Here is a 57406-nt window from a genome sequence, read left to right as displayed (position 1 = left end):
AATCACACCGGTAGTGGAAGTATTCCGGCAATACACACAAGCGCAGAGTGATTTGGCAGATGCCGAAGAAATGCTGTCCGACCCGGAAATGAAAGAATTTGCCGCAGAAGAAATCGAAGCCGCCAAAGCGCAGATTGACTCTTTAGACACCGAATTGCAAAAGCTGTTGCTGCCCAAAGATGCCGATGACGATAAAAACATCTTCATCGAAATACGCGCAGGCACCGGCGGCGACGAAGCCGCGCTGTTTGCCGGCGACCTGCTAAGAATGTACAGCCGCTTTGCCGAACGCAGCCGCTGGCAGGTGGAAATCGTTTCCGCCAACGAAAGCGACTTGGGCGGCTATAAAGAAGTGATTGCCCGCATTGTCGGCTTAGGTGCTTACAGCAAATTGAAATTTGAATCGGGCGGACACCGTGTGCAGCGCGTACCCGCAACCGAAAGCCAAGGGCGCATCCATACATCGGCCTGCACCGTAGCCGTGATGCCCGAAGCAGACGAACTGGAAGAAATCCAGCTCAACCCTGCCGATTTGCGCATCGATACCTTCCGCGCATCCGGCGCCGGCGGCCAGCACATCAATAAAACCGACTCCGCCGTACGCATTACCCATCTGCCTACCGGCATGGTGGTGGAATGCCAAGACGGCCGTTCGCAGCACAGCAACAAAGCTCAAGCCATGAAAGTATTGGCTGCACGTTTGAATGATGCGCAAAAACGCGAAGCCCAAGCCAAAGAAGCGGCCGAACGTAAAAGCCTGATCGGTAGTGGCGACCGCAGCGAACGCATCCGCACCTACAACTATCCGCAGGGCCGCGTAACCGACCACCGCATCAACCTAACCCTGCATAAACTCGATTTTATTATGGACGGCGATTTGGAAGAGCTGACCACCGCTTTAATAGCGGAACATCAAGCCGAGTTGCTGGCCGAAATGGGTGATTGAGACGACTAAACCGTTAAAATTTTCGCCAAAATGTAAAAATCAACACAATACTGTAAAAAATAGTTGCGCTATTTGTTTAACTTTGTTAAGATTCGTTTCGTAGCAAGGCCGTTAATTCAGCCGGTTTACATTCCTTTTCATCGATTCTTTTTTTAAGGCCATCTGCTTGATTTCAGATGGCCTCTATTTTTGCGCGCTGCGCTTTCGCTACAGATTCGACCTGAGACCTTTGCCCCCCCCCATCTGCGGCGCATTTCTGCGTTGTGCGCTGCTCGCTCGTTTGCCTATCTATATGATATGTCTGCACTCGCTGTGCTGCTACTTGAACTGCATCCACATTTGTGAGTTTTGCAAAGGTCTCAAGTGTTTATTCATCTGCATGCTCCCTCAATTCTTCAAATGGCCGTCAGGCCGTCTGAAAAACCGCTGTAACCAATCAACACATTTTAGTAATCGAAACAGCAAACATCACTAAATAGCCGTTTGCGCCCTGCACCGATTCATAAGACAATATGTGCATCTTCATTCAACCTATCAAGGATATTCTGATGACCACATTCCCCATCGCCCGTTCAGACGGCAACACGCTGGAAATACAAGGCAAAATGGCTAACCGCCACGGCCTGATCGCCGGTGCTACCGGTACGGGCAAAACCGTTACCCTGCGCCGCATGGCCGAAGCCTTCAGCGAAGCGGGCATTCCCGTGTTTCTGGCCGACGTGAAAGGCGATTTGTCGGGCATCGTGAACGCAGGCAGCGACGGCGGCAAAGTGGCCGAGCGCATTGCCGAATTCGATTTGGGCAGCGGCTGGCTGCAAGGTTTTCCCGTGCGTTTTTGGGATGTGTTCGGCGAAACCGGCATTCCTGTGCGCGTAACCATTTCCGAAATGGGGCCGATGCTGCTCGCACGTTTGATGAATCTGAACGACACACAGGAAGGTTTGCTCAATCTGGTTTTCCGCGTAGCCGACGATAACGGTTGGCATCTGATTGATTTGAAAGACTTGCGCGGTATGCTCAAACACGTCGCAGACAATGCCGCCGAATACCGCAGTCAATACGGCAACGTATCACCGGCCAGCGTCGGCGCGGTGCAGCGGCAATTGCTGACGCTCGAAAACGAAGGGGCGGCAAACCTGTTCGGCGAGCCTGCGCTGAATCTGGAGGACTGGATGCAGACCGAAGGCAGCAAAGGCGTGATCAATATTCTGAATTCCGAAAAACTGATGCGTTCGCCGCGCATGTATAGCGCGTTTCTGTTGTGGATGTTGGCGGAACTGTTTGAAACTCTGCCGGAAGTGGGCGATTTGGACAAACCGAAATTCGTGATGTTTTTTGACGAAGCGCATTTGCTGTTCGACAACGCCCCCGCCGCGCTGGTGGAACAAATCGAACAAGTGGTGCGCCTGATCCGCTCGAAAGGCGTGGGCGTGTATTTCGTTACCCAAAACCCGCTCGACCTGCCCGACACGATTTTGGGGCAGCTCGGCAACCGCGTGCAGCACGCTTTGCGGGCATTCACGCCGCGCGACCAAAAAGCTGTGAAAGCCGCCGCCGAAACCTTCCGCACCAATCCGAAAGTCAATGTGGTGGAAGCGATTGCCGAACTCGGTGTAGGCGAGGCGCTGGTATCGTTTTTAGATGAAAAAGGCATGCCGATGCCGGTGGAGCGTGCATTAGTGTTGCCGCCGCAATCCAACCTGACCCCGTTGGCCGCAGCCGAGCGCGACGGGAAGTTCCAAAAAGATATTCTCTACCGCCACTATAAAGACATGGTAGATAACTATTCCGCTTACGAAGCGCTGGCCGAACGGGAACAGCAGCAGGCGGAAGCCAAGCAGGCCGAAGCGGCGGCAAAGGAACAAGCCAAAGCGGAAAAAACAGCGGCAGCGCAGCCGCAAAAAGACGGCATTGTCGACGGCTTTTTAGGCGGTTTGTTCGGCGGCCGCAAAAAGGCCAATCAAGGCGCGGCTTATAATTTGGCCGACAGCGTGGGCGACCAAATCAACAAGCAGGTAACGCGCGCCATTTCGCGCAGCGTGATGGGCGTAATTAAAAACATACTGAAATAAATAAAGAGGCCGTCTGAATATCATTATTCAGACGGCCTCAACGTACCGGCCACACTGTGTTATAACCAACTAACACATTTTTAATACAATGCAGCAAGCCGTAAACAGTACAATTTATGCCGCTTTAGCGGCTTACAACAATCGTTCTCTTTGAGCTAAGGGCAGCAACGTTCCAGTAAAAGTTAAGTTGATTGACTATATACCACATCAAGCCTTTCCAGCGCCTTTTTCGCCGAAGCTTCAAACCATGCAGATTTCCCGTTTTTTCGACCATCAAGACAACTATCTCCAAACCCTGACGCAACAAGGAAAATCCGCGCATACAGTTGCCGCCTACCGGCGCGATTTAACCCAGCTTGCAGGCTTGTTCCCCCCTGATTCACACAACGAATCTGCGTCCCGCAAACACTTCGTTGCCGCACTAAAAAACCTGTCGCAAAAAAATACCGGCGAACGCAGCATGGCCAGAAAACTATCCGTCTGGCGGCAATATTGCGCTTGGTTGGTGCAGCAAGGGCTGATGCAGGCCGATCCGACCGAAACGCTCAAAGCGCCCAAAGCCCCGCAACGGCTGCCCAAGGCTCTGGAGCAGGAAATGCTCAACCAACTGCTCGACCGGCATAGCGGCGACGAACCGCTAAGCATACGCGATCACGCCCTGTTTGAACTGATGTACGGCAGCGGCTTGCGCGTTAGCGAAGTGAACGCGTTAAACCTAAGCGATGTGCTGCTGCAAGAAGGCTGGGTGAATGTAACAGGCAAAGGCAGTAAAGAACGCCGCGTACCGTTAACGGCAAAAAGTATCCAAGCCATTGAAGCCTATTTGCCGCAGCGCATTGCTTCGGCCGATGAATCTGCTTTGTTTACCAACCGCTTGGGCAAACGTCTCGGCGTACGTCAGATTCAAAACCGTTTGCGCGACTGGGCCTTGGCGCAAGGCAGCACGCAACACATTTCCCCGCACATGCTGCGTCACAGCTATGCCAGCCACCTTCTCCAGTCGGCACAAAACATCCGGGCGGTACAAGAACTGCTCGGCCACAGCAGTTTATCGACCACCCAAATTTATACCAAACTGGATTTCGATCACTTGGCAAAGGTATATGACGACGCTCATCCGCGCTCCAAACGCAAAAAAAAGTAGCCGCACGTTTCTTGGCTCAAACAGTCGTGCTCTCCAAATATTGAATACAACAACACCAAACAGGCCGTCTGAAAATTCAGACGGCCTCAAATCACCACATCCCGCTACGGGTATTTTTCAAAACGCTTACCCAACTTTAATCAAATGATAACCTATATCATTTTTTAATTAACCTGAATGTGTTATCTTTGTATGTACGGATATTTCCGGCGCCATAACATTCAAAGATAAAAGCGGAATCATCGCCTTACCACACCAACGCAGTTCATAAAAACTTAGCCAATAACAACAGCAATCTTCTCGGACGCATTTTTAACAAGCCCGCCGCCCTGTTGCACACACCACCGTTTTTCAACCATTTCCCCTCAACCCTTTACCAAGGAGTGATGTCATGTTGTCTGAAAAAATCGTCAAACACCTGAACGAGCAGTTAAATCTTGAGTTTTATTCTTCCAACGTATATCTGCAAATGTCTGCTTGGGCCGACAGCAAAGGATTTGAAGGTGCCGCGGCATTTTTAAAAACACATGCGGCCGAAGAGATGGAACACATGCACCGGCTTTTCGACTACCTGAGCGAAACCGGCTCCATGCCTGAAATCGGTACGATTCCCGCTCCGAAAACCAACTACAAGGGCTTGAAAGAAATGTTTGAAGCCGTGTATAAACACGAAAAAATGATTACGCAGAAAATCAATGAATTAGTGGAAGCTACTTTTAGTGAAAAAGACTATTCTTCTTTCAACTTCCTGCAATGGTATGTGTCGGAACAACACGAAGAAGAACGCTTGTTTAAGTCGATTTTGGACAAAATCAATTTGGTAGGCAACGACGGTAAAGGTCTGTATCACGTTGATAAAGACTTGGCCGGATTGGTTGCGGCAGGCAAATAAGCCCTGATACGGCAAAGGCCGTCTGAAAATTCAGACGGCCTTTTTACATCATTCAAACCTTAAACAGTTTCTTCCGCATCTTCAGAAAGATAACCGCGCAGCTTCTGCATTGCTTTGGCCTCGATCTGACGGATACGCTCGGCAGACACACCGTATTCGGCAGCCAAATCGTGCAAAGTCAAACCGCCGTCGTCTTGCAGCCAACGGGTTTCTACGATGCGGCGGCTGCGGTCGTCGAGTTTGGCCAATGCGTTTTGCAGACCTTCGGTTTGCAGGGCATAGTGGGCTTTCTGCTCGATTTGCTGGGTCGGCTCGCTGTCGTTGTCGGCCAACCAATCAATCGGGGCGAAGCTGTCTTCGTCGTCGCTGTTTTCGGCAAGAATACCGATATCGCGACCGGTCATGCGCTGTTCCATTTCCAGCACTTCCGAAAGTTTCACGCCCAAATCATCGGCGATTTCCTGTGCTTCTTTGGGCGACAGGGCATTCAGGTTTTTACGCATGCTACGCAGATTGAAAAACAGCTTGCGTTGCGGCTTGGTGGTTGCCACACGCACCAAACGCCAGTTGCGCAGAATAAATTCGTGAATCTCTGCTTTAATCCAATGTACGGCAAATGAAAACAAACGTGCGCCGCGGGTGGGTTCGAAACGCTTAACGGCTTTCATCAGGCCGATGTTGCCTTCTTGAATCAAGTCGGCTTGGTTGAGACCGTAGCCGTCGTAACCGCGTGCAATCGAAACAACCACACGCAAATGTGAAAGAATCAGTTGTTTGGCGGCTTCTAAATCGCCTTTTTGTTGTCTTTCCGCCAATTGGGTTTCTTCTTCGGCAGAAAGCATGGGAATATTGTTTACGGTATGAATGTACTGCTCCAAGCTACCATGGCCGCTGGGGACGGGTAATGCAAAGGCGTTATTCATTGTCATTAGTTGGCTTTCCTTATAATATTGTGCAAGGCTTGCGGCGGATGCCTGAGCCTCTGTGGTTTACCGGATGCCCGGTTTTCTTATTAAACAGAATTTCCGTGTATGGGTTCAATACATAATAGGTAAAATTTTGTATTTTTCAAATTTTGATTAATTTATAATATTTGAGTGTTTTTATCAAGATTGGTTCACATTAAAACACAGATTATACATATTGTGTGAATTTATCGTTTCAGACGGCCTGTAGATGGTGTGTTTTTTACGGCATGCAACAGGCCGTCTGAAAGGGCTTAGTTGCGCCGTTTGCCCCATATAAACAATGCAGCTGCGGCAACTGCCAGCAAAATCACCAAGGGCAGCGAGCCGCCCGTTTTCATATAAGGTGTTTCACCGGTGTAACCTTCGATTTTTCCTTCCAACACCGCTTCGGTATCCGGCACGGTTTGGCTGACGATTCTGCCTTTCGGGTCGATAATCGCGGTGGCTCCGGTATTGGTGGCCCGCACCATGTAGCGGCCAAGCTCCAACGCCCGCGCCTGCGATTGCTGCAAATGCTGGAACATGGCATTGGATTTTCCATACCAAGCCATATTGCTGGCGTTGGCCAGCAGGGTAGATTGTTTGGCCGATGCGATTAATTCGTCGCCGAAACCGTCTTCGTAACAAATATTAAATGCAACTTTCTGATTGGCCATCTGAAACGGGGTTTGGATATCGCCGCCGCGTTTGAAATCGGCCAAAGGCATGTTCATCAATTGATACAGAGGCTCGGTGAGCCACGGCAGCGGTTTGTATTCGCCGAAGGGCACCAGATGGTTTTTGGCGTAGTACGGAATACGGTCGGGGGTTTGGTTGTTGAATTGCGAAAGGTTGATAACGGCGTTTTCATAGTCGCGGCCGTCTGAAGTGTATTGGCTGATGCCTACGGCCAATGCGCTGCCGTTAGACCGTGCCTGTTCGGCAAATTGGGCAATTAGACCATCGGGCAAATCCTGCCGCATCATGGGGATGGCGGTTTCGGGCAAAATAACAATGTCGGCGCGGCTGCCCGCCACTTGTTCGTAATAACGCTCAACCGTGGGCCAGAATTGCTCGGGCGTCCATTTTAATGTTTGCGGGATATTACCCTGTGCCAAGGCAACGGTGGCGGAACTGCCGTTTGGCCGGGTAAATTCGATCTGTTTGGCTGCATAACCTGCCAACAATACTGCCGCCAATGCGCTTGCGGCCACGGCACGTTGTTTCAGACGGCCTTTGCCGTCCAACAGCAACACCAGCCATGCGCCGGTGAAAGCGGTGGCCAGCGTAACCAAATGAATGCCGCCCAATGGTGCGAAACCGGCCAAAGGGCTGTTTTCGGCAATCTGCGAATAACCCAGCGCGCCCCACGCAAAGCCGGTAAGCAGGCGTTCGCGGGCAAATTCGGTTATCGTCCATACTATCGGCAGCACCAAGCCGATACGCACACTTCGCGGGAGATTGAATTTTCCGGCCAGCCAAAAAGCGGTAGCAGGATACAAAGCCAAAAAAGCCGGCAGCAGAAAGGTTAAGGGAACGGCATACAGATTGGGCAAGCCCGACACGGTATGCAGTGCCGTGTGAATCCAATAAAACTGTGCGGTGTAGCCGATCAAGCCGAAGAGATAAGCACTTCTCGCCGCATAATGCGGGCGCAGCTCGGTGAGCTTGATTAAAGCACCGAACAGTAAAGGCATCAGCCAAAAATGGTAATACGGTGCGAATGTTAAAGGTGTAGCGGCGGCTATGGCTGTCAGCAACGGCCAATAAACCGCGGGTTTCCGCCATATGGTTTCGGCTTGGTGAAAAACATTCATAAGATGTGTTTGGCTCGGATTGGGTTGGGATGGGCAGAAGGCTTGGCAATTTATTGCCGATGCCTGAAAACGGTTGCCATTAAGATTTGAGGCCGTCTGAAAACATGATTCAGACGGCCTTTAATAAATTGTTTAATGCGCCGCTTTTTTATCGAACAGCTTCATGGCCGGCAGCACCACGACACACACCGCCGCACCGGTCAGCAGGCCGACGAGCAACGTGGCGGGATAGCTGGCCAAGCCTTCGACCACACCGTATTTTTCAAGCAGGTGGTGAACGAAGTCAATGTTGTGAACAATGATTCCGCCGCCCACCAAAAACATCGCCAACATGCCGACTACGCTTAAAGCACGCATAAACCACGGCATAAACAGGATAATGCCTTTACCCAACGCACGGGCGGCGGTGCTGGTTTTGTTCATCAGCCACATGCCGAAATCGTCCATCTTCACAATGCCGGCCACCAAACCGTACACCAGCACCGTCATGCCGATACCGATAACCGACAACACCAGCGATTTGGTCAGCACGCCGTAGCTGCCCACCACACCCAACGCAATAATGATGATTTCGGCCGACAAAATAAAATCGGTGCGGATGGCGCCTTTGATTTTGGTTTTTTCATCTACGATTTCATCGCCCACCGCCGCATTGTGATCATGACCGCTGTGTTTGTTCAAAAACTTGTGCAGCAGTTTTTCCACACCCTCAAAACATAAAAACGCCCCGCCGATAACCAGCAGCGGTTTGATCAGCGACGGTATAAAGATAGACAAAAGCAATGCCGCAGGCACCAAAATCACTTTGTTAATCATCGAACCTTTGGCGACAGCCCACACAATCGGCAGCTCGCGCTCGGCCGAAACGCCGGTAACTTGGTTGGCGTTCAAGGCCAAATCGTCGCCTACCACGCCTGCGGTTTTTTTCGCCGCCATTTTGGTCATCACCGCCACGTCGTCCAATACCGAGGCAATATCGTCAAGCAAAGTAAAAAGAGAGGCAAAGGCCATAAGTGTTTCCTGAACAACAAGTTTGAAATAGCGCGCATTATAGCCGATTTCGGCATTTTGTTTTCAGACGGCCCGACCAATGGTTGGCAGGCCGTCTGAACCGCATAGCGCTGCAAATGCCTGAAACCGCACGGCCGAAAGTGCTGCATCCGCCTTTCCAAGCCGCCTGCTCTCACGGGAAATATAGTGTTTTGTGCTAAAATACCGCCGTTTTACCGCATACTACACACACAACATTATGGACGGAATCAACACCTTATTCTTACTGGCGGGATTGCTGCTGTTTCTCAGCGTTGTTTCCACCACACTTTCAGCCCGGCTGGGGCTGCCGCTGTTATTGATGTTTCTCGGCGTCGGCATGTTGGCCGGCGAAGACGGTATCGGCGGAATCGCCTTTAACAACTTTGTTACCGCCACTTTAATCGGGCAACTTTCTTTAGCCGTGATCCTGCTCGACGGCGGCCTGCGCACCAAGCTCGACAGCTTCCGCATCGCACTCAAACCCGCTTCGGTGTTGGCCAGCTGGGGCGTGATTGCCACCGTGGCACTATTAGGCATTTTTGCCACACTTTATATGGATGTGGATTGGCGGCTGGGCATTTTAATGGCCGCCATTGTCGGCTCTACCGATGCCGGTGCCGTATTCAGCCTGCTGCGCAACAGCGGTGTGCGCTTAAACGAACGGGTGCAGGCCACTTTGGAAATCGAATCGGGCGCCAACGACCCGATGGCGATTTTTCTCGTAACGGCATTAATCGCCCTAACCATGAACCCCGAAGAAGCGGGCGTATTTGCATTTTTATGGATGCTGGTGCAGCAGCTCGGTTTCGGCCTGCTGTTGGGCTTTATCGGCGGTAAAATCCTTTCCCGCCTCACCCGCCGTCTGAATCTGGCAGAAGGCCTGTATGCCCTGATGATTGTTTCAGGCGGCCTGTTGATTTTTGCCTTTACCAACCTGATCGGCGGCAGCGGATTTTTAGCCGTTTATCTGGCAGGCATCATCGTAGGCAACCGCCACAGCCACGCCACCGAGCATGTTTTACGCGTGATGGACGGTTTGGCATGGTTGGCACAAGCCAGCATGTTTGTGGTGCTGGGTCTGCTGGTTACGCCTTCCCGCCTGCTCGAACACGGTTTGGACGCATTGGCGATTGCCGCCTTCCTAATGCTGGTTGCCCGCCCGCTTGCCGTGGCCAGCGGCATTTGGAAATTCCACTACAACATACGTGAAATGGCCTACATCAGCTGGGTGGGCTTGCGCGGCGCCGTGCCGATTACCCTTGCCATGATGCCTTTGGTGATGGGCGTGCCTAATGCGCGGCTGCTGTTCGATGTGGCTTTTGCCGTGGTGATTTTGTCGTTATTGATTCAGGGCACAACCATTCCGATTGTCGCCCGCTGGCTGAAAGTAACCGTGCCGCCCAAACCCGAGCCGAAAGACAGCCGCGAGATATGGCTTTCCGAAAGCGAATCGGTGCCGCTTTTGGCTTATGAAGTGGTTGCCGATTCGGATGCGGAAGGCATGCACCCCGACGAAGTGGCTCAAGATTTAGACTTACTTTCCACCCGCTGCTTCGCCCTCATCCGCAACGACAAACGCGAAGAGCTGGGGCTGGATACCCGCTTGCAGGCAGGCGATATTGCTTGGTACATCGTGCCGCCCGAACAAGTGGATACCATCGCCAAACGCTTTTCCGAAACCGGTAACTCCGTGCGCGTCAACTTCAACTTCTTCGGCGAATTTGTGGTCAACCCCGCCAGCATGGCCGGCGACTTGGCCGATGCTTACGGGCTGCGGCTGGAAGAAGAAGAACGCAACCTGACTTTGCGCGGGCTGTTTAAAAAACGCTTCGAAGGCAATGTGCCCGTAGAAGGCGACCGTATCCACATCGGCGATTTCATCTTAACCGTGAAAGAGCTTGAGCAAGACGGTTCAATGAAATGGCTGGGCTTGAAATGCCCGAGCTGAACGAATGCTAACCGGGCCGTCTGAACACTTTCAGACGGCCTGCCTTTTTGCCGAAACTGCAAACCCATGAACACAACCGCCCACCCTCCATACAAAGACCCGCTCGGCTCAGGCTGGATGATTATTGCTGCCGTCTGCTTTACCCTGATGAACCTTTTGGTAAAAAGTGCCTCGCAAACATTCTCTCTCGGCACCGGCGAACTGGTATTTTGGCGGATGGGTTTCGCCACCCTTTTTCTCGGCATCAGTGCCAAAGCACAAGGCAAAAGCTTCCGCACACCGCATTGGAAAGCGCACTTGAACCGCAGCATATCCGGCACCTTGGGTATGCTGTGCATTTTTTACGCCATCATGCACTTGCCGCTGGCAACCGGCGTAACCCTCGGCTACACCTCTTCGATTTTTCTTGCCGTTTTATCGTTTATTGTTTTAAAAGAAAAAATTTCTTCCTACACAGCGGCCGTGCTGGTTTTGGGCTTTATCGGCGTAGTCGTGCTGCTCAACCCTTCTTTTCAAAGCGGGCAGGAATTTGCCGCCTTAGTCGGCCTGTGCGGCGGCCTGCTTGCCGCTTGGGCTTATCTGCTCGTGCGCGAACTGTCGCTGCTGGGCGAACCGGGTTGGCGGATTGTGTTTTACCTTTCTGTGGTCGGCATGGCTTTATCGAGCGTATGGGCTACATATACCGGCTGGCACAGCCTTTCATGGCAAACCCTGCCCCATCTCGTCGGCATCGGCCTTTCCGCCATGATTGCCCAACTGTGTATGACCCGCGCTTATAAAGTAGGCAAAAAATTCACCGTAGCATCTCTTTCTTATTTAACAGTTGTCTTTTCCTCGCTTGCAGGCGTTTGGTTTTTGGGCGACAAAATCAGCTGGCAGGAAGTTCTGGGAATGGGTATTATTGTGGCAAGCGGTATCTTGAGCAGCCTAAACCCTTCACGGCTGCGCACATTCAGATTATCTAAATAACCAACTGCAATTTAAAAGGAGTGCATGATGATTTCCATCCGCGAACAGGATTATGGTTTGAATGTGGCTCTGTATAACGAGTTTACAGTGGAAGACTTTTATAAATTTGAACGTGCCGCGCTCGAATGCACACAAAAAATCCACCGCCCCGATATGCTGCTCGATTTAAGCATGCTTAAAGATTTCACCATCGACATGGCTATCGAACAGCTGAAATTCATGCGCGAACACGAAGACGACTTCGGCCGCATCGCCATCGTGGTAGACGACGTATGGATCAAACTGGGCACCCGCCTCTCCAGCCTGATTACCCAACAGCATCCCAAATATTTCGATGATGCCGCATCTGCCCAACAATGGCTCCAACAGGCCCGCTCCGAATAAGCCCATATCATTTTAAGCCCGCAACCGCTGCCCTGCCGATCAAGCCGCAGCGGTTTTGTGTTTTACAGCAAACTCCTTCCCAAACGCATACGGCGATTTCGCCCGCCCCACTCCGTTTCAGACGGCCAGAGACCTTTGTAAAACCCTCTGATGCGGATGCAGTTCAAGGCGTAGCAGCGCAGCGAGTGCAGACATATCATACAGATAGGCAAACGAGCGGGCAGCGCACAACGCAGAAATGCGCCGCAGATGAGGGTTTTGCAAAGGTCTCGGCCTTTTATGCTACACTTGCCGCCTGTATCCACTTTCCCACATCAAAAATCATGGCAGGCAATACATTCGGACAACTCTTCACCGTAACCACTTTCGGCGAAAGCCACGGCCCCGCATTGGGCTGCATCATCGACGGCTGTCCGCCCGGGCTTGCATTAAACGCCGCCGACATCCAAACCGACCTCGACCGCCGCAAGCCCGGCACCAGCCGCCACGTTACCCAACGGCGCGAAGCCGACGAAGTGGAAATCCTTTCCGGCGTATTTGAAGGTAAAACCACCGGCACCCCGATTGCCCTGCTCATCCGCAACACCGACCAGCGCAGCAAAGACTACGGCAACATCGCCCAAAGCTTCCGCCCCGGCCACGCCGACTACACCTACTGGCACAAATACGGCATCCGCGACTACCGAGGCGGTGGTCGCAGCTCCGCCCGCGAAACCGCCGCCCGCGTTGCCGCCGGAGCGGTGGCCAAAAAATGGCTGAAAGAACAATTCGGCACCGAAATCACCGCCTACGTTACCCAAGTCGGCGAAAAAACCATCGCATTCGAAGGCTACGAACACATCGGCAACAATCCTTTCTTTGCCGCCAACCAAAGCCAAATTGCCGAACTCGAAAACTATATGGACAGCATCCGCAAATCGCTGGACTCGGTCGGTGCCAAACTCGCTATCGAAGCCCGCAACGTGCCCGTCGGCTTGGGCGAACCTGTATTCGACCGTTTGGATGCCGACATCGCCCATGCCATGATGTCGATTAACGCCGTCAAAGGCGTAGAAATCGGCGCAGGTTTCGGCTGCGTTACCCAGCGCGGCAGCGAACACGGCGACGAACTTACCCCCGAAGGTTTCTTATCCAACCACGCAGGCGGCATCTTGGGCGGCATCAGTACCGGCCAAAACATCACGGCAAACATCGCCGTCAAACCCACCAGCAGCATCGCCACCCCGCGCCGCTCGATTGACATACACGGCAACCCCGTCGAATTGGCCACTCACGGCCGCCACGACCCCTGCGTCGGCCTGCGCGCCGCTCCCATTGCCGAAGCCATGCTCGCGCTGGTGCTGATCGATCATGCCCTGCGCCACCGTGCGCAAAATGCCGATGTGAGCGTGAGCACACCCGATATCGCCGCAAACAGGTAATAGACTCGAAAGCCGTCTGAAAACCATTCAGACGGCCTCTCACTTTATTAAAAACAGATATAAAATCTTAGCAAAAAAATCCGCTTTATAATAAAATGTGCAAAATCTTATATTTGTGGCGAACCATCGAGCCTCAGGCGCATCAAACAGTTTTCAGACGGCCTGAGTATGTTCAGGCCGTCTGAATATTACGGGCGTGTTATCAACCGGCAATTTTGCAAAGAGCTTGGCGTGTTTAACCCAAAACCGCTTGCCGTGCAGCAGCGCCGAACCGGCACACCCCTTAAAGCCGAAGCCGTAGCGGACACGCAACCGCCGCCCAACCGCCCGGCACAACACAGCATCTGCCCCTTAAACAAACCGGATGGCCGAATCCGGCATTTAAAACACAAGCTTTACCACAGGAAACCGACATGACGAAGGAAACCGCTTTGGGTGCTGCGCTCAAAACCGCAGTGCAAACCATGAGCAAAAAGAAACAAACCGATATGATTGCCGACTACATCTACAACAAATACGATGTATTCAAACGCTTCAAACCCTTGGCCGTCGGCATCGATCAAGATCTCGTCACCGCCCTGCCGCAATTCGATCCGGCTCTGATTGCCCGCGTATTGGCCAATCATTGCCGCCGCCCCCGCTATCTCAAAGCATTGGCACGCGGCGGCAAACGCTTCGATTTGAACAACCGCTTCAAAGGCGAAGTAAGCCCCGAAGAGCAGGCTGTTGCCCAACAGCATCCGTCAGTACAACAAGCCCTTGCCGCACAAGCCGAGCGTAAAGCTGCGGCGGAAGCGAAAAAAGCCGAGGCACAACCCGAAAACGCTGCAGATAATACCGAGCAAGCCGAGCCTTCTGCTTCTGCCGAATAATCATCTTTATTCTTCTGCCAACAGGCCGTCTGAATACGATTTTTCAGACGGCCTAAAGCTTTTTATCCATAATTCTATAAAAACTCTATAAAACATCCTCCCGCCGTCTGAAAAAAAAACGCTTGCCGTTCTGTTTGCAAGCGGTTTCGTTTTTTCAGGTGTAACTTGGGACTATGGCCAATCAACTTAACTTTATACTACGGCATTGCTGCGCCTTGCCCTAGCAAAAATAAAGTTTTTTTGCCGTAACCATTCATCCCCGTTAATGTGCCTGATGTCCGATTTGGAAAGTCAGCGTAGTATAGCTGGCGAGTTTTTGGCAGACTTTTTGGTCGGGATAATCCGCCTTGTGCTCCACCATCGCTTTCCAAAAACCTTGGCGCAACGGGATAATATCTACCGTACCGTCGTCGCCGGCTTTATCGTAAAACGCCTGCGCTTCCACTTTGTGCGATTTGCTGCGGTCGCTGTTGTCGAAGCCGTCGAAAGTGGCCGTTACCTCCGCACCCGGCAGCGGTTCGCCGTTAAACAACACGCGCACCTTGAAGCGGTCGCCCACATGAATATTGGCAGGATTATCAAGCGGCACGATTTCCAAACCTTGGCCTACCGGACGGGTAATGATTTTGGTGTCGGCACTTTCATGACCCACATTCACAATGTTTTTGCCGTACATGCGGGTTTGCTCGCAATAATCGGCATCGGGCATTTCTTTAATGCTGGCCTGCTTCCAACCTGCTTTGTTTTTAGACCAGAAAGTAGGCTGGTATTCGGCCGTAACCAAATAGCTGCCGTCTTTCACCGGCTTTTTGCTTTGGTATTGGTAATTGTGCTCGCCTTTTTGCACCAAATCTTCCTTGCCTTTTTCAGTAACCAGCTGCATCGGTTTGCGGAAAATGTGGAGACGGTCTTTGGCAATCGGTTCCATATCGGGGAACTCGCCATAACCCAATTCCGCTTTCAAAATTTCGCCGCCGTGGGTATGGGCGGTTTCCACCCACACACGGTGGGCGTGTGCCGAAGCGACTGCAAGCAAAGCAGCCAAAGCAAATGCGCTGTGTTTTTTCATCTTTTCCTCTCTGGATGGTCGGTATCGGATTGAACAGATTGTTATAATATAACAAATACCAACCAAAAGAAAAGCCCGCGGCCTGTGTAAAAACTCCTGACAGATAAAGGTTTAAAAACACTTCAGGCTGTTTGAAACGGTTCAAACGGCTCTTTCCTCTTGATACAATACGCCTCGGCTTGCCAAGCCGCTCAAGCCGTATGCCGCACGGCAGCAAATTGTTACAACCTTCATTAAAAAGCCGTTAAATTAGGCTAATGCCCTTGCAGCACAACCAATGCGGCGATATGTTAATCCCCTTTCAAGGCCGTCTGAACATGAAAAACATCGTTATCCTGATTTCCGGCAGAGGCAGCAATATGCAGGCCATTGTTGAAGCTCAGATTCCCCAAGTGCGCATTGCCGCCGTTTTGAGCAACAACGAAAACGCCGCCGGTTTGGCTTGGGCGGCGGAGCGCGGCATAACCACCGACAGCCTGAATCACAAACAATTTGCCGACCGCTCGGCATTCGACCGCGCGATGATGGAGAAAATCGACGCTTACCAGCCCGATTTGGTGGTTTTGGCAGGCTTTATGCGCATTCTCACGCCCGAGTTTTGCCGCCATTATGAAGGGCGTTTGATCAACATCCACCCTTCCCTGCTACCCGCCTTTACCGGTCTGCACACCCACGAACGCGCCATAGAAGCGGGCTGCCGCATTGCCGGCTGTACCATTCATTTTGTGACACCCGAACTGGACTGCGGCCCCATAATCGCACAAGGCGCCGTGCCGGTGTTCGACGACGACACCGCCGATACACTGGCGGCACGGGTTTTAAAAGTAGAACACCAATTATTTCCGCAAGCTGTGGCAGATTTTGCCGCAGGCCGTCTGAACATAAACGGCAACCGCGTTATCCGCACACCTTCGGCCCACATTGAATCCCAACTGCTGGCCTGAATTTTCCGAGAGAGGATCCCATTATGAAAACATTTAGCCTGCCGCTGCTCGCACTCGCTTTGGCCGCTCCCTTATCCGTATCTGCGGCCGAGCTGCCGCAATCTGCCGAATTGAGATATTCGGGCAGCTACGGCATCCCCGCCACCATGACTTTCAACCGCAACGGCAACAGCTACAAAATCGTTTCCCACATCAAAGTGCCGCTGTACAACATCCGCTTTGAATCCGGCGGCACCATTTCGGGCAACCGCCTGATTCCTTCCTACTATAAAGACGTGCGTGGCGGCAAAACCTACGCCGAAGCCAAATTCGGCGGCGGCAAAGTCACTTACGGCAAAGCGGGCGAACAAAAAACCGAAGCCGCTTCCGGCACCACCATGGATTTATTTACCCTCGCATGGCAGCTGGCCGCCAACGACGCTTCCCTGCCCTCCGGCCTGCGCATTACCAACGGTAAAAAAATCTACCGTGTCGGCGGCCTGAACAAAACCGGCAGCGGCCAATACAAAATCAGCGGCGGCAGCACCGAAGTGAACAAATACCGCATCCAACGCGGCGACAGCACGGTAAATTACGCTTTCGCACCGGCGTTTAACAACATACCTGCCCAAATCACTTACACCGACGACGGCAAAACCTATGATTTGAAACTGACAAGTATTAAAATCAACGGTCAAGCCGTTAAGCCTTGATGCCTTTGCCTTAAGGATTCAGCCAAAACATGAGGCCGTCTGAAAACTTTTTTTTCAGACGGCCTCATGTTTATCCAACGGCTTTAGCTGTATCAGTCGATAGCCAGCACCGGAAACGATTTCACTACATCATCAACCGCTTTCACGCGCACCAAAAAATCTTCCAATTTTGCTAACGGCAGCGCACTCGGGCCGTCGCATTTGGCTTCGTCGGGATTCGCGTGCGATTCCAAAAACAGACCCGCCAAGCGCGTTCCCATGCCTGCGAGTGCCAAATCAAGCACTTGGCTGCGGCGGCCGCCCGATGCGGCGGCACCCGATTCGCGTTGTTGAAGCGAGTGGGTTACATCGAAAATCACCGGCAGATTGCCGCAGGTTTTCTTCATCACGCCGAAGCCGAGCATATCGACCACCAAATTGTCGTAACCGAACTGTGCGCCGCGTTCGCACAAAATCACTTGCTCGTTACCCGCTTCTTTAAATTTTTCCACGATGTTTTTCATTTGCGAAGGGCTTAAAAACTGCGGCTTCTTCACATTGATAACATTGCCAGTTTTCGCCATCGCCACAACCAAATCGGTTTGGCGCGCCAAAAATGCGGGCAGTTGGATCACGTCGCATACTTCGGCGACGGGCTGGCATTGGTACGGCTCGTGCACGTCGGTAATCACCGGCACATCGAATTCTTTTTTCACGGCGGCAAAGATTTTCATGCCTTCGTCCAAACCGACGCCGCGGTAAGAATGGATAGACGAACGGTTGGCCTTGTCGAACGAGGCTTTGAACACATAGGGAATACCGAGTTTGTCGGTTACTTTAACGTAATGTTCGCAGGCTTTAAGGGTGGAATCCAAATCTTCCAGCACGTTGATGCCGCCGAACAGGGTAAACGGCGCATCGTTGGCTACGGTAATATTTTTGATGTTAACGTTCATGATATGGCCTCGCTTGGTTTGAGGCCGTCTGAAAAATAACAGAGCAATGTTTTCAGACGGCCTTACGGTTTGATTTATAAAACGGTATGCGGCGGTTCGTAATGAATGATGCCGCGGATTTTGTTTTTCTCGTTCACCAAAACCACTTTCGGCTCGTGTTTGGCGGCTTCTTCGCTGCTCATCATCACATACGACATAATAATCACAATATCGCCTTTCTGCACCAAGCGCGCTGCGGCACCGTTGAGGCAGATTACGCCGCTGCCGCGCTCGCCGGGAATCGTATAAGTTTCAAGGCGCGCGCCGTTGTTGTTGTTGACGATTTGCACTTTCTCGTTCACGCAAATGCCTGCTGCGTCGAGTAAATCTTGGTCGATGGTGATGCTGCCGACGTAGTTCAAATCGGCTTCGGTAACGGTGGCACGGTGGATTTTGCCGCCGAGCATGGTACGGAACATGATGCGTGTTTCTTTCTATGGTAAAGCGTATGAGATACGGCTTGGGAGGCCGTCTGAAAAAAGGCGCTATTGTACACCCATTAAACCCGTCTTTTTCAACAAATCTTTCCAAGCACTTACCCGCCGCACACGCGCACATGCCGCCGCAGTGGTGATAAACCGCTTAAAAATGTTAAAATCCGCCAATCATTTAAATTATGTTTACACTACCGCAAACATGCACACATCCACTCCGCAAAACATCATCGTCGGCCTATCCGGCGGCGTTGATTCTTCCGTAACCGCGTATCTGCTCAAACAGCAAGGCCATCAAGTGCGCGGGGTTTTCATGCAAAACTGGGAAGACGACGATAACGACGAATATTGCAGCATCAAACAAGACTCGTTTGATGCCATCGCCGTGGCCGACATCATCGGCATCGACATCGACATCGTCAACTTCGCCGCCCAATACAAAGACAACGTCTTCGCCTACTTCCTCACAGAATATTCAGCAGGCCGCACGCCCAATCCCGACGTATTGTGCAACGCCGAAATCAAATTCAAATGCTTTCTCGACTACGCCGTCGAACAAGGCGCAGACGTGATCGCCACCGGCCACTACGCCCGCAAAGAAGTGCGCGACGGCGTGCACTACCTGCTCAAAGGTCTCGACAACAACAAAGACCAAAGCTACTTTTTATACCGCCTCAAACCGCACCAGCTCCAACGCGCCATTTTCCCGCTCGGCGACTTGGAAAAACCCGAAGTGCGCCGCCTTGCCGCCGAGGCCGAGTTGCCGACCGCCGCCAAAAAAGACAGCACCGGCATCTGCTTTATCGGCGAACGCCCGTTCCGCGAGTTCCTGCAACAATACCTGCCCACCGACAACGGCGACATGGTTACGCCCGAAGGCAAAAAAGTAGGCGAACACGTCGGCCTGATGTTCTACACCATCGGCCAGCGTAAAGGCTTGGGCATAGGCGGCGCGGGCGAACCGTGGTTTGTTGCCGGTAAAGATCTGACCCTCAACCGATTAATCGTCGTACAAGGCCACGACCACCCGCTGCTCTACACCAAGAGCCTGACTATGAACGATTTAAGCTGGACACTGCCCGAACGCCCCGCTGAAGGCCTTTACACCTGCAAAACCCGCTACCGCATGGCCGATGCGCCGTGCGAACTGCGCTACATCGACAACGAAACCGCCGAGCTGCTGTTTGACAAACCGCAATGGGCCGTTACTCCCGGCCAATCCGCCGTACTCTACGACGGCGACGTATGCTTGGGCGGCGGCATCATTACGGCTACCGACAAACCCGTTATCATTACAAAATAACAGTCAGGCCGTCTGAAAAAGCCAACCTGATTTTCAGACGGCCTCACAACAAGGAAACTCACTTTATGGAAAAAATCTGGCTCCAAAGCTACGAGCGAGGCATCAATGCCGAAGTCGACACCGAACGCTACAACTCGATTATCGAAGTGTTCCAAGAAAGCGCCGGTAAACACAGCAATCTGCCCGCTTTTCAAAACATGGGCAAAACCCTTACTTACGCCGAAACGTCCAAGCTGATTACCGATTTTGCTTCGTTTCTGCAAAATACCCTCAAACTGCCGCGCGGCGAGCGCGTTGCCATCATGATGCCCAACCTGCTGCAATACCCCATCGCCCTTTTCGGCGTATTGAAAGCAGGCATGATCGTGGTCAACACCAATCCGCTTTACACCCCGCGCGAGCTTGAGCACCAACTCAACGACAGCGGCGCGACCACCATCGTGGTGCTGGAAAATTTCGCCAACACGCTGGAACTGGTTTTGCCGCGCACCAAAGTGAAAAACGTGATTGTCGCCACCGTCGGCGATATGTTCGGGCTGAAAGGCAAATTGATGAACTTTGTGGTACGCAAAGTCAAAAAAATGGTACCCGAATACCGCATCGCCAACATCATTCCTTTTCAGACGGCCTTGAAACAAGGCGCGGCGCATCAGTTCACGCCGGTTACTCTTACCCGCGACAACACCGCCTTTCTGCAATACACCGGCGGCACCACCGGCGTGGCCAAAGGTGCCATCCTTACCCACGGCAACATCTGCGCCAATATGCAGCAGGCTGCCGAGTGGATTAAAAATCTGTTGGAACCCGGCAAAGAAATCGTGATTGCCGCGCTGCCGCTGTATCACATCTTGGCCTTAACCATTAACCTGATGATTTTCACCCAAGCCGGCGCCAAAATCCTGCTGATTACCAATCCGCGCGACATGAAAGGCTTCATGGGCGAATTGAAAAAAGAAAAAATCAGCGTATTCATCGGCGTAAACACCTTGTTTAACGCTATGGTCAACCGCCCCGAACTGGCCGAAATCGACTTTTCCGCCCTCAAACTCACCCTTGCCGGCGGCATGGCCACCCAAAAACCCGTGGCCGAAAAATGGAAAAACATCACCGGCACGCCGATTGTCGAAGCCTACGGCCTCACCGAAGCCAGCCCCGGCGTATGCTGCAACCCGCTCAGCATTCCCTCCTACACCGGCAGCATCGGCCTGCCCGTGCCTTCCACCGAAATCGAGCTGCGTGATGCCGACGGCAAAGAAGTGCCGATAGGACAACCCGGCGAAATGTGGGTGCGCGGCCCGCAAGTGATGAAAGGCTATTGGAACCGCCCCGAAGAAACCGCCAAAACCATCGACAGCCGCGGCTTCCTCGAAACCGGCGACATTGCCGTTGTCGACGAAAAAGGCTGGTTCAAACTGGTTGACCGCAAAAAAGACCTGATTGTCGTTTCCGGCTTCAACGTTTATCCCAACGAAATCGAAGAAGTGGTCGCCCATCACGACAAAGTGCTCGAAGTGGCCTGTATCGGCGTAGCCAGCGAAAAAACCGGCGAAGCCCTCAAACTCTTCGTTGTGAAAAAAGACCCTTCGCTCACCAAAGAAGAGCTTATCGCCTTCTGCCGCACCGAGCTGACCGCCTATAAAGTGCCGAAAGACATCGAATTCCGCGACGAATTGCCTAAATCGAACGTCGGCAAAATCCTCCGCCGCGAACTGCGCGAAGAAGCCCAAAAATCTTAACCACATAGCACCGAGAGGCCGTCTGAAAGCAAGCATTATCGTTTTTTCAGACGGCCTCTAAAGTTGAAGGCAAACCCCATTCAAGGTAAAATCACGCATTCAAAACGAGCGGTAAACATCATGACCAAATTTATTTTCGTAACCGGCGGCGTCGTATCTTCACTCGGTAAAGGTATCGCCGCCGCTTCTATTGCCACCATTCTCGAATCGCGCGGCTTGAAAGTAACCATGCTCAAGCTCGACCCCTATATCAACGTCGATCCCGGCACCATGAGCCCCTTCCAGCACGGCGAAGTGTTCGTTACCGAAGACGGCGCGGAAACCGACCTCGACCTCGGCCACTACGAGCGTTTTATCAACTCCACCATGTTCAGGCGCAACAGCTTCAGCGCAGGCCAAGTGTACGAACATGTGATTGCCAAAGAACGCCGCGGCGACTATTTGGGCGGCACCGTGCAGGTTATCCCGCACATCACCGACGAAATCAAACGCAAAATCCACGAAGGCGCGGCAGGCCATGATGTCGCCATCATCGAAATCGGCGGCACCGTGGGCGACATCGAATCGCTGCCTTTCTTGGAGGCCATCCGCCAAATGCGCAGCCAGCTCGGCCGCAACAACACCCTGTTTGTCCACCTGAGCTACGTTCCCTACATTGCCGCAGCAGGCGAAATCAAAACCAAACCGACCCAGCATTCCGTTAAAGAATTGCGCGAAATCGGTATCCAGCCCGACGTGCTCATCTGCCGCATGGACCGCATCCTGCCCGATGAAGAAAAACGCAAAATCGCCCTCTTCTGCAACGTCGAAGAGCGCGCCGTGGCCGGCAGCTACGACGCCGACAGCATTTACGAAATCCCCGAAATGCTCCACAGCCAAGGCATCGACAACATCATTTGCGAGCAGTTGCAATTAAACGTGCAACAAGCCGATTTGACCGAGTGGAAAAAAATCGTTTACGCGATTAAAAACCCCAAACACACCGTTAAAATCGCTATGGTCGGCAAATACGTCGATCTCACCGAATCCTACAAATCGCTCACCGAAGCCCTGAAACACGCCGGCATCCACACCGAAACCGACGTGCAGATTACCTACATCGACAGCGAAGCCATCGAAAAAGAAGGCACCGACTGCCTGAAAGGCATGGATGCCGTTTTAGTGCCCGGCGGTTTCGGTATCCGCGGCGTAGAAGGCAAAATCGCCGCCGTGAAATACGCGCGTGAAAACAAAGTGCCTTATCTGGGCATTTGCTTGGGCATGCAGATTGCCCTCATCGAATACGCACGAGACGTTGCCGGCATGGAAGGCGCGAACTCAACCGAGTTCGACCTGAAAACGGCTTATCCCGTCGTTGCCCTAATCGACGAATGGCAAACCGCCGACGGCAGCGTCGAAAAACGCGACGAAAACACCGACTTGGGCGGCACCATGCGCTTGGGCGCACAAGAAGTCGAACTCAAACCCGACAGCCTTGCCGCCAGAATCTACGGCAGCACCGAAATCAAAGAACGCCACCGCCACCGCTACGAAGTCAACAACAACTTCCTGCCACAGCTCGAACAAGCCGGTTTGGTGATCGGCGGTGTATCCGCAGGCCGCGAGCGTTTGGTGGAAACCATCGAGCTGCCCGAGCACCCGTGGTTCTTCGCCTGCCAGTTCCACCCGGAATTTACCTCTACACCGCGTAAAGGCCACCCGCTGTTTACCGCTTACATCAAAGCTGCGTTGGCCAATAAAAAGGCGTAAGGAAAAACGAAACAGAATTGTTTCAGCCTAATAAAAAAGCTCCCGTTAACAGGGAGCTTTTTTATTGACAACAACTACCCGTTTTATCGGTAGCCTTTGCCGCCATGCCGTCTGAAAGTCAATTTTGTGAGTTTCGCTAAAAGGGCCTCCAAACAACAAGCAGCCTTCACAGGGTGTCATGTATCCGAGACTATGATTTGGTTTTAGATACAGGCATTTCAAAACCATGGCTGATTATGCAAAGTTCCCGGCTTTTTATAGCAAGCAGCCGTTAACACTTTTTATTGAGCCGTCTAAACAAAAGGCCGTCTGAAATTTCAGACGGCCTCAATCATATCGGCATCAACAGAGGTTTATTTTGCTGCCTGATAGGCTTTATCTGCCTCTTCAAACTTCTCTTCCACTTGTTTCGGTGCTTTGCCGATCAGCGATACGGCAACCACGGCGATAAAGCAGGCGATGAAGCCGGGCACGATTTCATACAGGCTGCTGCCGGTTAACGGTTTCCATGCCACCACAACCAATGCTCCGGCAATCATACCGGCCAATGCTCCGGCGGCGGTCATGCGTTTCCAGAATACCGACAGAATAACCACGGGGCCGAAGGCAGCGCCGAAGCCCGCCCAAGCATAGGATACCAATCCCAACACTCTGCTTTCGGGGTCTGCGGCGATAATGATGGCAATCACAGCCACGGCCAACACCATCAGGCGACCTACCCAAACCAACTCTTTTTGCGGTGCATCGGGGCGCAAAAAGCCTTTGTAGAAGTCTTCGGTAATCGCGCTGGAACATACCAACAGTTGGCAAGACAGCGTGGACATCACGGCGGCAAGAATGGCGGAAAGAATCACGCCGGCGATCCATGGGTTGAACAGAATAGTGGTCAAGGCAATAAAGATGCGCTCGTTGTTGCCGCCCATGGCCGCTACTTGATCGGGATGGCCGCCGAAGTAAGCGATGCCGAAATAGCCGACCGCACAGGCTCCGGCCAAGCACAGAATCATCCACGTCATGCCGATGCGGCGGGCGGACACCAGCGATTTCACGTTTTCGGCCGCCATAAAACGCGCCAGAATGTGCGGCTGGCCGAAATAGCCCAAGCCCCATGCGGCGGTGGAAATAATGCCCATCAGCGTGGTGCCCGCGAGCAGGCTGCCGTATTCTTTGCCGGTTGAAGCGGCAACGCCTTGGATAGCGGCATTCATTTCATCGGCTCCGCCCAACGCCAAATAAACCATAATCGGCGTGAGAATCAGGGCGAAAATCATCAAGGTTGCCTGAATCGTATCCGTCCAGCTCACGGCCAAGAAGCCGCCGATAAAGGTGTAGGCAATGGTTGCGCCCGCGCCCAGCCACATGGCTTGCGTGTAGGTAACGTCAAACAGGCTTTGGAACAGGCGTGCGCCGGCCACGATACCCGAAGCGCAATAGATGGTGAAGAAAAACAGAATGATGGCGGCGGAAATCACTTTCATTGCCGCACCTTTGCTGCCGAAACGGTGGAAAAAATAATCGGGCAGAGTTAAGGCATTGTTGTTGTATTCGGTGTGGACGCGCAGCCTGCCCGCCACCAAACGCCAGTTGAAATAAGCGCCGACTGTCAGACCGATGGCGATCCATGCTTCGCTCAAACCGCTGGCGTAAACCGCACCGGGCAAGCCCATCAACAGCCAGCCCGACATGTCGGAAGCACCTGCCGACATCGCGGTAACAAAGCTGCCCAAACTGCGGCCGCCGAGAATATAGTCGTCGAAACTGCGGGTGGAATAATATGCCGCCATACCGATCAGCAATACTGCAATCAGGTATATCCCGAAGGTAACGTACATCGGATTAAAATTGCCCATATAAACCTCGATTTCTAAATGGAAAAGCCGCATGAAAACGCGACGCTTTTATTTCTTTTCTGCTGCCGGTCCCGTTGAAAACCTGCATCGGCATTTAACCGCAGGGCTTGATTTAAGTCAAGATTCGTTAATCTGCGTTGATTTTGCCTGACAAACGGCGCTCAAACGGGCAATGTGCCGTCTGAAAAAACCCGTTTCAGACGGCACACGAACAAAGCACGCCTCCGGCCAAAGCTCAATCGGGCCGTCTGAACGGTAACGCCCCTAATTTGAATGCCAACTGTTATAATAGCCGCCTTAAAAAACACATCAAGGCAGCATGATTATGATGGTACATCCGCAGTTCAGCCCCGAACTGATCAGCTTCGGCCCGCTGGCAATCCGCTGGTATGCGCTCAGCTATATTCTCGCATTCGTTCTGTTTATCTGGCTCGGCAGACGGCGCATCAGTCAAGGCAACACCGTTTTTACCAAAGAAATGCTCGACGATTTGCTGACTTACGGCGTATTGGGCGTGATTCTCGGCGGGCGGTTGGGCTATGTGCTGTTCTACAAGTTTTCACACTATATGCAAAACCCCGGCGATATTTTGAAAGTGTGGGAAGGCGGTATGTCGTTCCACGGCGGTTTTTTGGGCGTGTTGGTTGCCATGTGGCTGTTCGGGCGCAAACGCAACATCGGTTTTTGGCGCGTGGCTGATTTCGTTGCCCCGCTGGTGCCGCTGGGCTTGGCATCCGGCCGTATCGGCAACTTTATCAACGGCGAACTGTGGGGTCGCGTTACCGACATCAACGCTTTCTGGGCCATGGGTTTTCCGCAGGCTCGCCACGAAGATGCCGCCGTTGCCACACACAACCCGCAATGGGCAGAATGGTTGGCGCAATACGGTATGCTGCCGCGGCATCCTTCTCAGCTTTACCAATTCGCGCTCGAAGGCATCAGCCTGTTTGTGATTGTGTGGCTGTTTTCTAAAAAGCCGCGCCCGGTCGGTCAAACATCTATGGTGTTTCTCGCCGGCTACGGCATCTTCCGCTTTATCGCCGAATATGCCCGCCAACCCGACGACTATCTCGGCCTGCTGAGTTTGGGTTTGTCTATGGGGCAATGGTTGAGCGTACCGATGATTGTGCTCGGCATTATCGGCTTTATCTATTTCGGCAAGCGCAACGAACCTTTAAAATAACCGGCGCTTGCCATCCGTATGACAGGCCGTCTGAACGCCCCAGCCGTTTCAGACGGCCTTATGAAAGTTAAACCATCATGCTTTTAATGATCGACAACTACGACAGCTTTACCTACAACATCGTCCAATACTTCGCCGAACTCGGCCAAGAAGTGGTGGTGCGCCGAAACGACGACATCACATTAGAAGAAATCGCCGCCCTCAAACCGCAATACCTTGTTATCGGCCCCGGCCCCTGTTCGCCCAAAGAAGCAGGCATTTCGGTAGCCGCCATGCAGCATTTTGCCGGCAAACTGCCGATTATGGGCATCTGCCTCGGCCATCAAACCATGGGCGAAGCGTTCGGCGGCAACGTGGTGCGTGCCAAAACGCTGATGCACGGCAAAGTATCGCCCGTGCACCACCACAGCCGCGGCATGTTCAAAGAGCTGCCCAATCCCGTAACCTGCACCCGCTACCACAGCTTGGTTATCGACCGCGATACGTTGCCCGACTGCTTGGAAGTAACATCGTGGACGGAAGACGGCGAAATCATGGGCGTGCGCCACAAGCATTTTCCCATCGAAGGCGTGCAGTTTCATCCCGAAGCCCTGCTCACCGAACACGGGCACGAAATGCTCGATAATTTCTTAAAAGAATTTGCCGACTTTCAGACGGCCTGATTACATATACCAAAGGCCGTCTGAAACCGTTCAGACGGCCTTCACGAAAACTTATCCGTTTAAAGGCAACACCCCGATGATTACCCCGCAGCAAGCCATTGCCCGCCTTATCGACAATAACGAACTCTTTTACGACGAAATGACCGACCTGATGCGCCAGATTATGAGCGGTCAGGTTCCGTCCGAACAGATTGCCGCCATTCTTACCGGCCTGCGCATCAAAGTGGAAACCGTGTCCGAAATCAGCGCCGCCGCCGCCGTCATGCGCGAATTTGCCACCCCCGTGCCCGTGCAGGACAACACCCATCTGGTCGATATCGTCGGTACCGGCGGCGACGGCGCGCAAACATTCAATATATCCAGCACCGCCATGTTTGTGGCCGCAGCCGCCGGAGCCAAATTAGCCAAACACGGCGGCCGTTCGGTGTCGTCTTCCAGCGGCGCGGCAGACGTTATGGAACAAATGGGCGCAAGCCTTAACCTTTCTCCCGAACAAGTCGGCGGCAGCATCGACAATATCGGCATCGGCTTTATGTTCGCCCCCAACCACCACAGTGCCATGCGCTACGTTGCCCCTGTGCGCCGTTCATTGGGCTTCCGCAGCATCTTCAACATTTTAGGCCCGCTTACCAACCCCGCAGGCGCACCCAACCAGCTTTTGGGCGTGTTTCATATCGACTTGTGCGGCATTCTCTCGCGCGTGCTGCAACAACTCGGCTCGCGCCACGTTTTAGTGGTCAACGGCAGCGACGGCCTCGATGAAATCACCATTACCGGCGCCACCCGCGTGGCCGAGCTGCATAACGGCCGCATCAGCGAATACGACATCACGCCCGACCAATTCGGCCTGCCCGTTTACGCCAACCTCGACGACATCCGCGTAGCCGACAGCACCGAATCGCTCGCCATGATGAACCGCGTGTTGGCAGGCGAAACCGGAGCCGCGCGCGACATCGTATTGCTCAATGCCGCCGCCTGCCTGTATGCGGGCGATATCGTACCTTCGCTGCAAGAAGGCGTGGCCGCCGCCGCCCAAGCCATCGATTCGGGCAAAGCCAAAGCCAAACAGCAGGCATTTATCGACTATACCCGGCAGGCAGCGGCGGAGCAGAACGCATAAACTTGACCATCTGCACATCCGCCGTTATCCGTTAAAACCGCCCCCATCCATAAGGCCGTCTGAAAACATGCACTACTTCAGCATCCACACGCAACAAGGCGAACATCTGGGCTTCTTTATTATGCTGCCCGACGATGAATCCGGGCAGCCGCCTTCAAGCGGCCGCTTTGCCGTGAAGGCACAAAGCGAAACCGCACCGCAAGACGCCGCCGCCGCACGCGCCATTGCCTTTTACGAAGAATGCGGAAAGCCGCTTTACTGGAAAACAGAAAAAGACCATGTGGTTTTATTCGACGACGAATCCCTTATCGGCCGCCTCCGCAACGAATATCTCAGCATCGGCGGGCAAACGCTGGTGCTCAACGACCTAACAGGAACGATCTAAATGGAAAGCATCTTTATCCTGATACCCATCAGCATTATTTTGGCTTTTCTGATTGCTTATTTTTTTTGGTGGTCCGGCAAAAACGGACAGTTCGATGACTTGGAAGGCCCTGCCCACCGCATCATCATGGATGACGACGACACCGCCGCACAAAACGAAACCGGCAATAGCGAAAACCGAGAAAAGCCCGAAAATGAGCCTGAAAGATAACCTGAATTTCTCCACCGGCCGCCGCTTCGCCCCGCTGTTCGGCACACAATTTTTAGGCGCGTTTAACGACAACCTGTTTAAAACCGCCCTGTTTGTGATGATCAGCTTCTACGACTTGGGAGAAAACACCGTGCTGCCCGCCAGCCAAATGCTCAATCTCGGCGCCCTGCTGTTTATCCTGCCCTATTTTCTGTTTTCCGCCATCTCGGGCCAACTGAGTACCAAGTTCGACAAAGCGCGGCTGGCGCAGGTTATCAAAGTGCTGGAAATTGCGGTGATGACCGTGGCCGCTTACGGCTTTTATATCCAATCCGCCCCGCTGCTGCTGTTTTGCCTGTTTTGCATGGGCACGCAATCCACCCTGTTCGGCCCGCTGAAATACGCCGTGCTGCCCGATTATCTCAACAGCAAAGAGCTGATCATGGGCAACAGCCTGATTGAATCGGGCACTTTCATCGCTATTCTGTTCGGCCAGATTCTCGGCACGGCCGTAGCGGGCATTCCGCCCCATTTCGTCGGCATGATGGTGATGGCCGTCGCCATCGCAGGCACCGTTACCAGCATGTTTATGCCGCGTGTCGCCGCCAAAGACCCCACCACCCGCATCGAGCCGAACATCGCCAAAGGCACTTGGGTGCTGATGAAAGAAACCTTTGTCCAACGCGAACTGTACGCCGCCATCATCGGCATTTCGTGGTTTTGGATGGTCGGCGCCGTTTATACCACCCAACTGCCTACCTTCACCCAAATCCACCTCGGTGGCAACGACAACGTGTTCAACCTGATGCTGGCTCTGTTTTCGATAGGCATTGCCATCGGCTCCGTCGTCTGCGCCAAAGTCAGCCACCAACGCCTGCACCTCGGGCTGGTCGCCATAGGCGGCGCGGGCTTAACCGTTAGCGGGCTGCTGCTGGTATGGCTGACTTACGGCCAGCGTTTTACACAGCTTCAAGGCATAGTCTGGTTTTTGTCTCAAGCCAATGCCTACCCTGTCAGCTTGACCATGATTGCCATCGGATTTTTCGGCGGTTTCTTCTCCGTGCCGCTTTACACTTGGCTGCAAACCGCCAGCAGCGAAACCTTCCGCGCCCACGCCATTGCCGCCAACAACATCGTCAACGGCATGTTTATGGTCACGGCAGCGCTTTTAAGTGCCTTGCTGCTGTTTATGTTCGACAGCATTACCTTGCTGTATCTGATTGTGGCACTCGGCAACGTACCGCTGGTGGCCTACCTGCTCAAACTCGAACCGCGCTTTTGGCAGGATTTGAAACTCTATTTCCGTATCAACTAATCATCAAACATATGAGGCCGTCTGAACATTTTCAGACGGCCTCATACTTTATTTCCATCAAAACGGCATCACATACGCTCAAAGATTTACCCTCCACATCATCCGCCCAATTCAAATCTATACCGTATAATGGCGGCAACACAACACTATGAAAAGGAATCTACCATGCGCTGGCAAGGCAGAAAACAAAGCTCAAACGTAGAAGACCGCCGCGGCCGCCCCGGCCGTATCGGCGGCAAAGGCACGGGCATCATCGGCATCATCATCCTGCTGGTCGGCGCTTATTACGGCGTGGACTTATCCGGCTTGGTCGGCACACCCGCGCCCGGCGGCCACATCACACAGCAAACCAAACTAAACAGCGAACTCGAAGCGCAGCTCAACGAACTTTCCCGCGTGGTGCTCGCCGACACCGAAACCGTATGGAGCAACTATTTCGCCAAAAACGGCAGCCGCTACACACCGACCACGCTGGTGCTCTACACCGCCGGCACGCAAACCGCCTGCGGCACCGGCCAAGCCGCGATGGGGCCGTTTTACTGCCCTGCCGACCGCAAAGTCTATATCGACTTATCGTTTTATGAAGACATGCGTAAAAAACTCGGTGCATCCGGCGATGCCGCCTTCTCTTATGTAATCGCCCACGAAGTCGGCCACCATATACAAAACCTGCTCGGCATCTTGCCTCAAGTCAACCAAATGCAAAACGCCGCCCGTTCCAAAACCGAAGCCAACGCACTTTCCGTCAAACTGGAATTGCAGGCCGACTGTTTTGCGGGCATTTGGGCGCATTACGCCGTCAACCAGAACCTGTTTGAAGAAGGCGACATCGAAGAAGCCGTCAACGCCGCCGAAGCCGTGGGCGACGACCGCCTGCAAAAACGTTCGCAAGGTTATGTGGTGCACGACAGCTTTACCCACGGCTCGTCGGCCGAACGCATGGCTTGGTTCAAACGCGGCCTAAACAGCGGCGACGTGAACCAATGCAATACCTTTGCCGCAAGATAACCGCAACACACCCCGCTCAATAAAGCATTTTCACCATCCGCTCCCTATCTTAGGCAGATAGTGCAAATAACAGGATACAGAAGCCGATACTTCTGCCCGTGATTTATTTGCAATATCTGCCTAATTTACAATTGCTATGCTTGCAATGCGAACCGTTTTTATTTATATTCTCAACCACCCCTATAATAAAACTCAATCTCATTACGAATAACGGAACAAGGAGCACGAAAATGTTTGTATGTATCTGCAATGCCATTACAGACCGCCAAATTCAAGAAACCGTTGCCGCCGGTGCTTCCAGCTTGAGCGACCTGCAAGCCCAACTGGGTGTCGCAACCTGCTGCGGCTGTTGCAGCGAATTGGCTTCTTCCTTCCTCTCCGGCAGCAACACTTCCAGCACCAGCACCATGACCGCCGGTATCAACGTACAAAGCTAAGTCATCGTTCACCATTTATAAAGCACACAGGCCGTCTGAAACCTTTCAGACGGCCTGTGTGCTTTATATGAACTTAAAAACACCGCCCCAACTTGTTGCACAATCCGCCACACTCACCGGCATGAATCAAGGCCGTTGGTTGCCACTTTTACCGCCTTGGCACTACAATCCGCCCCATTCTATTCATCTTCAGCAAAGAAAGGAGCACATCATGATGATTTACCACACAATCTGCTCAATCACTCTTTGCAGCACCGGCGTATAAGCGCGCACCACTTTTTTCTGTGTCGCCCGCGTTCGGGCTGCTTTCCTGATTATTCGCGTCAACCCATGAAACACAGGCTTCATGCGGTTTGCGCCTGCACGAAAGTATATTATGGGCACACCTATTTCCCACCCTGATTCCATCGTGATTGCCGATTCCGACACTTGGATAGAAGGCAACGCGGTTCAACAACTCCGCACCACCGCCGCGCTGCCGCACATGCTCCGTGTAGCCGGCATGCCGGATTTACACGCCGGACGCGGTTATCCGGTAGGCGCGGCTTTTTTCAGCCGCAATCACTTTTACCCCGCCCAATCGGCAACGACATCGGCTGCGGCATGGCTTTTTGGCAAACCGACCTGCCCGCCCACAAAGCCAAACCCGAGAAACTCGCCAAACAGCTCGGCAATATCGACATGCCGCTCGATGAAAACTGGCACGAACGCATCCGCGAATTGCTGCCCGCCCATCCGTTTCAGACGGCCTTAGGCACCATCGGCGGCGGCAACCATTTTGCCGAACTGCAAGCCGTTGACGATATTTACCGCGCCGACCTGCTGCCCGCTGCGTTTGACAAAACCAAACTGCAACTCTTGGTACACAGCGGTTCCCGCGGCTTGGGTCAACACATTCTCAGCCGCCACGTTCAGCAATTCGGGCATCAAGGCTTAGATGCCGGCTCTGAAGCGGCGGCAGACTATTTACACGCACATCAAGATGCTTTGGATTTCGCCCACGCTAACCGACGCCTGATTGCAGAAAGAATGCTGCACAACTGGCGCAGCGAAGGAGCTTGCCTGCTCGATGTGCACCACAACTTTCTCGAAGAAGCCGACATCGGCGGCGTGCACGGCTGGCTGCACCGCAAAGGCGCAACACCGGCCGACCGCGGCTTGGTGGTCATTCCCGGCTCGCGCGGCGACTTCAGCTATCTGGTTTTACCCGCCGAAGATTGCAGCCTGTCGCTCCATTCGCTGGCACACGGATCCGGACGTAAATGGCTGCGCACGGAATGCCGCGGGCGTTTGTCGCACAAATATTCTGCGGACTCATTGCGCCGCACCACCTTCGGCAGCATCGTCGTATGTCAGGATAAAACGTTGATTTACGAAGAAGCACCGCAGGCATACAAAAACATCGACAGCGTGGTCAATGCTTTGCTGAACGCGGGCTTGATCACCATCGTGGCGCGGTTTAAACCGGTGCTGACCTACAAAACATCGGGCGCTTGCGGCGCATAGGAGCAAGAAATGAACACGGTTTTATTACACATCTCCACCGCACAAGGCCCGGCGGAATGCCAGATATTCGCCCGTTTTGTTGTGCAGCGTTTGATACGGGAAGCCAAGTCGCAAGGCATTGCCGCCGCTGTTCAGACGGCCTCCGAAAGCAAATACGGCATGATTTCGGCCACGGTCAAACTCAACGGCGCGGCGGCAGAAACGTGGTCGCAGCGCTGGCTGGGAACGCTGCAATGGATATGCAGCAGCCCCGTCCGTAAACAGCATTTACGTAAAAACTGGTACATCGGCATCTTCCGCCTGCCCGACGAGGATTTACCCGAGTACGGCGACGGCGAAATCGTTTTTCAAACCTGCCGCGCGGGCGGCAAAGGCGGCCAGCACGTCAACAAAACCGAAAGTGCGGTGCGTGCAACTCACACGCCAAGCGGCATTTCCGTGCGGGTGGAAAGCGAGCGCAGCCAGCACACCAATAAAAAACGGGCGTTGGCATTGCTGTCGGAAAAACTGGCCGAAGCGCACAGCACCCGGGCAGAAGCCTATGCGCGTCAAAAACATGTACAGCTTTATCAGGTGGAGCGCGGCAATCCGGTGAAGGTGTTTGAAGGTTTGTCGTTTCGGGAACGGAAAATGCCGTAACGCAACGCAGCTTCACAGCTTGAGGCCGTCTGAAAACGAGCTTCGCGAGTTTAGACAAAACCTGCCGAACGAAAATCCGCGTGCCTAGAGCCGGATTGCCTAGCCGCCCGCAAGCGGTGTTCGTATGTTTTTGAATCGTATGTTTTTGAAAAGCACACAGGCCGTCTGAAATATTTTCAGACGGCCTGTTTTCATTTCTGCACCAATAACTTAACCGCCAACTTAACCGCGCGGATGGTGTTCCTGCACAATACTTTTCAACCTCTCGTTGGCAACATGGGTGTAAATCTGGGTAGTGCTGATGTCGGCGTGGCCGAGCAGCAGTTGCACCACGCGCAGGTCGGCACCGTGGTTGACGAGATGGGTGGCGAAGGCGTGGCGCAGTCCGTGCGGGCTGATGTGGTGGATGCCGGCTTCTTGGGCGTATTTTTCGACAATCATCCAAGCGAGCTGGCGGCTGATGCCGGTGCGTTTTTGGCTGACGAATAATTCGTCGCAGGCTTTGTTTTTCAACAGCAGCGGGCGGGCTTCGGCGAGGTAGCGTTCTATCCAGTAGGCGGCTTCTTCGCCGAGCGGCACGATGCGCTGTTTGTTGCCTTTGCCGATGGTGTTGATGATGCCTTTGTGCAGATCGGCTTGACCGATTTGGAGTTTTACCGCTTCGCTGACGCGCAGGCCGGTGGCGTAGATGAGTTCCAACAGGGCTTTATCGCGCAGGCCGTGTGCGCTTTCGGTGTCGGGCGCATTCAGCAGCGCGTCGATTTGTGTTTCGGTAATCAGCTTGGGCAGGGTTTTGGGCTGTTTGGGCGTGGTGAGGTGGCGGGTGGGGTTGTCGCTGCGCCGTTCGGTTTCGAGCAGCCAAGCGTAAAGGCGTTTGCAGGCAGAAAGGGCGCGGGCTTGAGAACGGGTTTTCTCATCGGGATGGTAAACGGCGGCGGATAAATCGCTGCTTTGTGCGTTTTGCCAGTTGAGGCCGTGTTCGGCCAAGCGCGCGGCGACTTTTTGTAGGTCACGCCGGTAGCTGTCGAGTGTGTTTTGGCTGAGGCGGTCGTTGAGCCAAAGGTGTTCGAGCAGGCGGTCGATATAGGTATCGGGATGGTTTTCAGACGGCATCGCAAGGGTTTTCTTAAAGAACGGCCATAACAACAATAAAGGCGAACACCAGCGCAATCGCGGCCAAAATGCCGATCATCACGATTTTGGCGGTTCGGGCTTTGGCCTCGGCCAAACGCGCCTCGGCTTGCAGTTTGGCGGTTTCGGCTTTGGTTTTTTCAATGTCCCATTCCGTCGGGCGGGTTTGCGGGGCTTTGTCGGAGGTTTCGTGCATGTTCATTTCCTTGTGGGAAAAGGTTTTTTCAGACGGCCTTATATCTCAATGCCTTCATGTTGCAGCAGCCAACGCTTAATCGCCAACGCATCGCCTTCTCCGCTGGAAAATCCGCCCAAGCCTTGTTTGGCGACGACGCGGTGGCACGGCACCACTAAGGCCAGCGGGTTTTTGCCACATGCGCCGCCGACTGCGCGGGGATGGCTGCCGATTTTGCGGGCGATGTCTTGGTAAGTGAACACTTCTCCGGCAGGGATGTCGGCAATCGCCTGCCAAACTTTCTGCTGGAACGCCGTGCCTTGCGTGGAAATCGGGTGATTAAAGTTTTTCAGACGGCCTGAGAAGTAATCGTCCAGTTTCTTTTTCCATGCTTCGGGCAAAGGATAAGGCGCATATTCGGGTCGGCCGTGCAGGTTCAGTTCGACAAGGTTTTCTTCTGCGTCGAAAATTAAGGTGATGTCGCCGAACGGGGCGGAATACAGACAAGGATAGTTCATGATTTGAGGCCGTCTGAAAAAGTTTGCTTTAAGCGGTTTTATTCAAGGTTTCCAACACTTCCTGCGCGTGCCCCGCTACTTTCACTTTGCGCCATTCGTGTTCGATTTCGCCTTGTTTGTTGAGCACGAAAGTGCTGCGTTCGATGCCGAGCGATTCTTTGCCGTAGAGTTTTTTCAGCTTGATCACGTCAAACAGTTTGCACACGGTTTCGTCTTTGTCGCTGAGCAGTTCGAATTGGAAACCTTGTTTGGCGCAAAAGTTCTGATGCGATTTCACGCCGTCGCGCGAGATGCCGACCACGGTGTAGCCGAGGGCTTTGAATTGCTCCAAGCGGGCGTTGAAATCCAAGCCTTCGGTGGTGCAGCCGGGCGTGCTGTCTTTGGGGTAGAAATAAACCACCAGCGGCAGGTGTTCGTCGGATACGAAATCGCGCTCGGCGGAAGATGGCAGGGTAAAGCTGTATTGCGGCATGTCGTTCTCTTTCTCAATCGGTTTTCAGACGGCCTTTATCTTATACCATTCTGCGCTTACCCCAAAGGCCGTCTGAAAATTCCGGCACGGCTTTACGCAGGCTTCCTTTATAATGGCGGAACTTTGTCAATAAAGGAAAACCGAAATGGGTGTTTTACACAGTTTGCTGGGCATGGCGGTGCTGGTGGCGATTGCGGTGCTGCTTTCCACCAACCGCCGGGCCATCAATATCCGCACGGTGGCGGGTGCGTTTCTGATTCAGGTAGCACTGGGTGCATTGGTGCTGTATGTGCCGTGGGGGCGCGACGGCCTGCTGGCGGTATCGGAAGCCGTAAGCAAAGTAATCGCATACGGCAACAACGGCTTGGGCTTTTTATTCGGCGGGCTGGTGTCGGACAAAATGTTTGAAGTGTTCGGCGGCGGCGGTTTTGTGTTTGCCTTGCGCGTATTGCCGCTGATTGTGTTTTTCTCGGCATTGATGGCGGTGCTGTACTACATCGGCGTGATGCAGATGCTGATTAAATTTATCGGCGGTTTCCTGCAAAAAATGCTCGGCACATCCAAAGCCGAATCCATGTCGGCGGCGGCCAATATTTTTGTGGGCCAAACCGAAGCCCCGCTGGTGGTGCGCCCCTACATCAGCAAAATGACCGAATCGGAACTGTTTGCAGTGATGAGCGGCGGCTTGGCATCGGTGGCCGGCTCGGTATTGGCCGGTTATTCGCAAATGGGCGTGCCGCTTCCTTATCTGATTGCCGCTTCGTTTATGGCCGCGCCGGGCGGTTTGCTGTTTGCCAAACTGCTCATTCCGGAAACGGAAAAAACGCAAAACGAATTGGAAGTAATGGCGCAAAGCGATGAAGAAAAACCCACCAACGTGATAGACGCAGCGGCAGGCGGTGCCGTTACCGGTGCGCAAATTGCCATCGCGGTAGGTGCTTCGCTGCTCGCTTTCGTGGCTTTGATTGCGCTGATTAACGGCATTATCGGCGGCGTAGCGGGCTGGTTCGGCCACGGCGACCTTACCCTGCAAGCCATTCTCGGCTGGCTGTTCTCTCCTTTGGCTTGGGTTATCGGCGTACCGTGGAGCGAAGCCGGCGTGGCAGGTTCGCTTATCGGCCAAAAAATCGTTGTTAACGAATTTGTTGCCTATTCCGAATTTGTCAATTACCTGAAGCCCGAATCGGCCGTTCAGCTCAGCGACATGACCAAAGCCATTATTTCTTTTGCCCTGTGCGGTTTTGCCAACTTGGGTTCGATTGCCGTATTGGTGGGCGGTTTGAGCATTATGGCGCCCAACCGCCGCAAAGACGTCGCCCGCTTGGGTTTGAAAGCCGTAGTGGCCGGCTCGCTGTCCAACCTGATGAGCGCGGTGATTGCCGGACTGTTTATCAGCTTATCCGGCGCTGCCATTTTGTCTTGAGCACACACTTCCCAAATTAAAGTGAAAATTGGGTAAAGGCCGTCTGAAAGGTTTCAGACGGCCTGTTTACAACCTTTCCCGCACAAACGCCTTAATCCGTTTTGCATCGGAATATTCTTCATTCAGCTTAACGCCTGCCGTATTTGTCGGCCAGTTGGCGCAATGCTTCGGCCAGCTCCGGGTGGTGTGCCAACCGTTCTGCTGTATCTTTAAACCCCTCAATCGCCGCATCGCTTAACACCAGCCGGTTTTCCCGTGCTGCTTCCGCCTGCTTAGGCACAATCTTCACGCGCACTTCCCGAATGTCGGCAAGAATATTCTGAAGCTGCGGCAACACCCCCGGAGCAATCATGCGCAAACGCGACAACGCCATATTGTTATCGGCAAGCAAAATCAGCACCCCGTCTTCCACGCAGGCCGTCTGAAAATGCGGCCGCAGATTGGCCGGCATAATCTGCTTAACCTGCCTGTCGAGCTTGCGCCATTGTTGCGACTGTTTGATCAAAGCCGCCAGCCTGCTGTCTTTTTTGCCGATTTTTTCCAAATCCATGTTAAGTCAACCGCCCGAGTGTTGTTTTCATTCAGTAAAGAAAAGTTGAAATTCAGTCAAACTGCCGCCATTTCAAACGGCATTGTAACCCTGCCAAACGGCTTGTGTTAAAATTCAGATTTAATTTATTTGCATCTTAAATTTACATACCCGCGGAACGATTCAGCCGCTCCGTCACAGGAAATTCCATGCTTACCAACTTAGCCAAAAAAGTGTTTGGCAGCCGCAACGACCGTCTGCTCAAACAATATCGCAAAACAGTAGCCAAAATCAATGCGTTGGAACCCCAACTGAAAGAACTCAGCGACGAAGCCCTCAAAGCCAAAACACCCGAATTCAAAGAGCGCTTAAACAAAGGCGAAAGCCTGAACAGCATTCTGCCCGAAGCATTCGCCGTATGCCGCGAAGCCAGCCGCCGCGTGCTGGGTATGCGCCACTTCGATGTCCAGCTGATCGGCGGTATGGTGCTGCACGACGGCAAAATTGCCGAGATGCGCACCGGCGAAGGCAAAACTTTGGTTGCAACCTTAGCCGTATATCTCAACGCACTTACCGGCAAAGGCGTTCATGTGGTTACCGTCAATGATTACCTCGCCTCACGCGATGCCGGCATTATGGAACCGCTTTATAATTTCTTGGGCTTGAGCGTCGGCGTGATTGTGAGCGACATGCAGCCCTTCTTCCGCCAAACCGCCTACAACGCCGACATTACCTACGGCACAAACAACGAATTCGGTTTCGACTACCTGCGCGACAACATGGTTACCGACCAATACGACAAAGTTCAGCGCGAGCTGTCTTTTGCCGTTGTGGACGAAGTAGACTCCATTTTGATCGACGAAGCCCGTACCCCGCTGATTATCTCAGGCCAAGCCGACGACAACGTGCAGCTGTATCAAGTTATGGATCAGGTTCCGGCCCGACTCATCCGCCAAGAAACCGAAGAAGGCGCGGGAGATTACTGGGTAGATGAAAAAGCCCATTCGGTTATTTTGAGCGAAGCAGGTCACGAACATGCCGAGCAAATTCTGTCTGAAATAGGGTTGCTCCAAGAAGGCGATTCACTCTACTCTGCCGGCAACATCATGCTGATGCACCACCTGATGGCGGCATTGCGTGCACATGCCTTGTTCCATAAAGACCAGCACTACGTTATTCAAGACGGCGAAATCGTTATTGTCGACGAATTTACAGGCCGTCTGATGTCCGGCCGCCGTTGGTCGGAAGGTTTGCACCAAGCGGTGGAAGCCAAAGAAGGCGTAGAAATCAAACGTGAAAACCAAACGCTTGCCTCCATCACTTTCCAAAACTATTTCCGCCTGTATCAAAAACTTGCAGGCATGACCGGCACGGCCGACACCGAAGCCTTCGAATTCCAAAGCATCTACGGCTTAGAAACCGTTATCATCCCCACCAACCGTCCGACGCAGAGAAAAGACTTCAACGACCAAATTTTCCGTACCGCCGAAGAAAAATACGAAGCCGTTATCAAAGACATCCAAGCCTGCTTCGATAAAGGCCAACCCGTGCTCGTCGGCACCACCAGCATTGAAAACTCAGAGTTGGTATCTGCGTTACTCAACAAAGCCGGGCTGCCGCATAACGTATTGAACGCCAAAGAACACGAACGCGAAGCCTTAATCGTTGCCCAAGCCGGTAAGCCGAGCATGATTACCGTTGCCACCAACATGGCAGGCCGAGGCACCGACATCGTGCTGGGCGGTAACGTCAAACATCAAAGCGACGCCATCCGTGCCGACGAAAGCCTGAGCGAAGAAGAAAAACAAGCCCGTATCAGCAAACTGGAAAACAGCTGGGAAGCCGAGCACAACAAAGTATTGGCAGCGGGCGGGCTGCATATTATCGGCACAGAGCGCCACGAAAGCCGCCGCATCGACAACCAATTGCGCGGCCGTGCCGGCCGTCAGGGCGACCCCGGTTCCAGCCGTTTCTATCTTTCTTTCGAAGACCCCTTGCTGCGCCTATTTGCCCTTGACCGCGCAGCCGCCCTTCTTAACCGCTTAGCGCCCGAGCGCGGCGTAGCCATCGAACACAGCATGCTGACCCGCCAAATCGAAGGCGCACAGCGCAAAGTAGAAGGCCGCAACTTCGATATGCGCAAACAAGTATTGGAATACGATGATGTTGCCAACGACCAGCGTAAAGTCATCTACCATTACCGCAATGCAATCCTTACCAATAAAGATGTCGGCGAACTCGCGCAATCCATCCGCGAAGAAGTATTAAGTAGCTTGGTAGACAGCTACATGCCACCCGATACCATGGAAGAAGAATGGGACATTCCGGCACTGGAATCACAACTGGCGAGCGAATTCCGTTTAAATGCCGACATTCAAGGCTGGCTCAAAGAAAACAATACCTTGGACAACCAAGATATCAAAGAGCGTCTGATCGCCCAAGCGGAAAAAGAGTATGCAGACAAATCGGAGCTGGTAGGCAAACAAAACATGAACAACTTCGAGCGGAATGTATTGCTGCAAGTTATCGACAACAACTGGCGCGAGCATCTTGCCGCTATGGATTACCTGCGGCAAGGCATTCATTTGCGCAGTTATGCCCAGAAAAACCCCAAACAGGAATACAAGCGCGAAGCCTTCATCATGTTTGAGCAACTGTGGAACGGCATCAAACAAAATGTTGCATCTTTGCTAACGGCAGTTCAAATCGAACAAAGCGATGATATTGTCGCCGATACCGAACCCAAAGAGCCTGCGTTTATGCAAGCCACCCACTCCGGCGCACCGTCGATGGAAGACGTGCTAGGCGAATCGCGCGATGATTTGGCAACAGAGGCATTCGACCCCACAGGCAATGATTACAGCCCCGAAGTGCTTGCGCAACAAGGCAGAATCATCCACCGCAATGATTTATGCCCCTGCGGAAGCGGCAAAAAATATAAACAATGCCATGGGAAATTAAACTAATATCAATAGACACAAAGCCTGCTTTTGGAAAGCAGGCTGAGACCTTTGCAAAACCCCCAGATGCGGATGCAGTTCAAGGCGTAGCAGCACAGCGAGTGCAGACATATCATACAGATAGGCAAACGAGCGAGCAGCGCACAACGCAGAAATGCGCCGCAGATGGGGGTTTTGCAAAGGTCTCAGGCTTTTTATTTACATTTATATACCCGCTCGGCCGAAAACATAAAAACATCAAAATAATCGCTATATAGCCAATCAAACAGTTTTTGCAGTTGCATACTGCCGACACATTGAGTTATCTACATAATATATATCAGTTTATATCTACCACCTATTTTGAAATTCTTTCCCCTTCCGATGCCCCTTCAAACTCGAAAATCTTATTTCCCATTTAGAAACAAATCATTACAACTTCATGAAATTAAACATTTTAACCTATTAAAAATACATTTTGCATTTATATGCATAAATGATATATTTACAGCATAACAAACTCACTTACATTAAGTTCTATTACAGAAAGGTTTTTATGCCTCACCATATCCGCTTGGCAATCTTGGCTTTGCTATACCATGTTTCAGTTCCGGCTTTTGCACAACCTGCTGAACACCCTAAAGATACAGCTAATGGATACTTCCCGGGCATGTTAATCGTTGAAAATAATTTTGTACGTCTTCAAGATTGCACAAGACGCCAACATTATTCCTTACTGCCATACAAAAAATACGGCTATGAAGCCATGGCCGAACTCATCAGTATAAGAAAAAATACCCCATCCAAAACACCTGTATATGTTGCTTTGAAAGGCGAAATCGAATACGCCAAAGACAACACACCCACCGATACTTTTTTAGTTTCGGGTATAGACACTGTTAAAGTCGGCGAAAATTGCTACATCGATCCTGTTCCTGTCAAATCCGATCATACACACAAAACTTTGTCGGCAAGCAGACTTGAATCCGATATAGAAACCACCGAATCTAATGTAACAGTAACCAATATCAACACAGATAATCAGAAAGCTCGCGCTATTCCTGAGCATACTGATGACCTGCCAGCCCAACCTGAAACCGTAGTAACCCAGCCCGAAACCGTGGTTAACCAACCCAAAACCGTAGTGACCCAGCCTGAAACCGTAGTCACCCAGCCTGAAACCGTAGTCACCCAGCCTGAAACCGTAGTCACCCAGCCTGAAACCGTAGTCACCCAGCCTGAAACCGTAGTGACTCAACCTGAAACCGTGGTGACTCAACCTGAAACCGTGGTGACTCAACCTGAAACTGTGGTTAACCAACCTGAAACTACTTTAACCGAAGATACTGCTTTTCAAAATACATCCGAAATTACTCAACCTGAAATCACAGCGGCAGAATCGGAAATAGAGTTTACAGAGCCGGTAACAAGCAATACCGAATTTACTCAAGATGCCGCACAAACTGTTGATAGCCATATAAACCGTTCTGCACCCATTGAAATGGAATCTGATAAAGAGCCTGAAGATAATGGATTCCCTATCATGAAAGAACCGGTTTCATCGGGTATTCCTTTACCTTCTGCAATCAGAATGCCTGTTAAAACCGAAAACAATTTATCCGAAGCCGGTGATAAAGAACAGGTTGAAGAACAAGAATCCGATTCAAAGGAAAATCCTGTAGATATTTCTGCCGCCGTTGCAACAAACCTTTATAGTTGATCAATTTAAATTCTGCTACCGCGTTGCTGCGCCTTTACCGTATTGGAAATTAAGTTGATTGGCTGTATTCTTAAATTTAAATAATCAAGGGCGTGTGGCCGGTAAACCGGCCACACGCCCTTGGTGTCTAAAGTGGATCTACTCTCAATTTAACTTAAACTTCAGCGGGGAAATATAATTTTTTCAATCAATCAACTTAACATCAAATCTATTTTCAGACGGCCTTTGATGCTCTTGTTGAGAACCGGTTAAAAATAATCTGCCCGCTGATTACTTCGCCCGAACACCGCTTCACGGGCATTTCTGATGCACAATCGGTTAAATGTAGCTCTTTGCTGTTGATTGTTTTCGATAACCGTCATATCCAATTCTGAAAGCTTGGGAACATGGTCTGCAAAATTATCTCTCAACGCTTTCCAACGTGCACGTTGGAGATGAACAATCGCAAACATGTCTGAGGCTATACTCACGCCTATGCTGAACTGCGCCTGAGAGACCTGAGTGCAAAATCCTGTATCGGCAAACAAGCAGCAATCCGACTCTTTTGTGTAGCAATATAATTCTATTTTTACCGCCCCAGGGTCTGCAAACAAGGCAGCAAACAGGCGTTCAAACAAAGAAGGCTGCATCACACCTTCGCTCAGCATACCGTATAGGTTTGCCAACCATCGGGTATAGCTGTTTGGTGTAAATTCAAAAGCAGTTAAGATTTTTTCCAAGCGCGGTTGCGGCCTTTGTTCGATTAATCCGACGAATTCCGAGCTGATCTCAGGAAGCTGACCCAAAACAGATTGGTGCAGGCCGTGTACAAACGAGGTATTGTGATTGTAAGGATTTCTGAAAATACCCAATAATTTCAATCTTAAAATACGCCACATCGATTCAGGTACGTTCTGCCTGCCGGTGCGTATGGTTCTCAAAGTATTGGTGGCCTCTTCATAGCCGCTTTCATGGCGGCTGAACCAGCTTTCCAAGTTGTATTGGCTGCCGCCGCTGCCTTCTACAAAAGATAAGGTGTAAAGATTGTTTACTTCCAGATTGTTTTCAATGTTCACGCTCTCCGCCTTGCCCTTATAAGGTTTGTGAAAAAGCGAAAGCGGCAGCCGGTATACGTTTTGATTTTGAGGGTTTACATCGCGGTTGAAAGCATGTTGACGCTGTTCGGTTTGCGCGATGAAATGGTGGCCTTTGGTTACGTTAGCGGTGAGCAAAGCATAAGGCTTTTCTTCGCACAAAGGTGGTTCGCAATCACTAAGAATAAAAGCTCGTTTCATATTTTCAGACGGCCCGGCTGACAGAGTTTTTATCATAACCATGTTAGGCGGGTATTTACAAGCCTGCCCGCATGAATGCAGTTTTCAACAAAACAGCCCTGCACATGCAGGGCTGTCGGGCAATTTCATGTGTGCTTATTTCAAGCCGCTCAAATGTGCCGTATCTTGGGCAATCATCAGCTCTTCGTTGGTCGGAATAACCACTGCCAAGGCTTTGCTGTCGGCAGTAGTAATCACGCCTGCGTTACCGAAGCGGGCTTTTTCATTACCTTGAACATCTTCGGTCAAGCCCAAGAAGCCCAAGTAAGCCAATACTTTGCTGCGGATCAGATCAGAATTTTCACCGATACCGCCGGTAAACACCAAAGCATCCAAACCGCCGGCCGCCACCGCCATTGAAGCAACATATTTGGCCAAGCGGTAAGAGAATACTTCCAAAGCCAATTTGGCACCTTCGTGGCCTTTGGCGGCTTCTTCTTCAATAGTACGGCAGTCGTTAGAAAGTTCGGAAATACCCAACAAACCTGATTTTTTATTCAGCATGTCGGTGATTTGGGTAATGCTCATATTGGCATTTTCTGCCAAGAAAGAGAATACGCTCGGATCCACATCGCCGCTGCGCGTACCCATTACCAAACCTTCCAACGGAGTCAAGCCCATGCTGGTATCTTGGCATTGGCCGTTGGCAACGGCAGCAATCGACGCACCGTTACCCAAGTGGGCAATCACCATACGCAGGTTATTTTTGTCTTTACCCAAGAAGCGTGCGGCTTCATCGGCTACAAAACGGTAGCTGGTGCCGTGGAAACCGTAGCGGCGCAGACCGTATTTGCGGTACAACTCGCGCGGTACGGCATAAGTGTAGGCATGTTCGGGAATGCTTTGGTGGAAAGCGGTATCAAACACGGCAACGTTTGTCAGGCCTTTGAAAATATTTTGCGCGGCGCGGATGCCCAACAGGTTTGCGGGGTTGTGCAAAGGAGCAAGGGGAATACATTTCTCAATGCCGTCAACCACTTCTTCGGTAATCACGATAGATTCGCTATACAGCTCGCCACCGCTGACAACGCGGTGTCCGACTGCTGCGATACGGCTGTCGAGGCCGTGTTTTTTCAATTCTTCCATCAAGGCTTCTACCGCGCCGGTATGGTCGGGGTTGGCAGTCAATTCGACTTTATGCTTTTCGCCGTTCACTTTGAAAGTGATATAGGCATCGGGCAGATTCAACTTTTCTGCCAAGCAGCTTAACAATACATCGCCGCTGTCGTTATCTAAAACGGCACCTTTCAATGAAGAGCTGCCGCAGTTCAATACTAGAATCAGTTTTTCAGACATAAAATTACTCCTGTTTTTTACACGGTATGCCGCCGTTTTTGCAAATGGGGATCTGATTGAATTTTAAGGAGCGCGTATTCTATCAAAATTTAACCCTAACCAAACAGTTTCTTTCAAAGGCCGTCTGAAAAAATGTTTTCAGACGGCCTTTGCTGCTTGGTCAGATAGGCCATCTGCCGATTAGTGGCTGTGTTTGCCGCCATGACCGTGATGGTGGTGATGCCCTGCTCCGGGTGTGTTTTTTACTTCCACTTCTACGGTTTTCGGCTTGGCTTTTTTGAATTTGAGGGTCAGCGGAAATTTTTCCCCTTCTTTCAGCGGGCGTTTCAAGCCCATAAACATAATGTGGTAGCTACCGGGTTTAAGCTCGACTTCGCGCCCTTTAGGCAGCGGAATCCCGCCTTTCACTTCGCGCATACGCATCACGCCGTTGTCGTTCATGTGGGTATGCACTTCGATGCGCTCCGACACGGGGCTGGAAGCGCCGATTAAAGTATCATCGGTTCCGGTTTCGTTTTTAATGTCCATAAACGCACCGCCCATGGTCATGCCTTCTACGGTAGCCCGCGCCCAAGCGTCATCCACGTCGATGCCGCCCGCCAGCGCAGTTTGACACAGGCCGGAAAGCACTAAAACGCCTAACCATTTTTTCATGTTTGCTCCTTTATGTTTGTGCATTAAATAAGTTTTTTTGCCATATAGATTAAAAAAGATTCAACCCGTATTCGCGCCAAACCGCCATAAACCATAAAACGGCCAACAACAGCAAAGCAAGCATTTGCGCTGCCGAACCGGCATCTTTGGCATGTTTTGCCAGTTCGTGGCGGGCGGTTGACGTATGATCGACCGCCGCTTCGATGGCGGTATTGAACAGCTCGACAATCAGCGATATGAACGACGCGATAATCAGCATCATACGGGTTGACGGCCCGAAATCGAGCACAACCGCCAACGCAATCAGCAGCCCGTTGAGCCATACGAGCTGACGGAATGCGCTTTCAAAGCGATAGGCCGCACGCAGTCCGTCTTTGGAATATCCGGCGGCATTGATGATGCGGCGGATACCTTTTTTGCCTTTCTTTTGGCGTGCATAGTTTTCGTTCGACATAATGTTTTACCCTGTTAACGCCATGATCCACAACACGGCCAAAGCCGCCAAAGTAGTGTATTGCGCGGCAGAACCGACATCTTTGGCTTTTTTCGCCAACTCGTGCATTTCTTCGGAAGTATGGTCAACCGCCGCTTCCAAACCGGTGTTAATCAATTCCACTACCACCGAAACGGCCGACACCAACACCAATATCATTTTTACCGGCAACGTAAAGTCTGCAAAAAACAGCCACGCCATTAAAGCACCGTGTATCCATAATAATTGGCGGAATCCCTGTTCGCTGCATGCCGCGCGGATGCCGTCGGCCGAATAAGCCAAAGCGTTCAGGATTCGCCGAATGCCGCGGCCGCCCTTCATAGATGCGGCATAGGTTTTCGGTTTGTCGTTCATGTTTTCAGACGGCCTCAGACCATTCGGCCACGGCATCGGCAAACATAGCGGCCACATCAAAGCCTTTCTGTTTCATGATTTCCTGAAAACCGGTGGGGCTGGTTACGTTGACTTCGGTCAGATAGTCGCCGATTACGTCCAAACCGGCGAGCAGAATACCCCGGCGTTTCAACTCGGGCGCAAGGGTTTCGGCGATTTCGCGGTCGCGGGCCGACAATTCCTGCGCCACACCGCGCCCGCCGGCAGCCAGATTGCCGCGCGTTTCGCCCTGCTGCGGAATCCGTGCCAGCGCAAACGGCACCACTTTGCCGCCGATCACCAGCACGCGTTTATCGCCGTGCACGATTTCGGGGATATACCGCTGCGCCATAATCGTGCGCGTATCAAGCTGCATCAGCGTTTCGAGAATGCTGCCGATATTGGGGTCGGCTTCGGTCAGGCGGAAAATGCCCATGCCGCCCATGCCGTCGAGCGGTTTCACGATGATGTCGCCATGCTCTTTCAGAAACGCGCGCACATCGGCGGAACGGGTCGATACCAAAGTAGGTGCGGTAAAGCGGCTGAAATTCAGAATCGCCAGCTTTTCGTTGAAATCGCGCATGGCCTGCCCGCTGTTAAACACTTTCGCACCTTGCTGTTCGGCCAATGTGAGCAACTGGGTAGCGTAGAGGTATTGCATGTCGAACGGTGGATCGGTGCGCATAATCACGGCATCAAAGTCTTTTAAGGCCGTCTGAACTTTATCGGCGGCTTTAAACCATTGTTTATCATCATCATGATCTAACCCAACAAATTCAAACGCCGCAGCCTGAGCCGTTACCACGCCGTTTTTAACCGCCAATTCGCTGCTCAAGGTGTGTGAAAGCTTCCACCCCCGCGCGGCCATTTCGCGCATCATCACATAGGTGGTGTCTTTATAAGTTTTAAAAGTCGCCATCGGGTCGGCGATAAACAAAATGTTCATGAACTTTCCTTATCATATCAACGGCTTCATCATGCCGCATCGAGGCCGTCTGAAACGTTCAGACGGCCTCATCTGTTTTGGCTATACCTGCCAGTCTATCGGCGTTTCGCCGTGCTCTTGCAAGTAACAGTTGGCTTGCGAGAAATGGCGGCAGCCGAAAAAGCCGCGGTGCGCCGACAAAGGCGAAGGATGCGGCGAAGTCAGCACCAAATGGCGGCTGCGGTCGATAAACGCACCTTTTTTCTGCGCATGGCTGCCCCATAAAAGAAACACGATATGCTCGCGGTGCTCGTTTAACTGCGCGATCACGCGGTCGGTAAACTGCTCCCAACCCAAAGAAGCATGCGAATGCGCCTGCCCTGCACGCACGGTCAGCACCGTGTTCAGCAGCAGCACGCCCTGCTCCGCCCAATGTTGCAGAAAACCGTGGCGCGGAATTTGGAAACCGGCAATATCGTTTGCCAATTCTTTATAGATGTTTACCAACGACGGCGGAACGGCAATATCCGGCCGCACCGAAAACGCCAACCCGTGCGCCTGCCCCGCGCCGTGGTAAGGATCTTGCCCCAAAATCACCACTTTTACCTGATCGAACTCCGTCGCTTTAAACGCATTGAACACATCGGAAGCAGGCGGATAAACCACTTGCCCGGCTTCACGCTCGGTTTTAACGCTGTTCAGAATATGCCGGAAATACGGCTGTTCTTTTTCCGAACCGATGGCTTCGTGCCAAGTGTGCATCAGGCACTCCGTTTCATTAATCAAAAATTGTCTGCATTATAACAAGAGAGATACATTAAAGTTTATTAGTGATACCGCTTATATGACATATAAAATAAGGCCGTCTGAAAAAATAAAAATTTCAGACGGCCTTTTGTTCATTTTAATCCGAAGCACTGGCCACAATAACTGCAAGCGTTTTATTTTTCGGATTAAATACTGTCAAACACCATACGCCCCACCAATCCAGTCCGTCATCAAAATAATTACTGAACGGATGAGTTACAAGATTTCTGTCGGATACCTGATGTTGTATCCAATCGGTAACAATAGGTTTGTCAGCTTTAATTAATCCTACCAAAACACAAAAATCTTGCCACAGCACTATTTCTTCTTCTCTTGTTAGTCCGTGCAATCCGTAAGGAGGATTACAAAAATGGTAAAACAATTTTTTAAACCATTGATTTTCATCAGTAGCAGAAAATTTCAACTCTTCGAATGGGCATAAAAAGTCATTATCCAACTCGGCAGGATGCGCCTCCTCAATATTCAAGGTAAGTGACAGACGCACCTGCTCTCTTTCCGCTTCCCGAATCAGCCTCTCTCTGATCTGCCTGACGCTGCGAGGATCATGGTTGATTTCATGTTCTGCTTTTCTATTCTCATAATACAAACGGCTCTGCTCACGCAACATATCACGTTCAGGCCGAATAAAATGTTCAAATACCGCCTCAATCGCAGCCCGATAAGCAGCAGTATCGGGAACTCTCTCTTGCTGCCACGGCCATACTGCGAAATGGAATACATTTACTGCATTTTCCATTCTTTGGCGCAGTTCAGCCTGTGATTGTGCCCGATACAGATCTGTAAGATAAAACTTCATAACATGAATACTTTTTCAAAAAGATTTTCAAGCAGCCTTTGTTCATTCAGATTTTGTACTATCTTACACACCATACTCCGACCACAACTGTTCCTGCAGGTTGGATTCGGCCTGCCCCTCTTCCGGCTGCGCCCGTACATAACTGCCGTCCGGCCGCATCAGCCAAGCTTGGCGGCTGTCTTTCAAGGCCAAGCTCAAGCCTTCGCGGATCACGCGCGCTTTGAGTGCGGGCTCTTCGATGGGCGTACAGGTTTCAATGCGGCGGAAGAAATTGCGCGCCATCCAGTCGGCACTCGAAATATAAGTGTTTTCTTCGCCGTCGTTGAAGAAATAATACACGCGCGCATGTTCGAGCTGCGGGCCGATAATCGAGCGCACGCGGATATTGTCGGACAACCCCGGCACTTCGGGGCGCAACGCGCACATACCGCGCACAATCAGATCGATCTGCACGCCCGCTGCGCTGGCGGCATACAAGGCTTCGATCACACCCGGTTCGATCAACGAGTTCATCTTGGCGATGATCCACGCCGGCCTGCCGGCCTCGGCGTTGCGTTTTTCGCGCTCGATGCTCTCCAACACCATAGGGTGCAGGGTAAACGGGCTTTGATACAGCTTATTCAAGCGTCCGGGCTGCCCCAAACCGGTGATTTCCAAAAACAGCGTGTTAACGTCGGCAGTAATATCTTCATCGGCGGTAATCAGGCCGAAGTCGGTATAAATACGCGATGTGCCTTGATGGTAGTTACCCGTGCCCAAATGCGCATAGCGTTTGAGTACCCCTTCTTCACGACGGATCACCAACGCCATTTTGGCGTGAACTTTATAACCGAATACGCCGTACACCACATGTGCGCCGGCATTTTCGAGTTTTTGCGCCCAGCTGACGTTGTTCGCTTCGTCGAAACGCGCCATCAGCTCAACCACTACCGTCACAATTTTGCCTGCCTCGGCAGCCCGCAGCAGGGCTTTAACCAATTCGGAATCGGTACCTGTGCGGTAAATCGTCATCTTAATGGCCACAACATCGGGATCGGTTGCCGCTTCCTGAATAAAGCGCACCACCGGCTCGAACGACTGGTAAGGATGATGCAGCAAAATCGGAGCAGCGGCGGCGGCTTCGATAATCGATTTGCCTTTAGCCAGATATTTAGGAACCCCCGCCCGATGGGGGCGGAACTTTAAATCGGGGCGGTCCACCATATCCGGCACCGACATCAGACGCACCAGATTAACCGGCCCTTTAACTTGATACAGGTCGGAAATATCCAAATCGAAATGGCCGAGCAAAAATTCGTAAATATGTTTCGGACAGGTTTCCGCCACTTCCAAACGCACGCCGTCGCCGTAGTGTCTGTCTTGCAGTTCGCTCTGAATCGCGGTGCGCAGGTTTTGCAGGTCTTCTTCGTCAACCGTCAGATCGCTGTCGCGCGTTACGCGGAATTGATGGCAGCCGCGCACTTCCATGCCCGGGAACAGTTTGCCTACATATTCGTGAAGAATCGATGATAAAAACACAAAGCCGTCGTCGCCGTTACAGATTTCAGACGGCAGCTTGAGCACGCGCGGCAAAATGCGCGGCGCTTGAACAATCGCCATGCCCGATGCGCGGCCGAAAGCGTCGTTGCCCTCTAATTCCACAGCAAAGTTCAATGACTTATTGAGCGGACGGGGAAACGGATGGGAAGGGTCCAAACCGATGGGGGTAAGCACTTGCAGCAACTCGCGGTCGAAATAATCTTCAATCCAAGCACGCTGTTCGGCCGTCCAGTTGCGGCGGCGGTAAAAATGAATGCCTTCTTTGCTCAAGGCAGGTTGCAGCTCGTCGTTAAACAGCGCGTATTGCTCGCGAATCAGCTCCCGCGCCGCTTGGGTGGTGAGTTCGATGGTTTCGGCAGGCGTTCTGCCGCTGTCGAGAATCAGATTGGGATTCTGTTTGTGTTCGCGCTTGAGATAGGCCATGCGCACTTCAAAAAATTCATCTAAATTGGATGAAACGATGCACAGAAAACGCAAACGCTCCAACAACGGAACCCGCGTGTCCTGCGCCTGTGCCAACACACGGCGGTTAAACTGGAGCAGGCTCAGTTCGCGGCAGAGTAAACGGTTTTGGTCAGGCATGGTGCTTTCCTCAATATCCTGTGATATAACAGCAAAATAAAATCAAGTATAACGTGTTTTTCAAACGGTTTCATGGCCGTGATATAAAGGCCGTCTGAAAACTTTTCAGACGGCCTTTTCACCGGATAATCGGTCGGTCGGCACGAGAATGCGTAAAGCCGGTACAACCGTTCTTTTCACGTTTTAACGCAAATCGGGTAACACGTTCAACACGGCCGATAAAACCGCTTCGCCCAAACGCAGCGAACGTTGGCCGTTCCAGCCGAAATCGTCGTCGGGCAGGTTGTCGTTGTCTTTAAACGGCATCTCCAGCGTGTAGGCCAAGCAGTGGAAGTTTTCGCCCACCCATGCGGTGGCCATGCTTAAGTTGGCTTGGCCGGGGGCGTCTTTGTCGTAACCGTGTTCGTCTTGGAAATCGGGGCTGGCGGCGGCAAAAGCCGTTTTGAACTGCGTTTCCAGCGCGGCAATACGCTCATCATAAGAAGGCACGCCTTCGGTGCCGGCCACAAACACAAACGGAATGGCTTCGTCGCCGTGAATGTCTAAAAACAAATCCACGCCGGTTTCGCGCATTTTTTCGCGCACATAATACACTTCGGGGCTGCGTTCCACAGTCGGCTCCAGCCATTCGCGATTGAGATTGGCTCCGGCGGCGTTGGTACGCAGGTTGCCTAACACCGAGCCGTCGGGGTTCATATTGGGCACGATATAAAAGGTGGCGCGGTCGAGCAAAGCGCGTGCGGTAGGGTCTTGCGGATCAAGCAGGCGGCCGAGCAAGCCTTCGATAAACCATTCGGCCATGGTTTCGCCGGGGTGCTGGCGGGCGATGATCCATACTTTCAGGTCGCTGGCCACTTGGTTGCCGATGGTAAGCAGATTGATGTCGCGCCCTTGTACGGTGCTGCCCAAGTCGTCGATCTGGCACAGGCCGCTGCCTTGTGCGTCGCCGAGCAGATTCAGATGCTGTTCGTGCGAATACGGCTCGAAATAGGCGTAATAAACGCTGTTGGCCAACGGCGTGTGTTCGATGGTAAACACACCGTTTTCATAGCGGGAAGGTACGCGGAACCAGTTGCTGCGGTCGTAAGAAGCCACAGCCTGATAATCCTGCCAGCCGTCGGGGTAAGCAGACGATGCGGCGTTTTCAAAGTGCATCACGCAATTTTGGTAGGCCGCGCCCTGCAAACGGAAATAAAACCATTGGGCGAAATCGGATGCGTTGTCGGGGCGCAGATTGAGACGGATATTGGAAGGGTCGCTCAGGTCGGTTACGGTTACGGAACCGGCATCAAACTGGGTGCTGATTTTCATGGAATACGTTCCTGTAGGGTACTGCAATAAGATATTAAAACGGCATTGTATAGCCAATCAAATTAACTTTTACTACGGCGTTGCTGCGCCTTAGCTCAAAGAGGTCAAGGGTGTAAGCCGCCAAAGCGGCCACAGAATCGGTTTCGTATTACCCGTACTGCCTGCGGCTTGCTGCCTTGTATTAAAAATATGTTGATTGGCTGCCAACCGTTTACCGGCCGGCGTGTTTACCTGCTTCACGTACGGGCAAATATACGGGGCAGGCATGGCATCAACCTTTTCAGACGGCCTCACGAGTGTTTCAGATACTGCCTGCGGCGCATTTCTACTTTGGTGCGCTCCCGCCGGTTTGCCTGTCTGTTACGGTTTTTTTGCCGTTGAATCCCAACCGTTAAGGGCAGGGATTGCTGATTTCGGCGTGCACTTGGTCGATGGCGGCGAGCACGTCCGGCGATAGCTCTACTTCGGCACTGGCAATGTTTTCACTCAGTTGCGCCAAGTTTGTTGCACCGATGATGTTGCTGGCGAGAAATTCGCGGCTGTTCACAAACGCCAGCGACATCGCCGTCAGGCTCAAACCTGCCTGCTCGGCAATTTCGGCATAACGCTCCACCGCTGCGAAACCTTGCGGTTTGGTGTAGCGTTTGAATCGCTCAAACAGCGCCAATCGGCTGCCTTCGGGCAAAGCGCCGTGGCGGTATTTGCCGGTCAGCACGCCGAAAGCCAGCGGCGAATAGGCCAGCAGCGGCACCTGTTCGCGCAACGAAATTTCACTCATGCCCACTTCGTAACTGCGGTTAAGCAGATTATAGGGATTTTGTATCGAAGCCACACGCGGCAACTCGGGGTTACGCTCATGCTGATTCAAATAACGCATGGTTCCCCACGGCGTTTCGTTTGACAAACCGAACGCCCGAATTTTGCCTTGTTTGACCAATTCGCCCAAAGCATCGGCCACTTCTTCAAAAGGGGTAAACGTTTCACCTTGATGAACCGACGATACGCCCAGTCTGCCGAAAAAATTCACTTTGCGCTCCGGCCAATGCAGTTGGTACAAGTCGAGATAATCGGTATTCAAACGCTTAAGGCTGGCCTCGCAGGCTTCAAAAATCTGAGCGCGGGAAAAATCATTTCCACCGCGGATGTAGCTGTCGAGATTGTTGGCGCCGGTGGGGCCGGCAATTTTGCTGGCCAATACAAAATCATCACGCCGGCCGCGCTGTTTGATCCAGCTGCCGATATATTGCTCGGTGCGGGTATAGGTTTCTTTGCACGGCGGCACGGGATACATTTCTGCCGTATCGATGAAGTTCACGCCGTTAGCCAAAGCATAATCAAGCTGGGCGTGTGCTTCGGCCTCGGTATTTTGCTCTCCCCAAGTCATCGTGCCCAAACAGATTTTGCTTACTTTGATACCCGAGGTTCCCAACTCTCGCTGTTCCATTACGTTTCCTTTCCTATCCGCGCTGTTTTACAACAAACGCTCTATGGCTTCACCGCACTCTTGCGGTGTTGCGGCAGGCGAAAAACGGCCGACCACCCTACCCTCTCTGTCTACTAAAAACTTGGTGAAATTCCATTGAATATCGCTGCTGTGCTGCCTGACATTTCGGGAAAGCAATGTAAACAGCGTATTTTTCAACCAACTGCCGCCGCTGTCGCCCGGTTGCTGTTCTTTCAGGTAAACGTAAAGCGGATGAGCCGTGCTGCCGTTCACATCGATTTTATCAAACACCGCAAACTGCGTTCCGAAACGGGTTTCGCATATCTGTGCGATTTCTGCGCTGCTCTCCGGTGCCTGCCCGCGGAACTGGTTGCATGGAAAATCAAGAATAACCAAACCGCGCTCGGCATAGCGTTCATGCAAAGCCTGCAAGCCTTTGTATTGGGGCGTTAGGCCGCATTGGGTTGCCGTGTTGACAATCAACAGCACTTTACCGGCGTAGTTACGCATAGACACATTGCCGCCTTGTGCGTTTTTCACCGTAAAATCATATATCCGGGTCATCTCTACATTCTCCCTGTCTGCAAAACAGCAAGCTGAAACTTTACTTTTGCTTCCTTGATGTGAGTGCAAGTTCAAGGCGTATACAGTCAATCAACTTAACTTTTACTACTGCTACTACGGCTACAGCGTTGCCGTGCCTTAGCTCAAAGAGAACGATGGTGTAAGCCGTTGAGGCGGCACTAAGCAAAATACGCCGCAGATGGCGTTTTACACAGGTTTCGGGCTTCCTGTTCCGCAGGAGGCCGTCTGAAATATTCAGACGGCCTCATATCTGCATGGGACGTGTCGTCAGTTTTCTTCGTCGCCGTAGTATTTCACACCGATTTTAATCGGCGGGCGGCCTTGCGATTTGCGGTGGTGGTTGGTATCGCGCAGCGAATAAGCGCAACCGCAGTATTCCTGTTGGTAAAAATGTTCGCGCTTGCTGATTTCGATCATGCGCGCGCTGCCGCCGCCTTTGCGCCAATTGAAATCCCAATACACCACGTCATCGTAAGGTGCAACGGCGCGGTGGCCGCAATCGTTGATTTGGTTCATGTTTTTCCAGCGCGAAATGCCCAGAGAGCTGGTGAGTACGGGAAAGCCGTGTTCGTGGGCATAAAGGGCGGCACGCTCGAAACGCATGTCGAAACACATGGTGCAGCGGCGGCCGCGCTCGGGGTCCATTTCCATGCCTTTAGCGCGCTCGAACCAGTTGTCCACATCGTAATCCGCATCGATAAAAGGAATATTGTGTTTTTCGGCAAATGCGATGTTTTCGTTTTTGCGGATTTCGTATTCTTTTTTCGGATGGATATTGGGATTGTAGAAAAAGATAGTGAAATCAATGCCGCTGGCGAGCATGGCTTCCATCACTTCGCCGGAACAGGGGGCACAGCAGGAATGCAGCAGCACTTTTTTTTCGCCGCCAGGCGGGTTCAGCACGGGGCGGTCGATTGGGGTAACTTCGGGTTTGTCGTTCATGATGATGTGTTCTGCCTGAAAGCTTTCAGACGGCCTTTTTCATGGTTAGGCCGTCTGAAAATATTGTTGATTTGGCGTATATTTTAGCAGAACGGCGCAAGATATGTGAGATGTCGGCAATCGTTATACGGTTTATGCCAAAGGTTGGGAACAGGCTGCCCAACGGAATTCTTATTCAAACAACAGCCGCTTATTCCCGACCGCTGATTTTGTCGGACACCCCTACTTCATGCGGATTGATACGGGCATTGTCTTCCTGCCCCAAACCCACCAGCTTCCGCAACCGCGTCATATAGGCATTCACATCCAAACCCCGGCCGAAACGCTGGGCTTCCCATACGGTTTCGGCCAGCGCATCGGCCATATCGTGTTCGGCTTTTACCCAATCGCCGTTATATTTGCCGCACAGTTTTTCATGAATCGCACGAATGCCCGGCGGCTGGTCAATCGCCGCCTGTTCCTGTATCGAAAGGTGTAACGACATATGCAGAAACGGATTGGTTTCACCTGCTTCGGGTGTCCAAGTTTTGTCGAGATGGTCCTCGATGCGCTCCAAATAGTGATGGTATTCGGGGTGTGCCTCGATAATTCTCAGTGCCTTTTGTTGCAACGCGTCTAATTGCAGAGGCAGCATGCGCTGCTGCCAAACTTGTGCGAAAAAACGGCGCACATCGTGGGTGTTGACATCATACATAGTGTGGTGTGTGTAAAATGGTTTTCAGACGGCCATTATAACCGATAAGGCCGTCTGAACGGCTTCTGCATACCATTCATACGGCCTGTGTATTTATACATTCATTGGCAATTTGTGCACAACCGGCGTATAATGGCCTATTCCTATCTGGGGGCGATCTTGGTTTCGACGGGGGTTGCGAAGCAGATGCGGGCATACCGGGGTCTCAGATTCCCGTAAAACACTGAACGAAAATAGTCGCAAACGACGAAACTTACGCACTGGCCGCTTAAGGCCTGCCGTTGCAGCAGTTGGTCAATGGGCTGTGTAGCGCAAGCTACCGCAACGTCATCTTACATTGACTGGTTTTCTGTCGGGTTACTTGGCAGAAAATAAGATTTAAGGTAACTGGTTTCCAAACAGCCTGTCTGTCGGCGGAATGGGAACGAGATTTTAAGTTGGCAAGACTAAGTATGTAGAACGCTTTGTAGAGGACTTTCGGACGGGGGTTCAATTCCCCCCGCCTCCACCACCATTCATCATTGTTTTCATAATATTGTCTTCATCATCTTGCCGCATTCCGGCACATTTCTGATACAAACAATCTTCTGTTTTTTCTCTTTTTTACAGCATCCAAGCGAATATCCCTATTTTACCGACTGCCATTCAGTTTCAGACGGCCTTTTCTTCAACAGCCTCAACGCATTGGCCGCCACGATTAAAGAGCTGAAACTCATGCCTAGTGCGGCAATCCACGGGGTAACGTATCCGAACACGGCCAAAGGTATCACAATCAGGTTGTACACGCTGGCCCATATCAGATTTTGCCGGATAACCGCACGCGTGCGGCGCGCTTGGTTGATGGTATGCGGCAGTACGCGCATATCGTCGTTGAGCAAAATAACGTCTGCTCCTTCTCTGGCCACGTCGGCCCCGCCCGCTACGGCAACCGATACATCGGCCTGCGCCAATACGGGTGCATCGTTGATGCCGTCCCCTACCATCAACACTTTGCGCTGCTGTCTTTGCAGGGTTTCGACATAGGCCAATTTGTCTTCCGGCAGAGCCTCGGCACGGTAGGCATCCAAACCTAAAGCGGCGGCGATA

At 52.2% G+C, this 57406-nt stretch carries 56 protein-coding genes, 1 other RNA gene and 1 pseudogene (2 of these 58 only partly in view); 29 read left to right on the top strand and 29 right to left on the bottom strand.

Annotated elements, in window-relative coordinates; translation table 11 throughout:
- From prfA to ftnA, 5 genes are all read left to right on the top strand, one after another.
- Positions 1-946, top strand: the 3' portion of a protein-coding gene (prfA, locus tag AKG43_RS02235; RefSeq protein ID WP_054598947.1) for a peptide chain release factor 1. 131 nt of this gene lie to the left of the window's left edge; only the last 946 of its 1077 coding nucleotides appear in the window; its start codon lies off the left edge, out of view; the stop codon is at positions 944-946.
- A 213-nt stretch (positions 947-1159) separates the two neighbouring features.
- Positions 1160-1291, top strand: coding sequence for a lipoprotein signal peptidase (locus AKG43_RS13115; RefSeq protein WP_082402945.1), 132 nt, complete (start codon positions 1160-1162; stop codon positions 1289-1291).
- 203 nt (positions 1292-1494) lie between these two features.
- Entirely contained in the window at positions 1495-3018 is a 1524-nt protein-coding gene (locus AKG43_RS02230; protein WP_054598946.1) for a helicase HerA-like domain-containing protein, read from the top strand.
- A 247-nt stretch (positions 3019-3265) separates the two neighbouring features.
- A complete protein-coding gene (locus AKG43_RS02225; protein ID WP_054598945.1) occupies positions 3266-4162 on the top strand; it encodes a tyrosine-type recombinase/integrase in 897 nt (298 codons plus the stop codon).
- A gap of 391 nt (positions 4163-4553) precedes the next feature.
- Positions 4554-5054 carry a non-heme ferritin gene (gene ftnA / locus AKG43_RS02220; RefSeq protein WP_054598944.1) on the top strand — a complete coding sequence of 167 codons (501 nt, stop codon included), beginning with the start codon at positions 4554-4556 and terminating at the stop codon, positions 5052-5054.
- Positions 5055-5113: 59 nt separating this feature from the next.
- On the opposite strand, the gene rpoH is transcribed toward ftnA, so the two are convergent.
- The 3 genes from rpoH to AKG43_RS02205 all read right to left on the bottom strand — a co-directional run bounded on the left by rpoH (position 5114) and on the right by AKG43_RS02205 (position 8829).
- A complete protein-coding gene (gene rpoH / locus AKG43_RS02215) occupies positions 5114-5977 on the bottom strand; it encodes an RNA polymerase sigma factor RpoH (RefSeq protein WP_054598943.1) in 864 nt (287 codons plus the stop codon).
- A gap of 296 nt (positions 5978-6273) precedes the next feature.
- Positions 6274-7818, bottom strand: coding sequence for an apolipoprotein N-acyltransferase (gene lnt / locus AKG43_RS02210; RefSeq protein ID WP_054598942.1), 1545 nt, complete (start codon positions 7816-7818; stop codon positions 6274-6276).
- A 132-nt stretch (positions 7819-7950) separates the two neighbouring features.
- On the bottom strand, positions 7951-8829 hold the full coding sequence (locus AKG43_RS02205; RefSeq protein ID WP_054598941.1) for a DUF808 domain-containing protein: 879 nt from the start codon (positions 8827-8829) through the stop codon (positions 7951-7953).
- A 238-nt stretch (positions 8830-9067) separates the two neighbouring features.
- Here AKG43_RS02205 and AKG43_RS02200 point away from each other — a divergent pair, with 238 nt between their 5' ends.
- The 3 genes from AKG43_RS02200 to AKG43_RS02190 all read left to right on the top strand — a co-directional run bounded on the left by AKG43_RS02200 (position 9068) and on the right by AKG43_RS02190 (position 12151).
- Positions 9068-10798, top strand: a complete 1731-nt coding sequence (locus AKG43_RS02200; protein WP_054598940.1) for a potassium/proton antiporter — start codon at positions 9068-9070, stop codon at positions 10796-10798.
- A gap of 66 nt (positions 10799-10864) precedes the next feature.
- Positions 10865-11767: a DMT family transporter gene (locus AKG43_RS02195; protein ID WP_054598939.1), complete on the top strand. Its 903-nt coding sequence runs from the start codon at positions 10865-10867 to the stop codon at positions 11765-11767.
- 27 nt (positions 11768-11794) lie between these two features.
- Positions 11795-12151: an STAS/SEC14 domain-containing protein gene (locus AKG43_RS02190; protein ID WP_054598938.1), complete on the top strand. Its 357-nt coding sequence runs from the start codon at positions 11795-11797 to the stop codon at positions 12149-12151.
- Between the two features lie 117 nt (positions 12152-12268).
- On the opposite strand, the gene AKG43_RS13110 is transcribed toward AKG43_RS02190, so the two are convergent.
- Positions 12269-12415 carry a lipoprotein signal peptidase gene (locus AKG43_RS13110; RefSeq protein ID WP_082402943.1) on the bottom strand — a complete coding sequence of 49 codons (147 nt, stop codon included), beginning with the start codon at positions 12413-12415 and terminating at the stop codon, positions 12269-12271.
- 59 nt (positions 12416-12474) lie between these two features.
- Between AKG43_RS13110 and aroC the strand changes: the two genes are divergently transcribed.
- Entirely contained in the window at positions 12475-13572 is a 1098-nt protein-coding gene (gene aroC, locus AKG43_RS02185) for a chorismate synthase (RefSeq protein ID WP_054598937.1), read from the top strand.
- Between the two features lie 413 nt (positions 13573-13985).
- Positions 13986-14444, top strand: a complete 459-nt coding sequence (locus tag AKG43_RS02175; protein ID WP_054598935.1) for a ProQ/FINO family protein — start codon at positions 13986-13988, stop codon at positions 14442-14444.
- A 262-nt stretch (positions 14445-14706) separates the two neighbouring features.
- Here AKG43_RS02175 and AKG43_RS02170 read toward each other — a convergent pair whose 3' ends face one another.
- Complete coding sequence (locus tag AKG43_RS02170; protein WP_054598934.1) at positions 14707-15513, bottom strand: DUF4198 domain-containing protein; 807 nt, start codon at positions 15511-15513, stop codon at positions 14707-14709.
- Between the two features lie 317 nt (positions 15514-15830).
- Here AKG43_RS02170 and purN point away from each other — a divergent pair, with 317 nt between their 5' ends.
- Together purN and AKG43_RS02160 are read left to right on the top strand one after the other, a co-directional pair.
- Positions 15831-16457 carry a phosphoribosylglycinamide formyltransferase gene (gene purN / locus AKG43_RS02165; RefSeq protein WP_054598971.1) on the top strand — a complete coding sequence of 209 codons (627 nt, stop codon included), beginning with the start codon at positions 15831-15833 and terminating at the stop codon, positions 16455-16457.
- Between the two features lie 23 nt (positions 16458-16480).
- Complete coding sequence (locus tag AKG43_RS02160) at positions 16481-17149, top strand: hypothetical protein (RefSeq protein WP_054598933.1); 669 nt, start codon at positions 16481-16483, stop codon at positions 17147-17149.
- 92 nt (positions 17150-17241) lie between these two features.
- Here AKG43_RS02160 and kdsA read toward each other — a convergent pair whose 3' ends face one another.
- Both kdsA and panD read right to left on the bottom strand, forming a co-directional pair.
- Positions 17242-18084, bottom strand: coding sequence for a 3-deoxy-8-phosphooctulonate synthase (gene kdsA / locus AKG43_RS02155; RefSeq protein WP_054598932.1), 843 nt, complete (start codon positions 18082-18084; stop codon positions 17242-17244).
- Positions 18085-18158: 74 nt separating this feature from the next.
- Positions 18159-18542 carry an aspartate 1-decarboxylase gene (panD, locus tag AKG43_RS02150; RefSeq protein WP_054598931.1) on the bottom strand — a complete coding sequence of 128 codons (384 nt, stop codon included), beginning with the start codon at positions 18540-18542 and terminating at the stop codon, positions 18159-18161.
- A 217-nt stretch (positions 18543-18759) separates the two neighbouring features.
- Between panD and mnmA the strand changes: the two genes are divergently transcribed.
- The 3 genes from mnmA to AKG43_RS02135 all read left to right on the top strand — a co-directional run bounded on the left by mnmA (position 18760) and on the right by AKG43_RS02135 (position 23345).
- Positions 18760-19860, top strand: a complete 1101-nt coding sequence (gene mnmA / locus AKG43_RS02145) for a tRNA 2-thiouridine(34) synthase MnmA (RefSeq protein WP_054598970.1) — start codon at positions 18760-18762, stop codon at positions 19858-19860.
- 65 nt (positions 19861-19925) lie between these two features.
- Positions 19926-21596 (top strand): AMP-binding protein, encoded by a 1671-nt coding sequence (locus AKG43_RS02140; protein WP_054598930.1) that lies wholly within the window; start codon positions 19926-19928, stop codon positions 21594-21596.
- 120 nt (positions 21597-21716) lie between these two features.
- Complete coding sequence (locus tag AKG43_RS02135) at positions 21717-23345, top strand: CTP synthase (protein ID WP_054598929.1); 1629 nt, start codon at positions 21717-21719, stop codon at positions 23343-23345.
- A gap of 353 nt (positions 23346-23698) precedes the next feature.
- Here AKG43_RS02135 and putP read toward each other — a convergent pair whose 3' ends face one another.
- Positions 23699-25195: a sodium/proline symporter PutP gene (gene putP, locus AKG43_RS02130; protein WP_054598969.1), complete on the bottom strand. Its 1497-nt coding sequence runs from the start codon at positions 25193-25195 to the stop codon at positions 23699-23701.
- 325 nt (positions 25196-25520) lie between these two features.
- Between putP and lgt the strand changes: the two genes are divergently transcribed.
- From lgt to prfH, 10 genes and pseudogenes are all read left to right on the top strand, one after another.
- Complete coding sequence (lgt, locus tag AKG43_RS02125; protein WP_054598928.1) at positions 25521-26378, top strand: prolipoprotein diacylglyceryl transferase; 858 nt, start codon at positions 25521-25523, stop codon at positions 26376-26378.
- Between the two features lie 77 nt (positions 26379-26455).
- A complete protein-coding gene (locus AKG43_RS02120; protein ID WP_054598927.1) occupies positions 26456-27040 on the top strand; it encodes an aminodeoxychorismate/anthranilate synthase component II in 585 nt (194 codons plus the stop codon).
- 76 nt (positions 27041-27116) lie between these two features.
- On the top strand, positions 27117-28160 hold the full coding sequence (trpD, locus tag AKG43_RS02115) for an anthranilate phosphoribosyltransferase (RefSeq protein ID WP_054598926.1): 1044 nt from the start codon (positions 27117-27119) through the stop codon (positions 28158-28160).
- 67 nt (positions 28161-28227) lie between these two features.
- On the top strand, positions 28228-28545 hold the full coding sequence (locus AKG43_RS02110; RefSeq protein ID WP_054598925.1) for a hypothetical protein: 318 nt from the start codon (positions 28228-28230) through the stop codon (positions 28543-28545).
- The gene (gene ccoS / locus AKG43_RS02105) at positions 28546-28755 is read left to right on the top strand and encodes a cbb3-type cytochrome oxidase assembly protein CcoS (protein WP_054598924.1); all 210 of its coding nucleotides are present in this window, start codon (positions 28546-28548) and stop codon (positions 28753-28755) included. It abuts the gene before it with no gap.
- Entirely contained in the window at positions 28739-30049 is a 1311-nt protein-coding gene (locus AKG43_RS02100) for an MFS transporter (RefSeq protein ID WP_054598923.1), read from the top strand. Before ccoS ends, AKG43_RS02100 begins: the two co-directional genes overlap by 17 nt.
- A gap of 165 nt (positions 30050-30214) precedes the next feature.
- The gene (locus AKG43_RS02095; RefSeq protein ID WP_054598922.1) at positions 30215-31057 is read left to right on the top strand and encodes a neutral zinc metallopeptidase; all 843 of its coding nucleotides are present in this window, start codon (positions 30215-30217) and stop codon (positions 31055-31057) included.
- Between the two features lie 230 nt (positions 31058-31287).
- The gene (locus tag AKG43_RS02090; RefSeq protein WP_054598921.1) at positions 31288-31494 is read left to right on the top strand and encodes a (2Fe-2S)-binding protein; all 207 of its coding nucleotides are present in this window, start codon (positions 31288-31290) and stop codon (positions 31492-31494) included.
- Positions 31495-31870: 376 nt separating this feature from the next.
- A pseudogene (locus AKG43_RS02085) lies at positions 31871-33000 on the top strand (RNA ligase RtcB family protein).
- 9 nt (positions 33001-33009) lie between these two features.
- Positions 33010-33639: a peptide chain release factor H gene (gene prfH, locus AKG43_RS02080; RefSeq protein ID WP_054598920.1), complete on the top strand. Its 630-nt coding sequence runs from the start codon at positions 33010-33012 to the stop codon at positions 33637-33639.
- A gap of 222 nt (positions 33640-33861) precedes the next feature.
- Here prfH and xerD read toward each other — a convergent pair whose 3' ends face one another.
- The 4 genes from xerD to AKG43_RS02060 are packed head-to-tail and all read right to left on the bottom strand — an operon-like array spanning position 33862 to position 35935.
- The gene (xerD, locus tag AKG43_RS02075) at positions 33862-34752 is read right to left on the bottom strand and encodes a site-specific tyrosine recombinase XerD (protein WP_054598919.1); all 891 of its coding nucleotides are present in this window, start codon (positions 34750-34752) and stop codon (positions 33862-33864) included.
- Positions 34753-34765: 13 nt separating this feature from the next.
- Entirely contained in the window at positions 34766-34966 is a 201-nt protein-coding gene (locus AKG43_RS02070) for a hypothetical protein (protein WP_085360363.1), read from the bottom strand.
- 38 nt (positions 34967-35004) lie between these two features.
- A complete protein-coding gene (locus AKG43_RS02065; RefSeq protein WP_054598917.1) occupies positions 35005-35463 on the bottom strand; it encodes a methylated-DNA--[protein]-cysteine S-methyltransferase in 459 nt (152 codons plus the stop codon).
- A gap of 28 nt (positions 35464-35491) precedes the next feature.
- Complete coding sequence (locus AKG43_RS02060; RefSeq protein ID WP_054598916.1) at positions 35492-35935, bottom strand: peroxiredoxin; 444 nt, start codon at positions 35933-35935, stop codon at positions 35492-35494.
- Between the two features lie 145 nt (positions 35936-36080).
- Between AKG43_RS02060 and AKG43_RS02055 the strand changes: the two genes are divergently transcribed.
- The gene (locus AKG43_RS02055; RefSeq protein WP_054598915.1) at positions 36081-37358 is read left to right on the top strand and encodes a NupC/NupG family nucleoside CNT transporter; all 1278 of its coding nucleotides are present in this window, start codon (positions 36081-36083) and stop codon (positions 37356-37358) included.
- A gap of 127 nt (positions 37359-37485) precedes the next feature.
- Here the strand turns inward: AKG43_RS02055 and AKG43_RS02050 are convergent, their stop codons facing one another.
- Positions 37486-37908: a DciA family protein gene (locus tag AKG43_RS02050; RefSeq protein ID WP_054598914.1), complete on the bottom strand. Its 423-nt coding sequence runs from the start codon at positions 37906-37908 to the stop codon at positions 37486-37488.
- 188 nt (positions 37909-38096) lie between these two features.
- Between AKG43_RS02050 and secA the strand changes: the two genes are divergently transcribed.
- Positions 38097-40853 (top strand): preprotein translocase subunit SecA, encoded by a 2757-nt coding sequence (secA, locus tag AKG43_RS02045; RefSeq protein WP_054598913.1) that lies wholly within the window; start codon positions 38097-38099, stop codon positions 40851-40853.
- On the opposite strand, the gene AKG43_RS13105 is transcribed toward secA, so the two are convergent.
- The gene (locus AKG43_RS13105) at positions 40845-41045 is read right to left on the bottom strand and encodes a lipoprotein signal peptidase (protein WP_231718092.1); all 201 of its coding nucleotides are present in this window, start codon (positions 41043-41045) and stop codon (positions 40845-40847) included. The genes secA and AKG43_RS13105 overlap by 9 nt on opposite strands.
- Before the next feature lie 337 nt (positions 41046-41382).
- Between AKG43_RS13105 and AKG43_RS02035 the strand changes: the two genes are divergently transcribed.
- On the top strand, positions 41383-42546 hold the full coding sequence (locus AKG43_RS02035; RefSeq protein ID WP_156300600.1) for a hypothetical protein: 1164 nt from the start codon (positions 41383-41385) through the stop codon (positions 42544-42546).
- A gap of 248 nt (positions 42547-42794) precedes the next feature.
- Here the strand turns inward: AKG43_RS02035 and AKG43_RS02030 are convergent, their stop codons facing one another.
- The 14 genes from AKG43_RS02030 to AKG43_RS01965 form a co-directional block, all read right to left on the bottom strand.
- Positions 42795-43820 carry a hypothetical protein gene (locus tag AKG43_RS02030; RefSeq protein ID WP_054598967.1) on the bottom strand — a complete coding sequence of 342 codons (1026 nt, stop codon included), beginning with the start codon at positions 43818-43820 and terminating at the stop codon, positions 42795-42797.
- A 135-nt stretch (positions 43821-43955) separates the two neighbouring features.
- On the bottom strand, positions 43956-45155 hold the full coding sequence (locus AKG43_RS02025; RefSeq protein WP_054598911.1) for an acetate kinase: 1200 nt from the start codon (positions 45153-45155) through the stop codon (positions 43956-43958).
- A gap of 180 nt (positions 45156-45335) precedes the next feature.
- Entirely contained in the window at positions 45336-45809 is a 474-nt protein-coding gene (locus AKG43_RS02020; RefSeq protein WP_054598910.1) for a copper chaperone PCu(A)C, read from the bottom strand.
- Positions 45810-45858: 49 nt separating this feature from the next.
- Positions 45859-46263 (bottom strand): diacylglycerol kinase, encoded by a 405-nt coding sequence (locus AKG43_RS02015; RefSeq protein WP_054598909.1) that lies wholly within the window; start codon positions 46261-46263, stop codon positions 45859-45861.
- Between the two features lie 6 nt (positions 46264-46269).
- Positions 46270-46692 (bottom strand): diacylglycerol kinase, encoded by a 423-nt coding sequence (locus AKG43_RS02010; protein WP_231718088.1) that lies wholly within the window; start codon positions 46690-46692, stop codon positions 46270-46272.
- Entirely contained in the window at positions 46661-47620 is a 960-nt protein-coding gene (gshB, locus tag AKG43_RS02005; protein WP_054598907.1) for a glutathione synthase, read from the bottom strand. Before gshB ends, AKG43_RS02010 begins: the two co-directional genes overlap by 32 nt.
- An 81-nt stretch (positions 47621-47701) precedes the next feature.
- Positions 47702-48361 carry a uracil-DNA glycosylase gene (gene ung, locus AKG43_RS02000; RefSeq protein WP_054598906.1) on the bottom strand — a complete coding sequence of 220 codons (660 nt, stop codon included), beginning with the start codon at positions 48359-48361 and terminating at the stop codon, positions 47702-47704.
- A 142-nt stretch (positions 48362-48503) separates the two neighbouring features.
- Positions 48504-49223: a hypothetical protein gene (locus AKG43_RS01995; RefSeq protein WP_054598905.1), complete on the bottom strand. Its 720-nt coding sequence runs from the start codon at positions 49221-49223 to the stop codon at positions 48504-48506.
- A gap of 63 nt (positions 49224-49286) precedes the next feature.
- Positions 49287-51359 (bottom strand): polyphosphate kinase 1, encoded by a 2073-nt coding sequence (gene ppk1 / locus AKG43_RS01990; protein ID WP_255351170.1) that lies wholly within the window; start codon positions 51357-51359, stop codon positions 49287-49289.
- Positions 51360-51527: 168 nt separating this feature from the next.
- A complete protein-coding gene (locus AKG43_RS01985; protein WP_054598903.1) occupies positions 51528-52655 on the bottom strand; it encodes a M14-type cytosolic carboxypeptidase in 1128 nt (375 codons plus the stop codon).
- Between the two features lie 391 nt (positions 52656-53046).
- Positions 53047-54099, bottom strand: coding sequence for an NADP(H)-dependent aldo-keto reductase (locus AKG43_RS01980; RefSeq protein ID WP_054598902.1), 1053 nt, complete (start codon positions 54097-54099; stop codon positions 53047-53049).
- Positions 54100-54126: 27 nt separating this feature from the next.
- Entirely contained in the window at positions 54127-54663 is a 537-nt protein-coding gene (locus AKG43_RS01975; protein ID WP_054598901.1) for a glutathione peroxidase, read from the bottom strand.
- Positions 54664-54951: 288 nt separating this feature from the next.
- Positions 54952-55626, bottom strand: coding sequence for an epoxyqueuosine reductase QueH (locus AKG43_RS01970; RefSeq protein WP_054598900.1), 675 nt, complete (start codon positions 55624-55626; stop codon positions 54952-54954).
- Positions 55627-55816: 190 nt separating this feature from the next.
- A complete protein-coding gene (locus AKG43_RS01965) occupies positions 55817-56320 on the bottom strand; it encodes a DUF1841 family protein (protein ID WP_054598899.1) in 504 nt (167 codons plus the stop codon).
- Positions 56321-56469: 149 nt separating this feature from the next.
- Between AKG43_RS01965 and ssrA the strand changes: the two genes are divergently transcribed.
- Positions 56470-56831, top strand: a transfer-messenger RNA (tmRNA) gene (gene ssrA / locus AKG43_RS12025).
- Between the two features lie 115 nt (positions 56832-56946).
- Here ssrA and AKG43_RS01960 read toward each other — a convergent pair.
- Positions 56947-57406, bottom strand: the final stretch of a protein-coding gene (locus AKG43_RS01960; protein WP_054598966.1) for a heavy metal translocating P-type ATPase. The gene runs 2024 nt beyond the window's last position; the window shows 460 of its 2484 coding nt (coding positions 2025-2484); the start codon falls outside the window, past its right edge; it ends in the stop codon at positions 56947-56949.

Source organism: Neisseria sp. 74A18, assembly GCF_001308005.1.
Classification (GTDB): Bacteria; Pseudomonadota; Gammaproteobacteria; order Burkholderiales; family Neisseriaceae; genus Neisseria; species Neisseria dumasiana.
This window is presented reverse-complemented; position numbering and strand designations above follow the sequence as displayed.

Bases quoted from the DNA above. Each gene is read 5' to 3' on its own strand.
- gshB (WP_054598907.1), bottom strand. From the start codon at position 47,620: ATGAACATTTTGTTTATCGCCGACCCGATGGCGACTTTTAAAACTTAT.
- AKG43_RS01965 (WP_054598899.1), bottom strand. From the start codon at position 56,320: ATGTATGATGTCAACACCCACGATGTGCGCCGTTTTTTCGCACAAGTT.
- AKG43_RS02050 (WP_054598914.1), bottom strand. From the start codon at position 37,908: ATGGATTTGGAAAAAATCGGCAAAAAAGACAGCAGGCTGGCGGCTTTG.
- secA (WP_054598913.1), top strand. From the start codon at position 38,097: ATGCTTACCAACTTAGCCAAAAAAGTGTTTGGCAGCCGCAACGACCGT.
- trpD (WP_054598926.1), top strand. From the start codon at position 27,117: ATGATTACCCCGCAGCAAGCCATTGCCCGCCTTATCGACAATAACGAA.
- kdsA (WP_054598932.1), bottom strand. From the start codon at position 18,084: ATGAACGTTAACATCAAAAATATTACCGTAGCCAACGATGCGCCGTTT.
- ung (WP_054598906.1), bottom strand. From the start codon at position 48,361: ATGCACACTTGGCACGAAGCCATCGGTTCGGAAAAAGAACAGCCGTAT.
- AKG43_RS02160 (WP_054598933.1), top strand. From the start codon at position 16,481: ATGAAAACATTTAGCCTGCCGCTGCTCGCACTCGCTTTGGCCGCTCCC.
- AKG43_RS02195 (WP_054598939.1), top strand. From the start codon at position 10,865: ATGAACACAACCGCCCACCCTCCATACAAAGACCCGCTCGGCTCAGGC.
- AKG43_RS02225 (WP_054598945.1), top strand. From the start codon at position 3,266: ATGCAGATTTCCCGTTTTTTCGACCATCAAGACAACTATCTCCAAACC.
- AKG43_RS02030 (WP_054598967.1), bottom strand. From the start codon at position 43,820: ATGAAACGAGCTTTTATTCTTAGTGATTGCGAACCACCTTTGTGCGAA.
- lgt (WP_054598928.1), top strand. From the start codon at position 25,521: ATGATGGTACATCCGCAGTTCAGCCCCGAACTGATCAGCTTCGGCCCG.
- AKG43_RS02095 (WP_054598922.1), top strand. From the start codon at position 30,215: ATGCGCTGGCAAGGCAGAAAACAAAGCTCAAACGTAGAAGACCGCCGC.
- AKG43_RS02010 (WP_231718088.1), bottom strand. From the start codon at position 46,692: ATGCCGTGGCCGAATGGTCTGAGGCCGTCTGAAAACATGAACGACAAA.
- AKG43_RS02020 (WP_054598910.1), bottom strand. From the start codon at position 45,809: ATGAAAAAATGGTTAGGCGTTTTAGTGCTTTCCGGCCTGTGTCAAACT.
- AKG43_RS02055 (WP_054598915.1), top strand. From the start codon at position 36,081: ATGGGTGTTTTACACAGTTTGCTGGGCATGGCGGTGCTGGTGGCGATT.
- AKG43_RS02190 (WP_054598938.1), top strand. From the start codon at position 11,795: ATGATTTCCATCCGCGAACAGGATTATGGTTTGAATGTGGCTCTGTAT.
- ftnA (WP_054598944.1), top strand. From the start codon at position 4,554: ATGTTGTCTGAAAAAATCGTCAAACACCTGAACGAGCAGTTAAATCTT.
- AKG43_RS02175 (WP_054598935.1), top strand. From the start codon at position 13,986: ATGACGAAGGAAACCGCTTTGGGTGCTGCGCTCAAAACCGCAGTGCAA.
- AKG43_RS01975 (WP_054598901.1), bottom strand. From the start codon at position 54,663: ATGACCCGGATATATGATTTTACGGTGAAAAACGCACAAGGCGGCAAT.
- rpoH (WP_054598943.1), bottom strand. From the start codon at position 5,977: ATGAATAACGCCTTTGCATTACCCGTCCCCAGCGGCCATGGTAGCTTG.
- aroC (WP_054598937.1), top strand. From the start codon at position 12,475: ATGGCAGGCAATACATTCGGACAACTCTTCACCGTAACCACTTTCGGC.
- AKG43_RS02070 (WP_085360363.1), bottom strand. From the start codon at position 34,966: ATGCACGAAACCTCCGACAAAGCCCCGCAAACCCGCCCGACGGAATGG.
- AKG43_RS02110 (WP_054598925.1), top strand. From the start codon at position 28,228: ATGCACTACTTCAGCATCCACACGCAACAAGGCGAACATCTGGGCTTC.
- AKG43_RS02090 (WP_054598921.1), top strand. From the start codon at position 31,288: ATGTTTGTATGTATCTGCAATGCCATTACAGACCGCCAAATTCAAGAA.
- AKG43_RS02060 (WP_054598916.1), bottom strand. From the start codon at position 35,935: ATGCCGCAATACAGCTTTACCCTGCCATCTTCCGCCGAGCGCGATTTC.
- xerD (WP_054598919.1), bottom strand. From the start codon at position 34,752: ATGCCGTCTGAAAACCATCCCGATACCTATATCGACCGCCTGCTCGAA.
- lnt (WP_054598942.1), bottom strand. From the start codon at position 7,818: ATGAATGTTTTTCACCAAGCCGAAACCATATGGCGGAAACCCGCGGTT.
- AKG43_RS02015 (WP_054598909.1), bottom strand. From the start codon at position 46,263: ATGTCGAACGAAAACTATGCACGCCAAAAGAAAGGCAAAAAAGGTATC.
- ccoS (WP_054598924.1), top strand. From the start codon at position 28,546: ATGGAAAGCATCTTTATCCTGATACCCATCAGCATTATTTTGGCTTTT.
- AKG43_RS01980 (WP_054598902.1), bottom strand. From the start codon at position 54,099: ATGGAACAGCGAGAGTTGGGAACCTCGGGTATCAAAGTAAGCAAAATC.
- putP (WP_054598969.1), bottom strand. From the start codon at position 25,195: ATGGGCAATTTTAATCCGATGTACGTTACCTTCGGGATATACCTGATT.
- mnmA (WP_054598970.1), top strand. From the start codon at position 18,760: ATGCACACATCCACTCCGCAAAACATCATCGTCGGCCTATCCGGCGGC.
- panD (WP_054598931.1), bottom strand. From the start codon at position 18,542: ATGTTCCGTACCATGCTCGGCGGCAAAATCCACCGTGCCACCGTTACC.
- AKG43_RS02100 (WP_054598923.1), top strand. From the start codon at position 28,739: ATGAGCCTGAAAGATAACCTGAATTTCTCCACCGGCCGCCGCTTCGCC.
- purN (WP_054598971.1), top strand. From the start codon at position 15,831: ATGAAAAACATCGTTATCCTGATTTCCGGCAGAGGCAGCAATATGCAG.
- AKG43_RS01970 (WP_054598900.1), bottom strand. From the start codon at position 55,626: ATGAACGACAAACCCGAAGTTACCCCAATCGACCGCCCCGTGCTGAAC.
- AKG43_RS02140 (WP_054598930.1), top strand. From the start codon at position 19,926: ATGGAAAAAATCTGGCTCCAAAGCTACGAGCGAGGCATCAATGCCGAA.
- AKG43_RS02025 (WP_054598911.1), bottom strand. From the start codon at position 45,155: ATGTCTGAAAAACTGATTCTAGTATTGAACTGCGGCAGCTCTTCATTG.
- AKG43_RS01985 (WP_054598903.1), bottom strand. From the start codon at position 52,655: ATGAAAATCAGCACCCAGTTTGATGCCGGTTCCGTAACCGTAACCGAC.
- AKG43_RS02120 (WP_054598927.1), top strand. From the start codon at position 26,456: ATGCTTTTAATGATCGACAACTACGACAGCTTTACCTACAACATCGTC.
- AKG43_RS01995 (WP_054598905.1), bottom strand. From the start codon at position 49,223: ATGAAGTTTTATCTTACAGATCTGTATCGGGCACAATCACAGGCTGAA.
- AKG43_RS02170 (WP_054598934.1), bottom strand. From the start codon at position 15,513: ATGAAAAAACACAGCGCATTTGCTTTGGCTGCTTTGCTTGCAGTCGCT.
- AKG43_RS02135 (WP_054598929.1), top strand. From the start codon at position 21,717: ATGACCAAATTTATTTTCGTAACCGGCGGCGTCGTATCTTCACTCGGT.
- AKG43_RS02230 (WP_054598946.1), top strand. From the start codon at position 1,495: ATGACCACATTCCCCATCGCCCGTTCAGACGGCAACACGCTGGAAATA.
- AKG43_RS02035 (WP_156300600.1), top strand. From the start codon at position 41,383: ATGCCTCACCATATCCGCTTGGCAATCTTGGCTTTGCTATACCATGTT.
- AKG43_RS02200 (WP_054598940.1), top strand. From the start codon at position 9,068: ATGGACGGAATCAACACCTTATTCTTACTGGCGGGATTGCTGCTGTTT.
- prfH (WP_054598920.1), top strand. From the start codon at position 33,010: ATGAACACGGTTTTATTACACATCTCCACCGCACAAGGCCCGGCGGAA.
- AKG43_RS02065 (WP_054598917.1), bottom strand. From the start codon at position 35,463: ATGAACTATCCTTGTCTGTATTCCGCCCCGTTCGGCGACATCACCTTA.
- AKG43_RS02205 (WP_054598941.1), bottom strand. From the start codon at position 8,829: ATGGCCTTTGCCTCTCTTTTTACTTTGCTTGACGATATTGCCTCGGTA.